The sequence below is a fragment of the Luteolibacter pohnpeiensis genome (assembly GCF_016595435.1).
Taxonomy (GTDB): Bacteria; Verrucomicrobiota; Verrucomicrobiia; order Verrucomicrobiales; family Akkermansiaceae; genus Luteolibacter; species Luteolibacter pohnpeiensis.
In genome coordinates this window covers 1-57671 of record NZ_JAENIJ010000019.1, presented here as the reverse complement: position 1 = coordinate 57671, position 57671 = coordinate 1, and the positions used below count along the sequence as shown (strand labels likewise).

Annotated in this window: 49 protein-coding genes and 1 tRNA gene (1 of these 50 running past the window's edge); 26 read left to right on the top strand and 24 right to left on the bottom strand. The window is 54.2% G+C overall.

Annotated features, from left to right (window positions below; all coding sequences use genetic code 11):
* Positions 1–1131 carry the 3' portion of a TlpA disulfide reductase family protein gene (locus tag JIN85_RS12565; RefSeq protein WP_200271203.1) on the top strand. Its footprint begins 57 nt before the window's first position, so the window shows 1131 of its 1188 coding nt (coding positions 58–1188); the start codon falls outside the window, past its left edge; its stop codon occupies positions 1129–1131.
* 22 nt (positions 1132–1153) lie between these two features.
* Here JIN85_RS12565 and JIN85_RS12560 read toward each other — a convergent pair whose 3' ends face one another.
* The 3 genes from JIN85_RS12560 to JIN85_RS12550 all read right to left on the bottom strand — a co-directional run bounded on the left by JIN85_RS12560 (position 1154) and on the right by JIN85_RS12550 (position 3558).
* Positions 1154–1747, bottom strand: a complete 594-nt coding sequence (locus JIN85_RS12560; RefSeq protein ID WP_200271201.1) for a methyltransferase domain-containing protein — start codon at positions 1745–1747, stop codon at positions 1154–1156.
* Between the two features lie 77 nt (positions 1748–1824).
* On the bottom strand, positions 1825–3240 hold the full coding sequence (locus tag JIN85_RS12555) for a cryptochrome/photolyase family protein (protein WP_200271199.1): 1416 nt from the start codon (positions 3238–3240) through the stop codon (positions 1825–1827).
* A gap of 57 nt (positions 3241–3297) precedes the next feature.
* Entirely contained in the window at positions 3298–3558 is a 261-nt protein-coding gene (locus JIN85_RS12550) for a hypothetical protein (protein WP_200271198.1), read from the bottom strand.
* A gap of 260 nt (positions 3559–3818) precedes the next feature.
* Here JIN85_RS12550 and JIN85_RS12545 point away from each other — a divergent pair, with 260 nt between their 5' ends.
* Both JIN85_RS12545 and rplQ read left to right on the top strand, forming a co-directional pair.
* Complete coding sequence (locus JIN85_RS12545; protein WP_200271196.1) at positions 3819–4901, top strand: DNA-directed RNA polymerase subunit alpha; 1083 nt, start codon at positions 3819–3821, stop codon at positions 4899–4901.
* A gap of 34 nt (positions 4902–4935) precedes the next feature.
* Positions 4936–5349: a 50S ribosomal protein L17 gene (gene rplQ, locus JIN85_RS12540; RefSeq protein WP_200271194.1), complete on the top strand. Its 414-nt coding sequence runs from the start codon at positions 4936–4938 to the stop codon at positions 5347–5349.
* A 171-nt stretch (positions 5350–5520) separates the two neighbouring features.
* Here the strand turns inward: rplQ and JIN85_RS12535 are convergent, their stop codons facing one another.
* Entirely contained in the window at positions 5521–6081 is a 561-nt protein-coding gene (locus JIN85_RS12535; protein ID WP_200271192.1) for a hypothetical protein, read from the bottom strand.
* Between the two features lie 100 nt (positions 6082–6181).
* Here JIN85_RS12535 and JIN85_RS12530 point away from each other — a divergent pair, with 100 nt between their 5' ends.
* Entirely contained in the window at positions 6182–7087 is a 906-nt protein-coding gene (locus JIN85_RS12530) for a phytoene/squalene synthase family protein (RefSeq protein WP_200271190.1), read from the top strand.
* Here JIN85_RS12530 and JIN85_RS12525 read toward each other — a convergent pair.
* Both JIN85_RS12525 and JIN85_RS12520 read right to left on the bottom strand, forming a co-directional pair.
* The gene (locus JIN85_RS12525; protein ID WP_200271188.1) at positions 7032–8348 is read right to left on the bottom strand and encodes a hypothetical protein; all 1317 of its coding nucleotides are present in this window, start codon (positions 8346–8348) and stop codon (positions 7032–7034) included. The two genes, JIN85_RS12530 and JIN85_RS12525, sit on opposite strands and share 56 nt — an antisense overlap.
* Positions 8349–8432: 84 nt before the next feature.
* A complete protein-coding gene (locus JIN85_RS12520; protein ID WP_200271186.1) occupies positions 8433–9338 on the bottom strand; it encodes a LysR family transcriptional regulator in 906 nt (301 codons plus the stop codon).
* A 118-nt stretch (positions 9339–9456) separates the two neighbouring features.
* On the opposite strand from JIN85_RS12520, the gene JIN85_RS12515 reads away from it, so the two are divergent.
* Both JIN85_RS12515 and JIN85_RS12510 read left to right on the top strand, forming a co-directional pair.
* Positions 9457–10953 (top strand): catalase, encoded by a 1497-nt coding sequence (locus JIN85_RS12515; protein ID WP_200271184.1) that lies wholly within the window; start codon positions 9457–9459, stop codon positions 10951–10953.
* A 54-nt stretch (positions 10954–11007) separates the two neighbouring features.
* A complete protein-coding gene (locus JIN85_RS12510; RefSeq protein WP_200271182.1) occupies positions 11008–11499 on the top strand; it encodes an ankyrin repeat domain-containing protein in 492 nt (163 codons plus the stop codon).
* A 7-nt stretch (positions 11500–11506) separates the two neighbouring features.
* On the opposite strand, the gene JIN85_RS12505 is transcribed toward JIN85_RS12510, so the two are convergent.
* Together JIN85_RS12505 and JIN85_RS12500 are read right to left on the bottom strand one after the other, a co-directional pair.
* On the bottom strand, positions 11507–11809 hold the full coding sequence (locus JIN85_RS12505) for a hypothetical protein (protein ID WP_200271180.1): 303 nt from the start codon (positions 11807–11809) through the stop codon (positions 11507–11509).
* 11 nt (positions 11810–11820) lie between these two features.
* Positions 11821–13608 (bottom strand): ABC transporter ATP-binding protein, encoded by a 1788-nt coding sequence (locus tag JIN85_RS12500; RefSeq protein WP_200271178.1) that lies wholly within the window; start codon positions 13606–13608, stop codon positions 11821–11823.
* 59 nt (positions 13609–13667) lie between these two features.
* Between JIN85_RS12500 and JIN85_RS12495 the strand changes: the two genes are divergently transcribed.
* On the top strand, positions 13668–14408 hold the full coding sequence (locus JIN85_RS12495) for a sulfite exporter TauE/SafE family protein (protein WP_200271176.1): 741 nt from the start codon (positions 13668–13670) through the stop codon (positions 14406–14408).
* On the opposite strand, the gene JIN85_RS12490 is transcribed toward JIN85_RS12495, so the two are convergent.
* Positions 14409–15164, bottom strand: coding sequence for a metalloprotease (locus JIN85_RS12490; RefSeq protein ID WP_200271174.1), 756 nt, complete (start codon positions 15162–15164; stop codon positions 14409–14411).
* Positions 15165–15238: 74 nt separating this feature from the next.
* Here JIN85_RS12490 and JIN85_RS12485 point away from each other — a divergent pair, with 74 nt between their 5' ends.
* Complete coding sequence (locus JIN85_RS12485) at positions 15239–15811, top strand: L,D-transpeptidase family protein (protein ID WP_200271172.1); 573 nt, start codon at positions 15239–15241, stop codon at positions 15809–15811.
* Positions 15812–15867: 56 nt separating this feature from the next.
* On the top strand, positions 15868–16785 hold the full coding sequence (locus JIN85_RS12480; RefSeq protein ID WP_200271170.1) for an endonuclease/exonuclease/phosphatase family protein: 918 nt from the start codon (positions 15868–15870) through the stop codon (positions 16783–16785).
* Positions 16786–16924: 139 nt separating this feature from the next.
* Here the strand turns inward: JIN85_RS12480 and JIN85_RS12475 are convergent, their stop codons facing one another.
* The 3 genes from JIN85_RS12475 to smc all read right to left on the bottom strand — a co-directional run bounded on the left by JIN85_RS12475 (position 16925) and on the right by smc (position 22488).
* Positions 16925–17830, bottom strand: coding sequence for a lytic transglycosylase (locus tag JIN85_RS12475; RefSeq protein WP_200271168.1), 906 nt, complete (start codon positions 17828–17830; stop codon positions 16925–16927).
* Between the two features lie 157 nt (positions 17831–17987).
* The gene (locus JIN85_RS12470) at positions 17988–18551 is read right to left on the bottom strand and encodes an elongation factor P (protein ID WP_200271166.1); all 564 of its coding nucleotides are present in this window, start codon (positions 18549–18551) and stop codon (positions 17988–17990) included.
* A 163-nt stretch (positions 18552–18714) separates the two neighbouring features.
* On the bottom strand, positions 18715–22488 hold the full coding sequence (gene smc, locus JIN85_RS12465) for a chromosome segregation protein SMC (protein ID WP_200271164.1): 3774 nt from the start codon (positions 22486–22488) through the stop codon (positions 18715–18717).
* A gap of 381 nt (positions 22489–22869) precedes the next feature.
* Here smc and JIN85_RS12460 point away from each other — a divergent pair, with 381 nt between their 5' ends.
* Positions 22870–24570 carry a hypothetical protein gene (locus tag JIN85_RS12460; protein WP_200271162.1) on the top strand — a complete coding sequence of 567 codons (1701 nt, stop codon included), beginning with the start codon at positions 22870–22872 and terminating at the stop codon, positions 24568–24570.
* A gap of 13 nt (positions 24571–24583) precedes the next feature.
* Here JIN85_RS12460 and JIN85_RS12455 read toward each other — a convergent pair whose 3' ends face one another.
* Together JIN85_RS12455 and JIN85_RS12450 are read right to left on the bottom strand one after the other, a co-directional pair.
* Positions 24584–26398 carry a Na/Pi cotransporter family protein gene (locus JIN85_RS12455; RefSeq protein ID WP_200271160.1) on the bottom strand — a complete coding sequence of 605 codons (1815 nt, stop codon included), beginning with the start codon at positions 26396–26398 and terminating at the stop codon, positions 24584–24586.
* A gap of 121 nt (positions 26399–26519) precedes the next feature.
* Positions 26520–27539 carry an ROK family protein gene (locus JIN85_RS12450; protein ID WP_200271159.1) on the bottom strand — a complete coding sequence of 340 codons (1020 nt, stop codon included), beginning with the start codon at positions 27537–27539 and terminating at the stop codon, positions 26520–26522.
* A 29-nt stretch (positions 27540–27568) separates the two neighbouring features.
* Between JIN85_RS12450 and JIN85_RS12445 the strand changes: the two genes are divergently transcribed.
* From JIN85_RS12445 to dinB, 3 genes are read left to right on the top strand one after another with little or no spacing between them, the layout of a single operon-like run.
* Positions 27569–28381, top strand: coding sequence for a peptidoglycan recognition protein family protein (locus JIN85_RS12445; protein ID WP_234047400.1), 813 nt, complete (start codon positions 27569–27571; stop codon positions 28379–28381).
* A 20-nt stretch (positions 28382–28401) separates the two neighbouring features.
* Positions 28402–28800 (top strand): YkgJ family cysteine cluster protein, encoded by a 399-nt coding sequence (locus tag JIN85_RS12440; protein ID WP_200271157.1) that lies wholly within the window; start codon positions 28402–28404, stop codon positions 28798–28800.
* Positions 28801–28810: 10 nt separating this feature from the next.
* Positions 28811–29860, top strand: coding sequence for a DNA polymerase IV (dinB, locus tag JIN85_RS12435; protein ID WP_200271155.1), 1050 nt, complete (start codon positions 28811–28813; stop codon positions 29858–29860).
* 75 nt (positions 29861–29935) lie between these two features.
* Here the strand turns inward: dinB and JIN85_RS12430 are convergent, their stop codons facing one another.
* From JIN85_RS12430 to JIN85_RS12405, 6 genes are read right to left on the bottom strand one after another with little or no spacing between them, the layout of a single operon-like run.
* Positions 29936–32383, bottom strand: coding sequence for a BatD family protein (locus JIN85_RS12430; RefSeq protein WP_200271153.1), 2448 nt, complete (start codon positions 32381–32383; stop codon positions 29936–29938).
* 2 nt (positions 32384–32385) lie between these two features.
* On the bottom strand, positions 32386–34341 hold the full coding sequence (locus tag JIN85_RS12425) for a VWA domain-containing protein (protein WP_200271151.1): 1956 nt from the start codon (positions 34339–34341) through the stop codon (positions 32386–32388).
* Between the two features lie 3 nt (positions 34342–34344).
* The gene (locus JIN85_RS12420; RefSeq protein WP_200271149.1) at positions 34345–35361 is read right to left on the bottom strand and encodes a vWA domain-containing protein; all 1017 of its coding nucleotides are present in this window, start codon (positions 35359–35361) and stop codon (positions 34345–34347) included.
* Positions 35358–35867: a DUF4381 family protein gene (locus JIN85_RS12415; RefSeq protein WP_200271147.1), complete on the bottom strand. Its 510-nt coding sequence runs from the start codon at positions 35865–35867 to the stop codon at positions 35358–35360. Before JIN85_RS12415 ends, JIN85_RS12420 begins: the two co-directional genes overlap by 4 nt.
* Positions 35868–35875: 8 nt before the next feature.
* A complete protein-coding gene (locus tag JIN85_RS12410; protein ID WP_200271145.1) occupies positions 35876–36769 on the bottom strand; it encodes a DUF58 domain-containing protein in 894 nt (297 codons plus the stop codon).
* Positions 36770–36781: 12 nt separating this feature from the next.
* Positions 36782–37765: an AAA family ATPase gene (locus JIN85_RS12405; RefSeq protein WP_200271143.1), complete on the bottom strand. Its 984-nt coding sequence runs from the start codon at positions 37763–37765 to the stop codon at positions 36782–36784.
* Between the two features lie 301 nt (positions 37766–38066).
* On the opposite strand from JIN85_RS12405, the gene JIN85_RS12400 reads away from it, so the two are divergent.
* Positions 38067–38384: a cupin domain-containing protein gene (locus tag JIN85_RS12400; protein WP_200271141.1), complete on the top strand. Its 318-nt coding sequence runs from the start codon at positions 38067–38069 to the stop codon at positions 38382–38384.
* A gap of 14 nt (positions 38385–38398) precedes the next feature.
* Here the strand turns inward: JIN85_RS12400 and JIN85_RS12395 are convergent, their stop codons facing one another.
* Positions 38399–39043, bottom strand: a complete 645-nt coding sequence (locus JIN85_RS12395; protein ID WP_234047399.1) for an arylesterase — start codon at positions 39041–39043, stop codon at positions 38399–38401.
* Positions 39044–39057: 14 nt separating this feature from the next.
* Between JIN85_RS12395 and JIN85_RS12390 the strand changes: the two genes are divergently transcribed.
* The 3 genes from JIN85_RS12390 to JIN85_RS12380 all read left to right on the top strand — a co-directional run bounded on the left by JIN85_RS12390 (position 39058) and on the right by JIN85_RS12380 (position 42558).
* Positions 39058–39786: an ABC transporter ATP-binding protein gene (locus tag JIN85_RS12390; RefSeq protein WP_200271138.1), complete on the top strand. Its 729-nt coding sequence runs from the start codon at positions 39058–39060 to the stop codon at positions 39784–39786.
* Between the two features lies 1 nt (position 39787).
* Positions 39788–42343 carry an ABC transporter permease gene (locus JIN85_RS12385; RefSeq protein ID WP_200271136.1) on the top strand — a complete coding sequence of 852 codons (2556 nt, stop codon included), beginning with the start codon at positions 39788–39790 and terminating at the stop codon, positions 42341–42343.
* 74 nt (positions 42344–42417) lie between these two features.
* Positions 42418–42558, top strand: a complete 141-nt coding sequence (locus JIN85_RS12380; protein WP_200271134.1) for a hypothetical protein — start codon at positions 42418–42420, stop codon at positions 42556–42558.
* Between the two features lie 38 nt (positions 42559–42596).
* On the opposite strand, the gene recN is transcribed toward JIN85_RS12380, so the two are convergent.
* Positions 42597–44252: a DNA repair protein RecN gene (gene recN / locus JIN85_RS12375; RefSeq protein ID WP_200271132.1), complete on the bottom strand. Its 1656-nt coding sequence runs from the start codon at positions 44250–44252 to the stop codon at positions 42597–42599.
* A 50-nt stretch (positions 44253–44302) separates the two neighbouring features.
* Between recN and JIN85_RS12370 the strand changes: the two genes are divergently transcribed.
* The 8 genes from JIN85_RS12370 to JIN85_RS12335 all read left to right on the top strand — a co-directional run bounded on the left by JIN85_RS12370 (position 44303) and on the right by JIN85_RS12335 (position 54105).
* On the top strand, positions 44303–45094 hold the full coding sequence (locus tag JIN85_RS12370; RefSeq protein ID WP_200271130.1) for an MBL fold metallo-hydrolase: 792 nt from the start codon (positions 44303–44305) through the stop codon (positions 45092–45094).
* 20 nt (positions 45095–45114) lie between these two features.
* The gene (locus JIN85_RS12365; protein WP_200271129.1) at positions 45115–46710 is read left to right on the top strand and encodes a TIGR03790 family protein; all 1596 of its coding nucleotides are present in this window, start codon (positions 45115–45117) and stop codon (positions 46708–46710) included.
* Positions 46707–48098 (top strand): DUF2851 family protein, encoded by a 1392-nt coding sequence (locus JIN85_RS12360; RefSeq protein ID WP_200271127.1) that lies wholly within the window; start codon positions 46707–46709, stop codon positions 48096–48098. The genes JIN85_RS12365 and JIN85_RS12360 overlap by 4 nt, the downstream gene beginning before the upstream one ends.
* Complete coding sequence (gene thiS, locus JIN85_RS12355) at positions 48095–48304, top strand: sulfur carrier protein ThiS (RefSeq protein ID WP_200271125.1); 210 nt, start codon at positions 48095–48097, stop codon at positions 48302–48304. The genes JIN85_RS12360 and thiS overlap by 4 nt, the downstream gene beginning before the upstream one ends.
* A 97-nt stretch (positions 48305–48401) precedes the next feature.
* Positions 48402–48476, top strand: a tRNA-Asn gene (locus JIN85_RS12350).
* A gap of 262 nt (positions 48477–48738) precedes the next feature.
* Positions 48739–50076, top strand: coding sequence for a TolC family protein (locus JIN85_RS12345; protein ID WP_200271123.1), 1338 nt, complete (start codon positions 48739–48741; stop codon positions 50074–50076).
* A 134-nt stretch (positions 50077–50210) separates the two neighbouring features.
* Complete coding sequence (locus JIN85_RS12340) at positions 50211–51023, top strand: efflux RND transporter periplasmic adaptor subunit (protein ID WP_200271121.1); 813 nt, start codon at positions 50211–50213, stop codon at positions 51021–51023.
* Between the two features lies 1 nt (position 51024).
* Positions 51025–54105 (top strand): efflux RND transporter permease subunit, encoded by a 3081-nt coding sequence (locus JIN85_RS12335; protein ID WP_200271119.1) that lies wholly within the window; start codon positions 51025–51027, stop codon positions 54103–54105.
* 79 nt (positions 54106–54184) lie between these two features.
* Here JIN85_RS12335 and JIN85_RS12330 read toward each other — a convergent pair whose 3' ends face one another.
* Positions 54185–55693, bottom strand: a complete 1509-nt coding sequence (locus tag JIN85_RS12330) for an ArnT family glycosyltransferase (RefSeq protein WP_200271118.1) — start codon at positions 55691–55693, stop codon at positions 54185–54187.
* Between the two features lie 621 nt (positions 55694–56314).
* On the opposite strand from JIN85_RS12330, the gene JIN85_RS12325 reads away from it, so the two are divergent.
* Complete coding sequence (locus JIN85_RS12325; RefSeq protein ID WP_200271116.1) at positions 56315–57247, top strand: CPBP family glutamic-type intramembrane protease; 933 nt, start codon at positions 56315–56317, stop codon at positions 57245–57247.
* A 32-nt stretch (positions 57248–57279) separates the two neighbouring features.
* Here the strand turns inward: JIN85_RS12325 and JIN85_RS12320 are convergent, their stop codons facing one another.
* Positions 57280–57447 carry a hypothetical protein gene (locus tag JIN85_RS12320; RefSeq protein ID WP_200271114.1) on the bottom strand — a complete coding sequence of 56 codons (168 nt, stop codon included), beginning with the start codon at positions 57445–57447 and terminating at the stop codon, positions 57280–57282.
* Positions 57448–57671 lie beyond the last annotated feature (224 nt).

The following is a 57671-nucleotide window of genomic DNA, read 5'->3' as shown; positions in this document are numbered from 1 at the left end:
ACGGCCCAAAAAGAAGGTGACAGCGTAACCCCTGAGGTGTTCGGCAAACTGGACTGGATCCAAGGCTCCGCGCCAACTCAATGGGAATCCGGCAAAGTCTACATGTTCGAATGCTGGGCGACCTGGTGCATGCCATGCGTTCTGGGTATTCCACACGTTGATGCACTTTACGACAAATACCACGACAAGGGCTTCGAGGTTTACGGCATGGACGTTTTCGAAGACGGCAAAGACAAGGTTGCTGAGTTTGTCGCGAAAAAAGGCGATGGCATGTCCTATCCGGTGGCTTACACCGGCAGAGGTGGTGTTTTTGAAACGGAATGGCTTAAGCCGGCAGAGGTGAATTCCATTCCACGTGCCTTAGTGGTGAAGGATGGCAAAGTTTTGCTGAACATTCACCCAACCTTCATCACGGACGAAGTCGTTGAAGGACTTCTGGCAGGTGGAGACGCTCAGGAAAAGGCGCTTGCCAGCATCGAGACCGCTAAAAAGAACGTCGAGATCGTCCAGCAGCAACGGGAAGCGTTTGCTAAGGCTAACTCCGCTCATGATGGCGCGGCGATGGAAGTCGCTTTCAATAAGATCAAAGAACTCGATCCAAAGAACGCCATGCTTCCTACCATGGATCTGCAAGTCAAGGTCGCCAAAAAAGACTGGGCAGCGCTCGATAACGAACTGATGTCCACCAGCGAAGACAAGCGCCCGGTGAAGGCGAACGTGATCGCTCAGCTTGTCAGCTGGATGCGTGAGGACATCCCGGAAGATCTGTTCCGCAAATTGCTCGAGCCGTTGCAACAAACGAATTCAACCGGCCGCAGGGATCCGATCGCCGTGTTTCAGGCTTCCAAGCTGCAGTGGCTCCTTGGCGACAAGGAACAAGCGGTGAAGACGGCTGATGAAGCTCTGGAAATCGCCAAAAATCCGGTCACTCCACAAGCAGGCACGCCTTATTTGGTGTTCTTGATCAGGCCTTACTCGGAAAAACTCCATGAGGGTGAGATGCCAACCGAAGAAGAGCTTTCGGGGTGGCTCAAGGAAGGTATCAAAAACGTGCAGCTTGAGATGCAAAAGAAAGCGGCAGAGAAAGCTGCCGCCGCGAAAGCTGCTGCCGAGAAAGATTCCAAGGAATAAGTATTGGTTGTTTGAGCCGGATCTAGCCGCGCTTGCGCAGCATCAGCGCAAGTTCGCGGCCGATCCGGCCATCATACCCACTCGTCGGGGTCCAGGAATCGAGGATTTCAAATCCCGCCGCGTCCCAAGCGGATTTCAACTCCTCGACGCTGATTTTGAAAGGGGGGCCTTGTTCGCCTTCATCCATCTCGGGGTTGATAAAAAACACACCCGCAACCCTTCCGCCCGGTTTCAATAAAGTGGCGGCAGTTTTTAAATAGCCATCGCGCATGGACGGCTCCAAAGCGCAAAAGCAGGTGTGCTCCCACAGTAGATCGAATCCCTCGGTGTCATCGGGGCACGGATTGAGGAAATCATAAAGGCGGTAGCTAACTTTTTCTGCCACATCCAGCCCGCGCGCTTCCTCAATGGCCAATGGGGCGATATCAAACCCAGAAACTTCGCAATCTGGAATCTCCGCCAGCCAACGGCAGTCATGCCCTGCACCGCAGCCTGGCACTGCGACTTTTCCGTGCAATTTTTCTGCGTGGCGAGCCAGGAACTCTTCCAAAACCGGCGTGTGAGTCCCTTTGTTCCAGGGAGTGTCCTGATTTGCGTATCGGCTGTTCCAATCCATGGCTGGACAGTGTGCCCTCAGGAATCGGTTCGCAATGGGATTGTGGGGCGATTCCAGTTCCTGGACCTACGATGTTCTTAGTGCTTCGCCGGGCGATGCTTTTTGAAGATTGCCAGTGTTTTCTCCCGTTCGGTTTTATGATCCACGATTGGGAGTGGATACCCATCGGCAATCGGACGACCATTTTTCGGTGGAGCCATGAAGCGTTCAGCTGGCACATCCTTGAGTTCCTCGACCCAGCGTTTGATGTATTTGCCAGCGGGATCGTATCGTTCCGTTTGCGTCCATGGATTTTGAATCCTGAAATACGGTGCCGCATCGGCTCCGGTGCCGGCGGACCATTGCCAGCCGCCGTTGTTCGAGGCGATTTCGCCATCGACCAAATGTTGCATGAACCAGGACTCACCAAGTTTCCAATCGAGGTGCAGGTCCTTGGTTAAGAACATGGCGGTGATCATCCGCACCCGATTGTGCATGAAGCCGGTTTGTTTAAGTTGGCGCATGCCGGCGTCGATGATGGGAAAGCCCGTTTTACCTTCCTTCCACGCTTCAAAGGATTCGCCCGGTTCATTCCAGGGTAAACCGCGCCAGTCCTCGTTGAACTCGTGCTTCAGGACATCCGGGAAGTGGTGCAGGATGGCCATATAAAATTCACGCCAAGCGAGCTCCTTGATGAAGGTGTCGATGTTCTTTCGCTCCGTCGGTTTGCATGTTTCACGAGCCTGCATCACTCGTTGATAGACTGTCCGGATGGAAATCAGGCCAAAGCGCAGATCCTGGGAAAGTCGGCTCGTCGCCTCTTCTGCAGGCAAGTCCCGTAACTCCTGATAACGCTGAACCGTCCCGCTGATCGCCGATTTCAATCGTTGCCGTGCGGCGTGTTCACCAGGTGTTAAAATTTCCGCTTCGGGTTCTTTCAATCCCCAGGTCCGGATGGTGGGGAGTTCAAGCGAGTGAATTCCGGATGGAGTGTGAAGTGGGCCGGGTTTCGGATGTGGCGATGGTTTCTCAAGTTCGAGCCAGCTCTTCGAATATGGGGTGAAAACCCGGTAAGGTTGCTCGGATTTGGTTAAAACCTCGCCTGGTGCATGAAGTGTCACATCGTGAAAAGCGCAGCACTCGATGCCATTCTCACTGCAGTAATCGCGAAGCTCGGCTTCGACCTTTTTCCCAAATGGATCAGGATCCGAGTTGTAGAAAATGGCTTTGGCGCCGGTTTCCTGGATCAGAGTCGCTAATTCGTTAACGGCTTCGCCTTTGCGAATGATGAGTTCGCCGGCCAGGGTTTGTAGATTTTTAGCCAACGATTCCAGCGACCCACAAAGAAACGCCTGCCGGTTGCTTCCGGTCCAGGCGTGATGGTTTTTCCACTCGCTGCGGATATATACAGGGACAACGGGGAGGCCCCGCTTCGCAGCATGCCAAAGGGCAGTGTTGTCCGAGATCCGGAGATCGCGGCGAAACCAATGAATCACACAGTCACGTTTTGGCATGCCCTAGCAAAGCAAGCGCTGCCATTCCTGCAACTATTCAAAGAGGGCCAGGTTGAATCAGGCGGATTCGAGGATCTTTTCCACTTTCTTCACCGTGGTGGCACTCAGTTTTCCATTAATCCGGCGGGCACTGTCCAATAAGTCGCGAATTTCCGTAAGAGCGGACTCCGCAGCTGATAGAGATTTTTTCCCGCCGCCGTATTTCTTGTCGGGAAAATATTTGGTGAATGTGGTGCCCGCTCGGCTAAGCGACAGGCGCCAACCTTCGAAGGCAGCAGTTTCGTATGTAAAGCGGGTGAGGTTCCTTTTTGATTTCATTACCGAAAATTAAGTATCAACCCATAAGCTTTATCTGATTCAAGCATCTGATTCCAAGCATTTTCATGGGTTTTTTGCCTTTTGTCTCCATTTTGCATCAGGATTTCGCTTGATTTGATAAAAATCCTGTTGCCAGCGCGGCAGACTGCCTCTTTAGTCTGCGCCCCGCGAGCTTCAAAGAACACCGTAGGTCCTCCAACTTTCCTGTGGAAACAGGGGAGATCGCTCGCAGGAGGGTAACCCGGTCAACGAAAACATCCATGTCAGCCATCAAGCTAGCTCGATTCGAGCTTCCAAACCGCCTCGTTCGCAACGAGGAAACCGCCTCAGATACCTACGCCCAGTTTTCCGCCGAGCCATTCGAGCGGGGCTACGGCCACACCATCGGTAACTCACTTCGCCGCGTGCTTCTGTCATCGCTCGAAGGTGCATCGATCACTTCCGTTCGTATCGCAGGGGTTCAACACGAATTTTCCAGCCTTCCAGGTGTGGTTGAAGACGTCACCGACATCGTTCTCAACCTGAAGAAGGTAAAGTTCAGCCACAACGAAAAGGAGCCACGCATCCTTTCCCTCAAGGTTGAAAAAGAAGGTGTCGTCACCGCTGGTGACATTCAAGGCGACCACATCTACGAAGTCGTCAACAAGGACCAAGTCATCTGCACCCTCGACAAGAAGGTGAAGTTCGACGCCGAATTCGAAGTTCGCGTCGGTCGCGGCTTCTCCACCGGTGACGAAAACAAGCGCAAGGATCAACCGATCGGCGTCATCGCCATCGACTCGATCTTCTCGCCTGTGACTCGCGTCAAATACGCGGTTGAAACCACCCGAGTGGGTCAAATGACCGACTACGACAAGGTCGTGCTCGACATCTGGACGGATGGCCGCGTGACCCCACAGGACGCGTTGCTCCAAGCTTCCGCGATTCTTCGTCACCACCTCGACGTGTTCGTCAACTACGACGAAAACGCAGTCGACTTCGAAGAAGCACCTGCAGAATCCAGCGAGGAAAACGCAGCACTCAAGAAACTTCTCAACATGTCGGTGAACGAGATCGAACTTTCGGTCCGCGCCGCAAACTGCCTGAACAACGCGAACATCACCTCCGTCGGCCAACTCGCCATGAAGTCGGAAGCGGAGATGCTCAAATATCGCAACTTCGGCAAAAAGTCCCTCAACGAGATCAAGGACAAGCTCGTCGAGCTCGGACTTGGCCTTGGTATGACCTTCGATGCATCGCTGCTTTCCGGTCCGGTTGCAGCGTCCCGCGCACCACGCCTCGGTGCCGAAGACGAAGCCCCAGTCGGTCTCGCCGATCTGATTGCCCAAAACCTCGACGACTAAGAACATTCACCTCATTTAGAAAAGGAAGCACCCGATGAGACATCGACGCAACACCACCAAACTCAAGCGCACGGCATCCCACCGCCGCTCGCTGCTCGCCAACCTCACCTGCAGCCTGATCGAGCACGGCCGCATCAAAACCACTCTCGGCAAAGCCAAGGCACTCCGCCCGGTTGCTGAAAAGATGGTCACCCTCGCCAAGCGCGATGATCTTCACTCCCGCCGCCTCGCGATCGCATTCCTTCGCCAGAAGGACGCTGTGAAAGGCCTGTTCGAAAAGGTCGCTCCAGCTGCAAAGGATCGCCAAGGTGGTTACATCCGTATCACCAAGCTCGGACCACGTCCTAGCGATGCCGCTCCAATGGCAATCATCGAATGGGTGGACCGTCCGGTTTCCACTTCAGACGACGCCGTTGAAGTCGCCGCCGAGGAAGTTGCTGCAAAGTAAGCTCCTCTGATTGAGATTCATTTCAAAGCCGCCCGTGGATTCGTCCCCGGGCGGCTTTTTTGTTAACGAAGTGACAAGCTTCGAAGTCGCTTTTCTAACAACCTGTGATGGTACTAGGGTATCCAATGCGTGGGGTCTGGCACGGGATATCGCTCAAGCCAACGCTAGAGCTCAGCGCGGAAGTGGTGGCGGAGTTGGCTTTTTCAGCAGGCTGTAAAGGCAGGTTGCGACCGCACTGAGTAGGAAGATAAATCCTGCTCCAACTAATCCGAAGAGTGAGATGAAATGCTTCGGACTCATGAGGTTTTGGGCGAACGAAAGCGGACGAGGTTCGTCAAAACCGCTCACCGTCAAATTGTAGGTTCCGAGCTTGTTTAGTGTGACCTTCGCTAATGAGGAAAATGACGTAGCATTCACACTCCGGGTCGCATAGGTATAGGCAGACAGATCATTGACGCTAATACCATCAGGGTCACTGAGTTCAAATTTAGCACCATCTGGCAAGGCCAGCGGATACTCTCTGATCGTCCCGTTTTCCATCACACTGGTGTAGGCCCAAAGCACATACTCACCCGGTTCCGTGACCTGCACGGCTGTCGTTCCCGGTGCGATGATCATGGTATCAGTCGGAGTTAATATTTTGATAAATGAAACCGCAAATGTACCGAAGAATCCAAAGGCAATGACCAGTAACAAGATGGACCATTTGAGGCGCAGGAGAATCTTTTTCATGAAGCCAACCCTCGAAATAATCAGCTACCAGGGCAAATTTAAAAGTTGGGATGCTTACGCACTCTTGTCCGACTTGGACGGACCTGATTGATTGTTCCGAGTGGAAAGCAATCTCGGAAAGTCGGTGCTGAAGGAGGTTTCGCGCTCGTTCTATTTGAGCTTGCGGCTACTGCCTCGCGAAATGCGGACGGGAACGAGTATTGGCTATCTGCTGGCTCGGACCAGCGATACGATCGCGGACACGGCAGGGTTACCCGTGGATCTGAGATTACAATGGTTGGAGCGATTTTCAGCTGCAGTGGTTTCTGATGAAGGACTCAAGTGGTCTCCGAATTTAATGAAACAACTGAGTCCGAGCGAAAGAGCTTTGTTCCAGCGCAGCGATGAAATTTTGAAATGGTATTGGTCGATCGTGAGTGATGAGCGCGAGTTGATCGAGGAAGTGGTGTCGACCATCATCGCAGGCCAGCGGTTCGATCTGGAACGGTTTGCGAACGCTTCGGCGAGTGAGCCAGTTGCTCTAACAGATGAAGCTGAGCTGGAGAACTACACCTGGCATGTGGCCGGATGTGTGGGAGCGTTTTGGACCAAACTTGGACATCTGACCCTGGGCGATCGCTTTTCGGGATCGCCTATTTCCGGTTTGTTAGAAAAGGGGATTCGTTATGGCAAGGGGCTTCAGTTGGTGAACATCCTGCGGGATCTGCCAGAAGATCTGGCAGCAGGGCGCTGCTACCTTCCGGTGGAAAATCCGCAGGACATTCCTCAACTGATGGCGATGCATGCCCGATGGTTGGAGCGAGCATCGCAGTGGATCGGTGATGGGGAGGAGTATGGGCGAGAGTTGAAATCGCGGCGACTGCGCATGGCCAGTGTGCTGCCGGCACGGATTGCGGCAGAGACATTGAGTCGAATGAAGGGCGCTAGTTGGAGCGAACTTCAGAATCGCATCAAGGTGCCTCGACGGCAGGTTTATGGGCTGCTGCTGCAGTCGCTTTTTCGTTAAGAGATTTTTGGAGATCGCTGATTCTGGCCTCGATCGCCAGTCCAAATCGGTCATTTTGAACGAATTGGAACCATTGGTTTTTTGCGGCCGAGTCTTCGGACTTGGCGAGCTGCAGCCATTGTTTCTCCCGGCCGGGACGCAGCACTTCGGATCGACCTACGAGGACTCTGGTAATGGATTCCGGTTTCGGGCTTACTTTGAGCGGCAGAATTCGATGGGTAGCGGCATCGGGCAGCACCCAGAACACGCGCAAGCCCGGCGTGGCGAAGTAGCTGTTCCACCACGTTTGAACCATGGCATTCGCTTCGTGATCGGTTAGTCCGCATCCAGCCAGTCCGTCGCGCATGGAGTTATAGATCGCTTGGGGAAATGCGTTGTCGTCGATGGCGATCTCATCCACCGGACAACTGAGGCGCTGGGACGAATCCATCCCTTGGTCGAACGCTTTCCAACGAGTCGAACCGTCCGCGAGTTTTTCGAAGATCAGCAGGAAGGGAATTTTGCCGCCGCTTTGGTTCTCGAGGTGGAGTGATTCATCGGCCGTGACGGTGAGCTTGAGACCAGGGTCAAAGTTGCCGATGCCGCGGTAAAATAGATAATTTTCAATCTCACCCACGTCGGTTCGAACCACATTTGCATCGGGAACTCGTGCCCGTTCCCAGTTGAGCGTGTCCTCAGGCTGGAACAAAACAGTCTTGGCAGATGCTTCGCGGGAAAGCACATCAACGTCCCATTGGATCGACCCATTCCAGCCCTTTGAGAAGTCGAGCGACCAATCCCTGAGGACATTGATCTTTCCGTTGGCAACTTGGTTTGGCGGGAGCGGTTTGGGTTCGGGCGGTGTCTCACCACCGCTGCGCGATGGATACCACTGGCTGATGGTGCCGCCGTTAAATCCGACCTCGACGTGGGCGCGAAAGGATTCGTCCGAGTAAAAATAGATTACCGGTGTTTCCATTTTCACGGTTACCCCGGATAATGGTCGGCTGCCGAAACCCTTGTTGCCGGGAGCGAATGGCACGTAGCCGTGAGTGGAAAGAATTTCCATGATTTTCGACTTGTCGACCGGGTTGCCATTCTCAAATCCGTAATGCGAATGGACGAATGCGGGCAGCGATTCTTCCTCGCGTTGCAGACCTGTTAGTAATTTTCCATCCGATCCGGATACCGTGGTGAAGGTGCCCCATTCGTGGATTTCAAAGCCGAATGACGCTTGCGCGAACAAAAGTCCGGCGGTGGTGATCAATTGAAGTGCATTCATAGCAATCCTGTCGATAGTCCGATCGGACACCGCAGAAAAGCGACTTCGTTTGCTTTACGCCGAATTTACAAAAGCTCAACAGGGTCAGGCACCGCTCCATTCCGCTGGGATATGCTGCAGCAGGTTGAGCAATTCCTTGGCGGGCTTCGAGAGATCGCTCGACCGGCGGCGCATGATGCTGACCGTCCGTTCTGGAACCGGATTTCCAAAGCGTTTGAACGTTACGCCAGTTTTTGAATGGGAGCGGGCGGCCAGTTCCGGCACGACGGCGATGCCCATTCCTGCGGCGACCATGGCGAGCGCGGTTTCCAACTGGTCGCATTCCAATTTTTGATCAAACCGTGTCAGGCGGCAGACCTTGAGGGTGCGATCGGTCAGGCAGTGACCGTCTTTCAAGTGGATCAAATCTTCCGATGAAAGCTGATCCGGCCGCGGTCCGCGCACGCTGCGAGCTAAGGAATGGCCCGTGGGCAACGCTAGCAACAAGGGTTCGCGGAACAACTCTTTCACGTGCAGCGACCACTTCTTGCGATCCTGATCGAGGACGTCACTGAGAATCGCGAACTCGATTGATCCATCGACAACTTGCTGGATCAGGCCGTTGGTCAGGGCTTCGCGAACTTGAACTTCGACCTTGGGGTAGGCATCGCGGAAGGGGCGCAGAATTTTTGGCAGTAGGTAGGGGGCGAGGGTCGGGATGACGCCGAAAATCACACGGCCTTCGTGAGATTCCCGCCGTTGCTCGAAGCGTTCGCGCAGGCGCCTGGCTTCGTCCAGCAGGCGCTCGGCATGTTCCAGCAGGATTTTTCCTGCGGCGGTGGGTTCGACTCCGCGCGGTTTGCGATGCATCAAGGGCTCGCCGAATTCTTCTTCCAAGGCTCGCAGTTGCTGGCTGAGTGACGGCTGCGCGATGCGACAAACTTTTGCCGCGGTCGTCAGGGATCCTTCCTTGGCGATTGCGACGAAATACTCCAGTTGGCGCAGTTCCATATCGGAATTCTGCGATAGGTAAAACCAATGGCAAGTATTAAAACCAAATAGTTAACCAATCGCATTTCACCTGCTATTTTCCTGGGTAGCAATTTACCCAAACCCAAGCCAACCAATCATGTCTGATCCGAAACAAATGACCACCACCGGCGGCAACCCGATTGCCGACAACCAGAACTCGATGAGCGCGGGGCCACGCGGTCCGTTGCTGATGCAAGATTATCAGCTGATTGAGAAACTCGCCCATCAAAACCGCGAGCGCATCCCGGAACGAACCGTCCATGCCAAAGGTTCCGGAGCATTCGGAACCCTCACCATCACTCATGACATCACCAAATACACCAAGGCGAAGATTTTTGGTGAAGTCGGTAAAACAACCGAGTGCTTGCTCCGTTTTTCAACGGTTGCCGGCGAGCGCGGTGCCGCAGATGCGGAGCGCGATGTGCGCGGCTGGGCTCTGAAGTTTTACACGGATGAGGGGAACTGGGACTTGGTCGGAAACAATACTCCGGTGTTCTTCGTTCGGGATCCATTGAAATTCCCCGATTTCATTCACACTCAAAAACGTCATCCACGCACCAACATGCGCAGCGCGACTGCGATGTGGGATTTCTGGTCGCTCAGTCCTGAGTCACTGCATCAGGTGACGATCCTGATGTCAGATCGCGGACTGCCAATCGGCTACCGCCATACCAATGGCTACGGGTCTCACACGTTCTCGTTCATCAATGCCGATAACGAAAGATTTTGGGTGAAGTTCCACTTCAAGACCCAGCAAGGCATCAAGACCATGACCAACGCCGAGGGCGAGCAAGTCATCGCGAAAGATCGCGAGTCCTCCCAAAAGGATCTCTACGAAGCGATTGAACGCGGAGATTTTCCGAAGTGGGACATGAAGGTGCAGATCATGCCTGAGAAGGATGCGGAAACCTATCACATCAATCCATTTGACCTTACCAAAGTCTGGCCACATGCCGATTATCCTTTGATCGATGTGGGTGTTTTGGAGTTGAATCGAAATCCGGAGAATTACTTCCAGGAAATCGAGCAATCGGCATTTAGTCCATCGAACATTGTTCCGGGTATCGGTTTCTCGCCGGACAAGATGCTGCAAGCGCGGATCTTTTCCTATGCGGATGCCCATCGCTATCGCGTCGGCACCTGGTATGAAGCGCTTCCGGTGAATCGTCCGAAGAGCGGGGTCAACACCTACCACGCAGATGGTCCGATGAATGCGGGCTATAGTCGGTCCAGCGATGCCTACTACGAACCTAATAGCTTTAGCGGACCTCAACAGGACCATCGTTTCGACGAGCCACCGTTGGCAATTTCCGGCGATGCAGACCGCTACAACCATCGTGAAGGCAACGATGACTACACCCAGCCAGGCAACCTGTTCCGTCTCATGAGCAATGAGCAGAAGCGCCAGCTTTGCTCGAACATCGCGGAAGCAATGGGTGGGGTTCCACAATTCATCATCGACCGGCAACTAGCTCATTTCGATAAAGCCGATCCGGCTTATGGCGAAGGAGTCCGGGCTGCGTTGAAATTGACGCAAAACACCAATAACATTTCCGTTCAGGAAGAACCGCTTCCTGCACCAGCAAACGCGTAATCCCCAAATGGCACCGGCGGGGTTTCGCAAGAGGCTCCGCCGGTTTTCGTTCCAATGATGACTGCAACTCTAACTGCTGAGGAGGAGAACCGTTACGCCGAGCTTCAGGCAATGGCGCTTGATGCCGCGCGGAAAGGCGATACGGAAATGCTGCGGCCAATGCTGGATGCCGGCTTGCCGATCGGACTGTCCGATGAAAAGGGCAACAGCTTGCTGATGTTGGCGACTTACCATGGCAACGCTGAAACCGCGCGGCTTTTGTTAGAACAAGGTGCCGATCCCGATCAGCGGAACGATCGACATCAGACACCTTTGGCTGGCGTGGCCTTCAAAGGCTATCCTGATCTTGCCAAACTGTTGGTCGAACACGGGGCGGATGCCGCCGCTGACCAGGGCGGGGGGCGGCGCCCCATCGATTTCGCCGCTCTATTCGGCCACACCGAAATCGTCAGGTATCTGGAATCGGTTTCCGCGTCGCACAAACGGCGACGCTTGGTGTTTCTATCGCGGACAAGTCGTTTGATCCGCAAAATGATCCGCCGCTGAAGTTGAATCAACCGAGAGGAAACTCACCTTCGTCATCGATGCCGTGCCAGCCGAGGCTGCCAAATGCGCGAAAGATGGCGGGGATGGGTTCTCCTGATTCTTCGTTTTCTCCATGCTCAATCGTCGCGCTGCTGCTCAGACCACGATTAGACTCGATGCTGATTACGGTGCGGTAGCCGCTAAGGTGAATCCAATCTCCCCAGGATTTGGCCTCATGGCGTGGTTCGAGTTTCTGTTTACGCAGTGCGGAGAGAACTTCGGAAATCGTGCTGGGGGTTTCTTCTTCGTTTAGCTGGACAACGGTTTCCATGGTAAAAGGTATTAGGGGATGGGTTCTTTTGTAGTTGATGTTGTTAGAGTCGCTTCGCTCAGTTTGCGATAAACACCGCCCTGGGCAAAGAGTTGTTGATGAGTGCCTTGTTCGACCAGTTTTCCCTGATCCAACACGCAGATGAGGTGGGCCTTCTGAACGGTAGAGAGCCGGTGGGCAATGACAAAGCACGTTCGATCGCTCCGCAGATTTTCGAGTGCTTGCTGAACCATCCGTTCGGTTTGATTGTCCAGTGCCGAAGTAGCCTCGTCTAACAGGAGGAGCGGCGGGTTTTTCAGCAGGGCTCGGGCGATTGACAAGCGTTGTTTTTCACCACCTGAAAATCGAATACCGCGCTCACCGGCCACGGTGTCCAATCCTTCCGGCAATGCGCGGACGAAATCGGCTGCATTTGCCGACTGGAGCGCGGACCAGATTTGCTCATCGGTCGCATCGCTTTTGGCTAGCTTCAAATTCTCACGCAGGCTTGCGTTGAAAAGAAAGTTATCCTGGGTCACGTAGCCCATTTGATCGCGCAGCCATTCTTTCGAAAGGTCTTCCAGCGGGACGCCGTCCAGCAGAATTCTGCCGGATGTGGGCTCATAAAACCGGGTCAGCAAATTCAGCACCGTGGATTTGCCAGCTCCAGTGGCACCTACCAAGGCAATGGTCTGGCCCGGTCGCGCGGTTAGATTCAAATGGGAAACGGCCGGGCTGTCTTCCGAATAATGAAATGAAACATCTTCAAATCGGATTTCTCCTTGAATGGTGCTTGGACGGAGCCCTTCTGTTAGATGGCTTTCATCCGGCATGTCGAGGATGGCGAACACACGTTTGGCCGCGACGACTCCTTTTGAAAAGGTTTGGCTGAGCGGATTGATGCGGGAAATGGGATCGAACAAAAATCCCCAGGCGACGAGAAATGAAATCACGACGCCGGGTGAAATCTGTCCGTGCAATGCCCACCAGGCGCCGAAGGCCACCATCAAGATGATTCCGGATTCTGCAATGAATGAAACTGCTGGCCAAACCACGGCTTGACCACGCATCACCGTGAGATGCTTTTCACCGACCTGCAGGGAGGCTTGCCCAAAGTCGTGCAGTGCTTCGGGCTCGACCGTATATGCCTTGATTTGCCGGATGCCAGATAAGTGGTCGTGAAGCAGCGCGTTCAGTGCGGATGAAGCCTCGGAAGATGCACGCCATTTTTTCTCCGAATGGCGGCTCCACCACCAAGTGATCGCGGCGATGAATGGCAGTGGTAGCAGCACAACCAAGGTAAGGCGCCAGGAAAACCAAACCATGTAGCCGATGACGATGAGAAATTGGAGAATGGCGGCGAATGCCTGATCGATGCCTTCCACGATGACCCGATCCATGGTCGGGACGTCATCGGCTACTCTCGACATGATCTCGCCCGAAGAATTCACATCGAACCACTTCACCGGCAAACGTTGGAGTTTTGAATAAAGTTCCAGGCGGATGAGGTGAGTCAGTTTGAGCTCGAGGATGTTGTTGAAAAAAGTCCGCAGGGAAAACAGCAATTGGCGCGCTAGGATCGCTGCAACTCCGATGCCTGCCGTAGGAAGGATCAGATCGGGGCGATTTTGAGCAATGATCACATCGATAAAGCGCATGGTAATTCCTGGTAGGACCAGCACCAGCGAGGTGCAGATCACGGCCATGACCAAGGAGAGCAGACTTCGCCCGGGAAATCGCAGTGTGTGGCGCAGGATGCGGGGGATCATGGTAGCGTTTGTATCATGCAGATCGTTGCTGCCAATGCGGTAATGCAGCATGAGGCTGGAGAATGTTCAGGATTGGCGCTGGGACGATTCCTGATCAAGCTGTCTGGCAGATGCTTTCTGATCCATGGACCTACGCACTGGCTTTGTTTGCGGCGATTTGTATAGGTCTCGCGAAAACGGGCTTTAGTGGAATATCCCTCATCGGTGTTTTCATTTTGGCGGATGTTTATGGAGCGAAGACCTCCGTAGGTGTTGCCTTGCCATTGATGATCGTGGCGGATTTCATGGCCTATCCGGCCTTCATCAATCATGGTTCCTGGAAGCCGGTGTGGAAATTGTTAGGCCCGGCATTGTTCGGAATCTTGGCGGGATGGTTGTTGTTAGGGGCGATCAATGATCACTTGGCGCGTCGTTTGATCGGAGGTTGCATCCTGCTCATGGTCGGTATCCAAGGATTCCGTCGCCTCGATCCGGAACGTTTCGAAAGAGTCGCGCATTCTCGTGGCTTCGGCCTCGTGACCGGAACGTTCGGAGGCTTCGCCTCCATGCTGGCCAATGCTGCGGGGCCTGTCGTTCAACTGTATTTGTTAGGCAAGAACATTCCGAAGATGGAATTGATCGGAATCAGCGCGCGCTTTTTCCTTTTGATCAATCTTATCAAGGTTCCGTTCAATGCCGGGCTGGATTTGATAACGACTGCGAGCTTGGTGGATAACGCGAAGCTTCTTCCGGGCGTGATTGCCGGAGTGATAGCAGGCCGTTGGCTGATCAAGCACGTTCCACAGGCCGTTTTTGCCTGGATGGTGATCGTGTTTTCGTTAGTCGCCGGGCTGCGCTTGTTGATCTGGTGATCAGCGCGGACTATTGATTTGCAGAGTTTTCCAGGATTCCCAAGCCATGAAAATCAAATAGATCGGGAATATCATAAAGCCGACCTGGGAAAGTAAGATCGCTCCTAGCAGGGCAAAGCCGATGCTGATGTAAAGTGTCAGCCGGATACGCGCAGGACCAAGAAGCGCATGAAGTAGCTGACCTCCATCCAATGGAAGAACTGGTAGCAAATTCAAGAGCGCCCAGAATAAGCTGATTTTGTAAAGGACACTGATGAAGAAAGTCAGATTCTGGTTCTCCGTGATCAATGGATTGTTCAAAACCAGGCTGGCTAAGAAGGCGAAGAGTATCTGCAGGCCAGGGCCTCCAGCAGTGACCAGAAAACTTTTGGGCCGCGAAAGAATCCCGGCAGGGTAGGTGGCAAACCCGCCAAAGGTGTGAAGTGTGATCGCGGTGGGAAGTCCGAAGTATCTAACCATCAAGGCATGACCCAACTCATGGATCATGATCGACACAAATCCGGCAAGGACGAACAGGCCAATCAATAAAATCGTGTCCTTCTCGGGGGTGGATGATGGGAGGAAGGACGTTCCCAAAATTGCCATGGTGATCCAAAAGAACGGCTGAACGTTCACGGGGATGCCGAAAATCTTAAAACGAATCATGCGCGGAAAGCCGTAGGTCAGAATGAATTGATGTGCAAGAGCGTGGCGATCATGAGGCTGATCAATCAGGTGCGCACCTGATAACGTCCACTTGACCTGAAGATATTTCACTCGTAGAGAATCGAAATTATCTGATGGGTTCCATTTCTCAGAACCAATTGCATGACTTGACCTCCCTCGACCAAATGATTCCAACAATCTCGATTATTGCCCGCATCGCGGGGCTGGCGGCCAGCGTTGTGCTGGTCTCATGCGGACCGCTCGGAAGTCCGTCCAATCCGCCCAGAGCCCAGCAAGTTATGTATGAGTGGCACGATGATGGCGGGCCAGGTGAGGTTTCTGTCGACATCAGTTTGTCGGAGCAAATCGCACGCTTCAATCGGGGTGGGCAAGAAATTGGTTGGACCTATGTCACGACCGGCAAAGAAGGGCATGCAACGACTCCGGGTAGCTACCAGATTACGGAAAAGATCGTGGACAAGCATTCGAATCGTTATGGTTGGATGGAAAATGCTGCCGGTGAGGTGATCGATGGGGACGCTCGGTATGACGATCCTGTTCCGGCGGGAGCCCGCTACGTTCCTGCTCCCATGCCTTACTGGATGCGCCTCACGAATTACGGAGTTGGCATGCATGGGGGGATCATCCCCAAACCCGGTCAGCCATCATCACACGGTTGCATCCGCTTGCCGCATGATTTTGTCCCGAAGGCATTTGATGCGGTCAAGGTGGGGACACCGGTTAAAATATCCGCCTAACAGGACTTTCCGGGGATGGCATTTGACTTTGGGCCGCCGAGGCGCTTCCAAGTGGAATGCACTACACCTTGAAAGCTGTTCTTTCCGGACTGGCCGCATTCTACGTTTCCACCACGGCTCAGGCGATGAACGTCGGGACGTATAACATTCGTTACGACAATCCGGCTGATGCGAAAGCTGGTAATGGTTGGGAACAACGTGCCCCAGTCATCGCCGGTATGATCCGGTTTCACGGTTTCGATATCGTTGGCACGCAGGAGGGATACATCCATCAGATCCACGATCTGGAAAAGTTGCTGCCTGAGTATGAATGCACCGCTCACGGCCGTGACGATGGAAAAGAGGCTGGGGAGAACATCGCAATCTTTTACCGCGCCGATAAGTTCAAAAAACTCAACGAGGGCTTGTTCTGGTTATCGGAAAACCCGGAACAACCCGGCAAGGGATGGGATGCTGCGCTGCCACGGATTTGCGGCTGGGCGGAGTTTCAGGACAAAGAGAGCGGCAAAAAGTTTTATTATCTCAGCGTTCATTTCGATCACCGCGGAGTGGAAGCCCGGAAGCAAAGTGCGAACTTGCTGATTCAGCGCATCCAGCGGATTGCCAAAAACACGCCGGCCATTCTTTGCGGTGATTTCAATGTGGATCAAACCAGTGAAAGTTACAAAGTCCTCCATGATTCCAGCATTCTGCGCGATTCGTATGAGGTTGCCCCATTGCGGCTCGCGCTTAACGGAACGGCCAATCGCTTTGATGTGAACTCGATGACAGACAGCCGCATCGATCATGTTTTTCTAACCAAGGAGTTTGATGCCAAAAAATATGGCATTCTCACCGATACCTACCGCACTCCAGCAGGCGACCAGACCGGTGAACGTTCTGGAAATTTCCCAGGTGAGGTGGTTTTCAAAAACTACGAAGCCCGTCTGCCATCCGATCACTTTCCGGTGCTGGTCGAGGTCGATTGGAAGTGATTTCTGAAGGTTCCGGCAGGTCGTATCTTACGAAATCAGGATCAATCTGCCGAACCTCGTATTCGGAAAACGATAGAGCCCGCCCGGATTGGTTACCGGGCGGGCACAGTTCTTCCCAATTGGTCAAAGGCGGATTCGCTTATGGCTGGGCGGGAATATAAAGTTCCGAACCTTTGGCCAGGAGGGTTGCATCTGCAAAATTGAGTCCGTTGAGGTCGTTCAAACGTCCAACATCAACACCATACTTGTTGGCGACTTCGCCATAGGTCATTTCTCCATTGACCGTGATGGATCGGATGGCTGGCTGGCCACCCGTTGATTGGGCGGTGGATGTTTTGGCTTCCTGACGGGAGGCTTCTTTGGCAGGTGCGGGGGAAGATGGTGCTTGCGGTGCTGGAGCTGGTGCAGGTTTCTCAGCTTTAGCGATCTGCTGGCTGCTGGTGGCGCGGCCAAGATGCAGCTTTTGACCTGTTCTCAACTGGGAGGCTTTCACTCCAGGATTGGCAGCCATCAGCGTGTCCGTCGACATGCCGTGGGCCTTGGCGATGCTGTAAAAGGTTTCGCCTGGTTTGATGATGTAAATGTCATCCTGATCCGCAGCTTGATGGGATGGAGCGGGAGCGGCGGGAGCAGATGCGTTTTGTGGCGCAGGGCTCGCTTGTGGGATGACGATGACTTGGCCGACGCTGATGAGGCCGGCATTTTTGATGCCGTTGGCTTTGGTCAGCTGATTGACGGTCGTGCCGTATTTGCGAGCGATGGCAGCCAGGGTGTCACCCGAACGAATGGTGTAAGACTGACCTTTTCCACTGGAGGACGGTTCGCTCCGGGTCGAGTCGCTGGGGCCACGCGAGTTTTCTTCAAGGCGTGGTTTCGCCTTTTCACCCGCAAGCAGGCGCAGGTGGGCGTTCTCCTCTTCCAGCTGATGAATCTGGCGTTCCTGTTCGTTGCAAAGGGAGCGGAGCGTTTCGAGCTCGGTCTTGGAAAGTCCGAGAGGGGCGGTGAGCAACATGGCGGAGGCTGCGAGCCAGATCGGGGATTTCATGAGAAGGTATTTTTCAAAATTTATGGTTAGGATCAAGTGAAATTTTACATTTCTTAAGCACTCAAATGCCTTCCGTTATCACGAAAAACAAAAAAGGCAACCCGGTGAAGGGTTGCCTTTTCAGACGAAAACCAAAAAAAATTATTCGAATCTCAGATCATGCACGACCGAGGTAGGAATTGTCTTCGGTCTTCACGTTGATTTTTTCGCCGACGTTGATGAACAATGGAACCTGAACCACGAGGCCGGTTTCCATGGTTGCTGGTTTGTAGACGTTGTTGGCGGAGTCGCCTTTGACGCCTTCGGAGCTTTCCGCAACCGTCATGGTCATGGTGAGCGGAAGATCGATCGACACCACGATGCCGTCGGCAATCAGAAGGGTGTAGACTTGGCCGTCGATGAGATAGTTTTTCACTGGCTCGATCAGATCCTCGAACACCAGCATGTCTTCGTAGGTTTCCGGGTTGAGGAAGTGGTAACCACTGCTGTCCTTGTAGGAATATTCGTGAGGGACTTTCTCGAGCACCACGCCTTCGATCGAATCGTTGGAGGTCAACCGGAGGTTGAATACCTTTTTGGTGGCAACGCTGCGGATCGACATCTGAACGTAGGATGCCATCCGTGGAGGGGTCTTGAGTTCGTGATCGATCACGAGGCAGACCTCGTTGTTGTGGCGGACGGCGTGTCCCTTGCGAAGGTTGATGATAGGAGTGCTAGCCATGGTTACGGGGAAGGAGTGAGTAGGGCGGCGTGCCGCCGGAAGCAAGCCTGAAGAATCCGCACAGGGCAAGGGATGAAACAAAGTGCGAAAAAATTGGGGATGGAGTGCGATCCACCCGGATCAAACACTCCATCCCCGTTTTCCCTCTCCTGTCTGGAGAATGTCAGGCGTCGAGCCGGAGGGCGGCCCGTTGTGCGGCGGTTTTGGCTTCGCCTTTTACGATCGGTTTTGCGGCATCCTCGTGGGTGAGGCGCATGCCGACCGGTTTGGAAACTCCGAATTCCTCCATCGTCACGCCATACATGACGTCGGCGCGCGCCATGGTGCGCTTGGAGTGGGTGACGATGATGAACTGGCTGTTGTCGATGAATCGGTCCAGCACCTTGACGAAGCGGTTGATGTTCGATTCGTCAAGCGGCGCATCAAGCTCGTCCAGCACGCAGAACGGACTTGGCTTGATCATGTAAATCGAGAACAGGAGCGCCACGGCGGTCATCGAGCGTTCCCCACCGGAGAGCAGGGTGATTGATTGCAGCTTCTTGCCGGGCGGCTTGGCGATCACCTCGATGCCGGATTCCAGCGGATCGGACTCATCAAGCAAGGTCAGGTCGGCCTGGCCTTTTTCGCCAAACAGCTCCTTGAACATTTCCCGGAAGTTTTCGCGCACCTGGGCAAATGTTTCCGCAAAACGCCGCTGCGTTTCGGTGTTGATGCGTTCAATCACCTCCAGCAATTCGGTTTTCGACGTTACGAGATCGTCGTGTTGATTGCGGACGAAATTGAATCGCTCTTCCAGTTCCTCGTATTCCTCGATCGCGTCCAGGTTGACCGGGCCCATCGAGTCGAGCTTGCGCTTGATGTCCGCGACGATGGACTCGACGAAATTCCAATCCGGCTCGCCGGTCATTTCACCCGGCAAGGTCACGCTTTCAACCGTCGGGCCAGGGGAGTCGGAACTGGATTCCTCATCCGAATCATCATCTGAAACCTGCTGACGGCCACCGCGCGCTTGCGACGCTTTTTGCGAAGCGATCGAGGAAAGCAGCGCGTGTGCGTCCGGCTCGAATTGTGCCAGCTCGACCTGATGGCGTTCAAGAATCGTGGAGGTGAGGCTTTCGATCCGCAGCTCCAGTTTGGTCACGGCAACTTCCTCGCGACCTTTTTGTTCACTGACGTGCGAATGATCGCGACGAACGTTGGCAAGCGAGGCTTCAGCCTGTTCGATTTTTTCCAGCAACTCGGCCCGGCCAGCGGCACGCGAGTTGATTTCCACCTGCAAGTCCTCTGATTCGCAGCGGTGGGTTTCCACTTCCTCCAGAAGCCGTGAGTTTTCGGCGATCGCGGCCTCAATGCGTTGATCGAACGATGCGATTTCCGTTTCGCGGCGGATCGCGATTTCCCGCAGTTCGGAAAGCCGTGACTCCATCGGCTTTTGCTGCTCCTCAGCAGCCTGCTTGGCTCGGCGCTCCACCGCCAAGGCCGTGCGGAGTTCATTCAAGGCATCGGCAAAATCCTGCTCGCGGCTGCTTGCTGAATCGGCTTCCGATTGCAGGCGGCGCCCCTCATCTTCCAAACTTTCAAGGCGCTCGCGGACCGAGCTCAGTTCGGTTTCCAGATGCTCACGGCTCTCGGCAGCTGCTTTTTCCCGATGGTCCAGATCGCCGCGCTCGCGGTGAATGCTTTCGATTTTCGTATCGAAATTCTCCACCTCACGCGTGGCCAAGCTCAGTTGGCCTTGAAGCGTTGAAAGTTCAACTTTCTGGCGCTGCAGGCGCTCGCGTGACACCTCGACTTCTTCGCGCAGCTGCTCCTGACGCCCTTCCAGATCTGCAACCCGTGCCCGGGCCGCCTCGTCTGCAGCGGTCAAATCCGTGACCTCCGCTTCCAGGGCGCGCACTTCGTTTTGCTGTTCCAACACCGACGTGCTGCCACCAGCGGCCGCGCCACCGCGAACGATGCCCTCGCTGCCGATGAGTTCACCGGCCAAGGTGACCAACGTCACGCCCGCTTGTGATTCGCGAAGCTTCATCGCCGCCGCCATATCCGGCACGACCAAAACTCCACTGAGCAACTTCTCGATGACCTTGGAAATTCGCGAATCGGACTTCACCCGATCCAGCGCCCATGCGACAGCCCCCGCAGGGCAGGCGTTGGGTTTCACGCCGTCGGCGCGACCCACAAATGACTCCGGAAGGACTGCTGCGAGGCCGAGTTTTTCCTCCGTGAGCCGTTGGATGATGGCTTCCGCAATGGCCTGATCCTGCACCACTACTGCTTGCAAATGACTGCCTAAAGCGGCTTCGATTGCGCGAGCACAGGCATTGTCCGCCTCGATGAATGAGGCCAGGACGCCGTGGATTCCCGGTTTGAAATCATCCGGTTTGCCCAGGCCTTTCAGCACATTCTGCGTTCCCTTTTCAAAACCTTCACCACTTTCCACCAACTGGCGAACCGCATCGAGCCGGGCGGAGCGCTGGGCCAAAACTTTATTCGATTCCGTGGCAGCTGCGCGGGCGGTTTCCAATTCGCCACGGGTATCGTGAAATGCCTGCTCTGCGGCCTGGAACGCATCTTCCAGATCTGAAAGCTGTGATCCGGTTTCGTCGACTTCGTTGGCAATCCGTGATTGTTCAGCGCGGCATTCTTCGAGTTCCAGCGATAGCCGTTGTTCTTCGTCGGCCAGCTGGCGGGCGCGCTCGCGATTGCCCTCGAGCTGGGCCATGGCGGATTCGATTTTTGCCTGCATCGTCGCCATCAAGGTTTGCGCACGCGTCGCTTCGCCTCGCGTTTCGCGCAATGCGGACTCGATCCGCTGGCGATCTTCACGGGTCGAGGCAGTCCGGCTTTCCTGTTCTGCCAACTGCAACTCTTGCTCGGCGATGCGGCGGTTCAATTGGTCGAGCGCTTCGTTTGCGGCGACGACTTCGAACTCCTGCTGCGCCAGTTTTTCACGGGTCGATGCGATGTCCTCGTGGTTTTGGCGAATGCGCGATTCCAGTTCGGTTTTGCGCTCCTCATTGAAGGCCATGCGCCCTTCCGCGGAAGTCAGCTGGTTGCGATGTTCGTTGAGTTGTTGCCGCAGTTCAGCCAGTTCGCCTTCGAAAAGCCGGGCAGCCGCGCGGGCCTCCTTCACCGCTTCCTCCTTGGCCGGCAGCTGCATTTCCAACTCGGTATCGCGAACTTCCAACGAACGGATCGAGTTCCGCAATTCATCGCGCTCAGCCGTGAGCTCGACGAATTTCTTGTGACCGAGGTGGGTGTCCAGCACCCGGACATCCGCTGCCAGTGCTTGATAACGGCGGGCTTTGGCAACCTGCCGCTTGAGCGAGTTCATCCGGCGCTCCTGCTCGGCCAAAACATCGGACACCCGCAGCAGGTTGGCCTCGGTGTATTCCAGTTTGCGCAACGCTTCCTTTTTCTCGCGCTTGAATTTGGTGATGCCTGCCGCTTCTTCGAAAACCGCCCGGCGTTCTTCCGGTTTCGACGAAAGAATCTGGTCGATCTGGCCCTGAGCCATGATCGAGTAGGCGGTGCGGCCGATCCCGGTATCCATCAGCATGTCATGGATGTCCTTCAGGCGGCAAAGCGTGTTATTGATCCGATATTCGGAGCGGCCATCCCGGAAAACCCGGCGTGTGATGCCAACTTCGTTGAAATCGACCTTCAGAGGTCCTTCGCAATCGGCCATCGTCAGAGTGACCTCCGCCATGCCGAGCGGTTTGCGTTTTTCAGTTCCGTTGAAAATGACGTCAGCCATTTCTCCACCGCGCAATGCCTTGGCGGAAGTTTCGCCGAGCACCCAGCGGATTGCATCCACGACATTCGATTTGCCGCAACCGTTCGGACCGACAATGCCGGTCACGCCCTTGGCGAACTCAAAGGTGGTCTTGTCGGCGAACGACTTGAAGCCGTGGATCGCCAGTGTTTTCAGATACATGCCGGACAGGAAGGTTAGAGGTTCAGCCCGCGAGGGAAAAACGGGCAACCCGGAGTGTATCGAAACTTCGGGCCTTCGCAACGAAAGAGAGCGGAAACGACTAAATGTGGTATGATACGGAGGGTTATGGTGGTAGATATAGTATGTTGCGATGATTAAGAACCACGAAATAATCTGCAGAATCGGACAGGTCTGCGACTTTGATATTGCTCAAAGACTTCGGTGTCCTAGTCTGAATCGATGATTTCAAGCCCACGGATCGGGAGATTGCGGATAATTTTCGTTTCGATTTCGGTGGTTCTGTTGGCTGTCAAAGCGAGTGCGACCGTTTTGAAGCCTATGATGCACAGATGCCCGGTTTGTGGTTCAGAATCGGTGTTTATGGGTTTGTGCAGCTATTCCCGTTATGGACCTGCAGCGCGTGATCTTTCCGACAATCCATCGATCCTCTATGGTAGCGTAACTATTTGTCCGGCTGATCTTTTCGCGGGAAGCGAAAGCGATTGGGAATCGGTCGATCAGGAAACAAAATCCAAGCTGCGAGAATTTCTCGATCACCCGGCCTTGCATCTGAGTGAAGCGGAGAAACATGCGATCTCTGGGCATGAGGAAGCATTTCGGCGGAGTCAGTGGTTCGACGAGTTATGGGCGCGAACCTGTGGCGAATTTTTACCAACCAACGAGCGTCGACAGTTAATGCAGAGCAGGAGGCTCCAGGCCATTGGAGCGTTCCAGGAGGAAAATGGCACGCTTGAAGATTGGCAGCAGGAATTGAGAAAAATTGAACTGGAAAAACTGATTGCTGAGCTGAAACAAGCGGCGAGCGCCAACTGGCCGAGCCAGGATGAGAAACGGATATTTGCCTACCTCCGCGCCGAATTCACCCGGCAGGCGGGACGGAATGCCGAAGCGATCGAATTATTCGATCAGGTCGCCGCGGTGGAAAAGGAATACAGGGCGAGCGATGAGGCTGATGGACTTGAGTGGATTTCCAGTTGGGCGGAAGAACAGCGACTGCGCGCAAGTCCTGTTGCGAGTCAGCCGGACGAGCTTTTGAAATGCATCATCCCAGAGTTGCCTGATCCGCAGGATGAGGCTACTCAACAAGATCCAAGGTGGTCACGGCATTGGGTCGCTGTAGATATTTTAGCGAAAAAAGCTGTAGCGGGTGAGGTTGATTTCCAGGCTGCACTCTGGGAGTTGCTCGATCGTCGAACAGACAGGTTCACGGCTCTCATCCATATGTCGAAAGCTGATTTCTCGTTGCTGGGACAGAAAGATTCACGATGGAATGATTGGTTTCAGGAAATTCGTGTCATGTCGGATTCTGAAGCCGGTGAACTCAAGGCAAGATTGTTTGAGAGCGAAAGCGAGTCTTGGAGAAAACAGATTCTACTGCCTGCAGTAAGACGACTAGGAGCGAACGACGATCCATTTTCACTACCGGTTTCACCAGATGGCAAGTTGGCGGATTCTTCGACTGATCATGAGGCTTTAGCTAACGAACTAGCGGAGCTGTGGAAGGATAGCTTGCCAGAAGATCGGGCCAGTATCGCTCGTGTGTTGGTCCACCTATTGCGCGTCACGGATGAGATTGCGGAGACGCCAGAGCAACCATGGAAAACATTACTGATCCAATTGGCCGAAGTGGAGGAGGGGCAGAATGCCATGATAGAGCAACTTGGCCAGCCTTGGAAAAGTTCTTTCTGGAAGTCGGTTTGTGCTTACCTGGCAGGAGTTTCCGACGCAGATGAGGTTTTGATCACAGACGCTTTTGTTGAAAAGGCGGGCTCAGAGTGGATTTGGCGTTTGCTCGCGGCTAAGCACGATCCGGTATGGATGGATAGGGCAATTGATCAGCTCCAGGCCGATGGATGGGAATCGATCACTGCCAGCTCTTATCTCTTCGGACTGGATCAACCGAAAGCGGCTGATGCCTTGGAGGCATTTGCTGAGAAATCCAAAACTCCAGATCAAACCAAAACCCGAGATGCTGCTCTCGAAGAGGTGAGCCTGATACAGTTGCGCATGATCGAAGAAAGACGGACAGAAAGGCGGCTGAAAACGCTTCCTATCCGGTGACGATGGCGAGGAATCAATCGTCGTCCGCGCGAACGTAGGATTTGGATTCTTTGGAGCGTTGGGCGCTTTCGATCACGTTCAGAGCGTGGTTGCCAATGGCTTCGAGGTGATTGTTGATCTCGGTATAAAGCATTTCCGTTGGCACCTCGCCTTCGGATTGCATGCGGCGCATTGCGCTCTTGTTGTGCTGCTTGCGGAGTTGATCGATGCGATCTTCCAGGCGATTGGCGTTTTCGAACATTTCGGCGGTGACGCCGGAGAGCGCGTTGGTGCAGAGGTCGAGGATTGCGCGGACCTGGGTGCAAAGCGAACTGAGCTCGCGATGGCGGTCATCTGAAAACTGGTGGCCTTTTTCGTATTTACGCTGAACGACTTTGACCAGGCGATAGATCCGGTCGGAGGCTTCCTCGTGCTCTGAAACAATGCGCAGCATGGAGGTGATCTGATCGGCATTTCCGGGACCAACTTCGCGCGCGGAACACTGGATCAGGTAGGAGGTGATGTCGTGCAAAAGCAGGTCGCAGTCATCTTCCATTCGCTTTAGTCGGACGACTTCCGATGATAGGTCTTCGTGCGGATTATTCAGCACGTTGACAAATCCATCGAACATCTGGGAGGTGATGGTGTTCATCCGCTTGGTTGCGGTCTCGGCTTCTGCAAGATTCAGCTCACCCAGATCGACCAGACCTTGGGAGATGTATTTCAGGCGGACATCGCTCGCATGCGGCGATTTATCGCGAACCCACCATTCGACCAGTTTGGCGATCTGTGGGATGAATGCAACCAGCAGGCAGATGTTGGCAAAGTTGAATGCGGAGTGGAAAATGGCAGTGGCGAATCCGATTTCCGATTTATGGGCATCTCCAGCTGCAGAGGGGAAATGGTCCTGCAGGTAGCCTGCAAGATGCCACGCCATCATTGTGAAGGGCTTGAAAATGATCAACATCCACAGCACGCCGATGACGTTGAAGGTGAAGTGGGCACGCGCTGCACGCCGGGCGTTCACATTGGCTCCCAGAGCGGCAAGCCAAGCGGTGACGGTGGTTCCGATGTTTTCACCAAGCACGATTGCCGCTGAATTCCGGAACACCAGCATTGGATCGCCGACGTCACCCAGCCAGCCGTTGAGAGCGCAGGTCATGGTGATGGCCATCGCGGCGGATGACGATTGGACCATCAGCGTAAGAATGATGCCGCCGAATAGATAGAGTAGTGTGGATGCCATCCCGCGCCCACCCATCCAGGTGACCACATTGCGGATGGTTTCTGCGGTGCCAGGGTCGGTTTTGATCAGTTCCCGGAGATCCGGGACCGAGTCCTTCAGCAGTCCGAGGCCGAAAAACACGAGCCCGAATCCAAGCAGCGTCTCGCCCCAACTTTTTCCCTTGTTCTTGCCGATGAAGAGGAAAGGGAGGCCGATTCCGATCAATGGCAGAGCGACGCTGGATACATCAAACTTTCCGACCATTGCCACGATCCAAGCGGTGACCGTGGTTCCAAGGTTCGCGCCCATGATGACCCCGATCGATTGAACCAGAGTGAGCAAGCCAGCGTTTACAAAGGAAACGACCAGAACCGTGGTTGCAGAAGAGGATTGGACCAGCGATGTGGTGAAAAATCCGGTGGCGATGCCGCTGAAGCGATTGGTGGTAAGGCCGGCAAGGGCAAGTCGAAGGCGTTTGCCAGCGACCCGCTGGACTCCCTCCGACATGATTTTCATGCCAAACAGGAAAACTCCGAGAGCTCCAAGAACCTGGAGCAAACCGAGGATGACTACGTGAATCGGGACAGAGGCGAGGACAAGCATGACGCGTGACGAAGTCGTCACAAATCGCGTGACGGGACCAGAAAAAACGCCCTTTTTACTCTCAGATATTCAATCGGATCAATGCCCCATGGGGTGATGGGGCATCTTTAAACCGAGCGAAAAGGCGAGGGGAATTCCAGGATTACTGGAAAAGCTCGCGAGCGGTATAGGCCATGCCCACGGCTGCAGCTGCGTCTCCACCGATTGCCCACTGGAACTGGGTGGTGATTTTTTCCGGATCCAGCGGGCTGCGCAGGTAGACCGGCCAGGCGCGATCCTTGAAGCCATCCATGATCCATTCCATGTAGAGATCGCGGAAAGAGGTCTCGGCGAGTCCGCCGCCAATGACAACCAAGCCCGGATCGAAGACTCTCACCAGATCGGCAATCGCATAGCCGAGGATGAAACCCTGTTGCTTGAAGATACCAACCGCCAGAGGATCACCCTTTGCCGCGTAATCCCGCAGCTGGAATGCTTTTTCTTCAATCGTGGTATCACCTTGATTGAGCGGATGGTCGGCATTCTCAGGTTTTGCCAATTCCAAACCGACGCGGCGACGCAGGGCGACGAGAGAAACCCAAGCTTCGGCGCAACCCTTCAAGCCGCAGGAGCATTGAGGTAGTTCGCCATCATCTTCACGAAATGGCACGCTGATGTGACCGACTTCCAAAGCCAGGCCGTTGGCACCTTCGTAGCTGCGACCGCCCGGGAGAACGAGTCCGCCACCCAAGCCGGTGCCTGGTGCGATCAGAAGGAGGCTGCCGAGGTGCTTGAGCCGCAGTGCGTATTCACCCAGAGCCGCTGCGTTGCCATCGTTGGTCATGAAAACAGGAATGCCGGTGCGCTCCATGTATTTGCCACGAATGTCAGTGCCGACCCAATCGTCGCCTAAATTGGCACGCCCCCAGATCACGCCATCGCTGCTAGGTGCTGGAACGTCAAGTCCGATGCCGCGCACCGCTTCTTTGGTGACGCCTGCGTTGGCGGTGAGTTGATCAATAGCGCTGTCCAGTTGGGCAAAGGTCGCTTCGTAGCCGTTTTTCACATGGCTGCGCACCTCGACAAGGTCTCCGACCTGTTCCCCGTTCGAATTGACGATCACGCTTTTTACGGTGGTGCCGCCGATGTCAAGGCCGACGAAATAGGAGGGAAGATCTGCCATTAGATGTTTGTTTCAGGGTTTAACGAATCATGTTTTTCCGCCTCGGGACTGTCAAGGCCACGGCTCATTATTACGGATCTGTAAAATTTCGATTCGCGGATCTGAAGAAAGCATGTTACAACACCATGGTGAGACGTTTCACACTTTGCCTCCTCCTTTTCCCGCTTCTTTTATTAACTCTGCAATGCCAACAACTTGGCCCGCCATCGGGCACGAGTGACAGCTGGTCGAAGCAGAAGTCCGTCTCGGCGACTCATAGCTCGCCAGCATCGATGGCGGCGATGATGCGGCAGGTTAATTTGAAGGTGGATATGGTTCCGGCCGGAACTTATGGGCGGAAAGTGGTCCGGCCGATGATTCCACGCTACATCACGATTCACAGCACCCAGAACTACACGGCGGATGCAGAACGTCACGCCCTCGCCCTCAAACGTGGAGCGCTGCGCTCAGCGATCCGGAAAGGCGGCAACCGCATCGGTTTCCTCATTTGGCATTTCACGGTGGATGATCACGTCGCCATTCAACACATGCCCACCAGTGAACAGGGCGAACACGCGGATTTCGATGGCCCGGGCAATCGCTATTCGATCGGCATCGAAATGTGCGAACAACGCGGATCAAATTTGGCCGCGACTATCGACCGGACAGCCAAGCTGACTGCGGTGTTGATGAAAAAGAACAACATTCCGCTGAAAAACGTCGTGCCGCATTACCATTGGCCACGCAACGGAAAGAATCCGCCGAACAAAAACTGCCCGCATTTCCTGATGGATAATGGCAAGCCCGGGAAGAAGTGGCAGGCATTTCTCGGTCGGGTGAACTTTTACTATCAAAAACTCTGAGCATCGGATTTTTTCGTGAGATGTCTCATGTCGATTCCTGCGGAAGCCCGGGCAACCGCGATACCGAACTGAATCCCGACGTTTTTTATGTCTGCCAGCGCTGCACCGCGTGCTGCAAATGGCCGGGTGATGTGCGGATTGAAGAGGATGAAATCGCCCCCATCGCGCAGCATTTGCAGCTTTCGGAAATGGATTTTATTTCCCGTTACACCCGGCTGAGAACGAATCGCCAGGGGCTCTCGTTGCTCGAAAAAGAGAACCACGAGTGCATCATGTTAGATGGCAATTCGTGTCGCATTCACGCGGTGAAGCCCTCCCAATGCGGGGGATTCCCGAATAAATGGAATTTCCCCGGCTGGCGCGAAGTTTGTGAAGCAATTCCGGTTCCGCGAGTGGCGCCGGGAATCGATCCGGTCTAGCAATTGCCAGGTGCGGAAGATCATCCATATCGACATGGATTGTTTTTACGCAGCGATCGAGGAACGTGAGAACCCGTCGCTGCGCGGAAAACCCGTGGCTGTCGGAGGCAGCAGTCGCCGCGGCGTGCTTACCACGGCGAACTATGAAGCCCGGAAATACGGGTGCCGCTCGGCGATGCCGGTTTTCAAGGCACTCGAGCTTTGTCCGCATCTGATTCTCGTGCCGGTTCGGTTCGAGCTCTACCGGGCGGCAAGCGCGCGGATTCGATCGATCTTCAGTCGTTTCACCGAATTGATCGAGCCGTTGTCATTGGATGAAGCCTACCTGGATGTTTCTCACTTATCGACTAGCAGCGCGGCGATTGCTCGGGAAATCCGGGCTCAGATATGGGAGGAAACCCGATTGACCGCATCCGCCGGGATTGCCTCTAACAAGATGCTGGCGAAGATCGCGTCCGATTGGAACAAGCCGAACGGCCAGTATGAAGTGACCGAGGAAAATCTTTCTGCGTTTGTGACTGCCCTACCTGTCGGCAAACTGTGGGGAGTCGGCAAAAAATCGCGCGAGAAACTCGCTGAAATGGGAGTCGAAACGTGTGCCGATTTGCAGAAATTCGAGAAGGTGGAACTCGCCCGCTTATTCGGCAAATGGGGCATCGAACTTTGGAATCTGTGCCGTGGGATCGACGACCGAGCCGTCTCCCCGGAAAGAACCCGCAAATCGGTGAGCAGTGAGCGGACGTTTGCTGAAAATCTGCTTTCGCTTGAGGATCTGATCCCACCGATGCGCCGCCTCATTGCGGAGGTGGTTGAAGAAATTTCGCTGAAGCACTCGGATCGCGAAATCAGGTCGTTGGTCGTGAAGCTGAAATTCGCCGATTTCGAGCGAACTACGGCAGAACGTGCGGGAAATATTCCGGATCCGGAGATCTATGAAGAGCTGGCTGCTGAAGCGTGGAAACGGGGACGGGGACGCCCGGTGCGCTTGATCGGAGCTGGCGTTCGCTTCGCGGATCGCAAAGACGAAGAACAACTCGATTTGTTTGAGGGACTCGCTTAGCGCGGCGGGGCTGTTTGGTTGAGCCCGCCAGCGCCATGTGTTTCAGGTCTGCGGATTGAGCACGACCCGGACTGCTCATGCATTGCTGCCGTCAGGTGCCGAGATATTGATCTTCGGCGGCTCCGGAGTTTTGTCCGATTGGACTTTTTCCAAAGATGAGGTGATCACCCAGCCGCGGGTTTGGGTGGCGAAGGACACGTAGGACCAGCGCCCGCTTTGGTGCAGGATTCGGCAGAGCGATCCGGGAGGGGCATGAATCACGGTAGGTGAAGTGCGTGCGGCATCGGTGTGAGCAACGACGTCCTTGTCGACCACCACGGCTTGTTCAGCGATGGGGGCAAACTTGGCTTCATCTGGATAATATTTCCAACCAACGGCACCAATCAGGAAGAGCAGAGGGGCGATCACGAATGCAGGGATCGCGGCCATACGCAGCTTGGAGGTCGGTTGGGTGGCGGGAAATACCAGAATGGCCAGGATGCAGAGCCAGATACCAAGCCAGAAGGTGCCCTTCCAGGTGTTGAGAGAGACTTTGGAGAGCTGATATTGAAATTGCTGATGGTGAACGGTGATGGCCCCGTATTTCCGCTCAATGAATCGTAGATTTTGTTGAGCTTCCGGGTGAGTGGCATCCCGATTCAGGGCACGGCGATAGTAAAGTGCGGCATTTCCGGGCGAACCGAGGCGATAGCAAGCATTGCCAATATCATACAGAACGTCGGCACTGAGAGATTTGTAATCGCCCGCGCCGAGCCAAAGTTTGATGGCTTCCTGATAATCTGCGGAATTGTAGGCCTGAGCAGCCTTGTCGCTCACGGATTCCGCCGCATTTGCAGGTTGGACGGTAGCTCCGACTAAAAACAGAAGCGCGATGGCTAGAGCGAATTTTCGCAGCTGTTTGACGATCTCTGATTTTCTCGATGAAGAAAGTTCGGCGTCAGTTGGCTTTTCCGCGCGGAAGCAAATCTGATCGCGCTCGGCAAGAATCTGTTGGATTTCCGGTTCCTGGACATTGCCCAGCCAGCGCTCCACGAAGCTTCCGGCGGCTTTGAGAAATCCGAAGCTGTCGGTATCTTTCATGCGGTCAAGTTGTTGCAGTTCTTTCTTCTTCGCCTCGGTATCCGGATGAGTTTGCAGTTTCGATGCCACCTTGTGCCATGATGCCTTAACGATCAGACCAAGAGTGAGCAGAGCTCCGATCAGGTGAAGACTCCATCCGGGCAGCGAAAGACCACCCGGCATGGTGAGTTGGGCTGGCTTGATCAGGCCGAGAATGTCCGACATTTGCTCCACGGGCATCGGCAGCGCCTGGGGTGGACCAGCCAGCGTGCCTCCGGGATTGGTGGATGGGAGGATCTTTAGCGGAATGGGCTGGGTGGTGACGGTTTGATATTCGGCAGTGCTCGGGTTGAAATAAACCAACCGGAATGGGGGAATCGATGGCTTGAGCTCCAAAGGGCGGAGCATTTGCTGATAAGTTACGGTGCCATTCAGCTCCCGGCGTTCATCGCCACGTTGATTGCTGACCGCGTCATAAACTTTCCATCCGTCGCTGTCCTGCAATTCAGGGGCTTGCAGAGTATCCAGATTTCCGCTGCCGGTGACCGTGAGTTCCACGGACAATGGCTCGCCTTCATGCAGCTCGGTTTGGGTGGTTGTGGCAGCGATCGAAAAATCTCCGATGGCATTGCGGAATCCGTCAGGTGCACCTTCGGGAAGCGGGACGACGTCCAGTGCGAGTGTAGGGATGTCCAGCGTTACCGGTTCGTAGCTCCGCCGTGCGAACGGATCCATCATGAGCTGGACCGTCGTCAAACGAACGGTTGCAGGGCCAATTTCGACACGCCCGGTCCGGGTGGCGGTCATGGTGCTTGGGTAGGTCCGTCCACGGTATTCGACCCCGCGCAAGCTGATCTGGCTCGGCATTTCAGAAAGCTGGTAACGCCAGGCGGCGACCCCGTCCCGCTTGAACTCTGGAACGCCCCAATCCTGAACAACCGACGCGAGATCACTCGGTACGTAGAGTTTGATCTCACTGATCATGGTTTCGCCCAGATACGGGTGGTCCCGGAGCGACATGAATGCGGCAGCGTAGTGGAACGAATGACCGTTCACTTCGGCATCTGCCCATGGTAAGGTGTTGGGATCAAATACCTGGAACTCGATCGGCTTGGATTGCTGCTTTTCACCGCTGACGCTGATTTCGATCGGCGGAATCGTATAGGTGCCGTTGGTGTAGCTGGTGATGCCATATTGGAAGACGTATTCCAGATTGCGTCGGTTGCGTCCGGGAATCCTACCGCTGCCCATCGCACGGAATCCAACCTGAGGTATTTTGGGAACGACTGGCGGCACATCCGGGTCACCTCCAGAGATGCGGATTTCAAAAATTCCCTGTTCTCCCTGAGCGAGGAAATGAGTGGAGATGTCGGTCGTGATTTCCGCGCTGGCGAGCGTGGATACCACCCAGCTGACGGCAAGAAGCGGCAGCAGGAACGGAATATGGAGTTTTCGTGTGATCATCGTTACCAATCTTTCTCGGGAGAATTTTCTCTGTAGCGGCCTGGGTTTAGCGGCCCTTTTTCTAAGTCGGAGTTTTCTTTCAACAGACGACGGGCCCGTTCTTCGGCGGACTCATTGGGATCGCCCTTGTCCTTACCGTCCTCGCCGTCTTTATCGTCTTTCTTCTTATCGCCGTTGCCGTCTTTGTCGGATTGTTTATCGCCTTTGCCGTGATTGCCCTCCTGATCTCCATTTCCATTCTCGCCATCGGGGTTATCACCATCATCACCTTCACCTTCCTGGGGTGGCCCTTGGCCGGGAATGATTTGAGGCATGGCTTGCTTCGCCTTTTCCTGCTCTTCCTTCAGAATTTCCTGAAGTTTTTTCAGGTAAATCATGGTCGTTTCGCTGTTGTGACGAGCACGGGCATTGCCCGGATCATCGTCGAGCGCGGAGCGGTAGTGGCGGATGGCATCTGCCCAGTTCGCCATCAGTGAGTCGATCCGGATGAAGTCCTGAGTGTCGCCCTCATCCTGCAGATCACTTTTCTGCATCGCGGCCAAGCGTTTGAGCACCAGCTCTTTGAATTTATTCAGATCCGGCGGCTGTTGGGATTCTTCCGGATAGGTTTCGTCTGCCAGCCCTTGCCAACCTAGCTGGAACAAGGTGTTGCCCATGCCGATGTGGCCACCGGCGCGGACCTTTGGATCGTCCGATAATAGCGACTGGCTGAATGCGCCACGTGCGGAACGGAAATCATCTCCTCGATACGCCGCTGTGCCTTCACCCACGCGAAATTTCGCAGCCTGTTCCCGATTTGTGGACTCATCGGCCAGCTTTTTGTAATCCTTTTGAGCTTCCTTGAGCTTGCCTTGCTTCAAGGCTTGCTTGGCATCCTTCACCTCATCTGCCCGGACGGGTTGGTTGCTGAAGAAAAGCAGTCCAAAAACCAAGGCGGCGGTTGCGGTCATGGTGTGGGGTTTCAAGGCACGCCAGCGGGTGCCGAGGACGACCGAGAGAATCAGGAAAATGATGCCGGGAAATAGCAACCACTGGTAATACTCGACAATCACCCGGCGCTCGCGGCCTTTCAGCTCGAAGGTATCCATCTGCTCGACGGTAGCCGCCACCATTTCCGGAATATTGGCACCGGTTCCTGCGATGGCATGGCGGCCATTGGTGCCGTTTGCTAATTTTTGCATCACTTCATTATGCAGCACGCTGAGCACCGGCTGACCATTCCGATCCAGCATTCGATTGTTCGGATAATCGGGATTTGGCACGAAACCACCGTCATCGGTGCCGATCCCGATGGAGAATATGCAAACACCGGCGCGTTCAGCTTCCTGAATCAGTGAGTCGACCTCACCTTCGTTTTCCTCGCCATCGCTCAGGATGACGAGCGTGTTGTTGTTCTGGCCTGTCTGCTTGAGAGTTTTGATCGAAAGCTCAAGTGCCTTGGTGAGATTCGATCCTCCTTCAGGTGGCCAGGTTTCATCGATTTGCTCGACGGTCTCGCGAACGGCTTCGTGATCGACAGTGAGAGGGGCATAAATATTGGCTTGCCCGGCAAATCCGATCAGTCCGATGCGGTCGTTGTTCAGTTTTTCCAACAGCTCGTAAATGATGACCTTTGCCTGGCCGAGTCGATCCGGTTTGACGTCGGTCACACGCATGCTGCGCGACAAGTCGAGGGCAATCAGCACGTTTCTTCCCTGGGCGGTTTCGGTGCGTGTTCCGGCATCACCTTGCGGGCGACTCAGCGCGCCGATGAGACAGGCGCTGCCAGCGAGAAGCAGGAATAGCGAGACCCAGCGGGGAATACTGCTGCTGCGGCGAATCAGCGCTCCCCGCAGCCGGGGTGCGACGAAGGCATCCCAATGACGTTTGCGAAGGCGAAACACCAACAGTGCCAGAACTGCAAACAGCGGAAGCAGCAGGAGCAAGAGGAGCCAGGCTGGATGTGCGAGCGTCAACATGGATTAGGCAGAAGGTGGCGGGTTCAAGGTAATCAGCATGGCGGCAAGCAGCGCCAGCAGGACTGCCGCTCCGGTAAACCAAGAACAGAGCTCGATGTCGTCGATCGTGGTGAAGCTCTTGGTTTCGGTTTTCTCCAGTTTATCTATGGATTTGAAGGTATCCTGAAGCGCGGTCAGGTCTTGCGCCCAGTAATCTTCACCGCCGGTTTTCCGGGCGATTTCCTTCAGAGTCGGAAGGTCAAATTCCTGCCGCGGAAAGCGTTGGATTCCACGTGAAACCCGCCCGTCTTTGGTGCCGATCGCTACGGTGTAGATTTTGATGCCCAGGGTTTTGGCGTGTTCTGCTGCTTCCAAAGGGGAAATTTTTCCGGAGTTGCTGGCGCCATCGGTGATCAAAACGATGACCTTGCTCGCGGATTCCCGCTCATCCAGTCGCGTGGCGGATGCCGCGATGGCGGAGCCAATGGCTGTGCCTTGTTCCTGAACCGAACCGGTTTCACGGTCATCATTCAGTTTCAGGTTTTTCAAGCCGGCGCGGACCCAATCGTGATCCAGAGTGATCGGGCTTACGGAAACAGGCCGCCCGGCAAATGCAACCAGGCCCAGGCGGTCATCAGTCCGGCGATTGATGAAATCGTCCACCACCTCCTTGGCCGCGTCGATCCGCTTCAACGGCATCCCATTCTGGCGGAAATCGTCGATGTCCATGGAAAGCGAAACGTCGAAGGCGATCATGATGTCGATGCCGCTCGCCATCCGGCTTTCATAAACATTGCGCCAAACCGGGCGTGCCATCGACAAAACCGCGGCGGTCAATGCGAGAATTGCCAGAGGAAAGCCATAACTCCAGGCGGACTGACGGACGCGCCGACCCAGGCTGACCAGCACTCCGAGATTGGGGAAGGTCACTACGGCTTCAGCACCGCGGCCCCGGCGCAAAATCGGCAGGAACGCGACGGGAATGAGCAGGAACAACCACCAGGGTTGGGAAAATCGAAAATGTTCAAAGAACGCGTTCATGGTCGGAATCCGGCGTGAATGGTTTCGAGAAGTTGAGCACCATCGTTGACGACGCCTTGCGGGTCCACGTCCGGGACCTCAGGTGCGTATTTCAACGCCGCTAATTGTTGGAAACCATCACCGCAGGCAGATCTGGCGGCTGGAGTCAGGCGCTCAAGGCTATCCCGGCGGGTGACGAACTCCTCATGGGTTTCGAACAAAGCGGGATCATTGGTCGCTTCCGCAAGATAACGCCGCAAGATGAGCGAAACCTGGATGGCCGCATGCCGGGCGTGCTCGACCTTAATCCCGCTGATGGCTTTTTTCGCCTTCTCGTAAGCTTCTTTGCGGCGATTGATAACCGCTGCGGACTCCTTGGTGTTCTTGCGGAAAATCAGCCAGCCGATGAGCAATAAAATCAGGACGGCGGCAGCGATCAAGGGCCAAACAGGCGGGGAGGCATCCGGCAATAACGACTCCGGTGACACTGGCTCCAGCAAGCGGAGATCTGGCGTTTTTTCTTCCATGAAATAAATTATCGGGCGCGTTTGCGGCTCCGGCGTTTCAAGAGTTGGTGCAGGGCTGGGAGCATGTCCTCGTCGGTTTGCAGGGAGGCGGAATCAATCCCGTGCTTCTTGAGAATTGCCGCCACGCCTTCGGCTTGTCGTTGCATCAGGCGGCGATAGCTGTTGCGGAGATTCTGGTTGTTGGTGTTGACCAGCGTCTCGAATCCCGTTTCCGGATCGATCATGACGACCTTGCCCGCTCGCGGCAGCCGGGCTTCCAGCGGATCGGAGACTTGCAACGCCACCGTTTCGTGCTTTTTCGAAAGCTTGCCCAAAGGCTTGTCAAGCGGGTCCGAATAGAAATCGGAAATCATGAACACCAAGGACTTGCGGCTGAGTGTCCGGACCAGAAAGTTGCAGGCTTCCGCGATGGAAGTGCCTTGTCTCTTCGGCCTGGCGACCAGGATTTCACGAATCATCCGCAGCAAGTGGCGGCTGCCTTTTGCCGGAGGAATGTAGAGCTCGGTCTCTTCAGCGAAGAGCAGTAGGCCTACCTTATCGCCATTTTGCAGCGCGCTGAATCCCAAAACGGCGGCAGTTTCCGCGGCCAGCTCGCGTTTGCTGAAATTCTTGCTGCCGTAGTCGGCTGAGCCGGAAACATCGACGGCGATGACAACCGCGAGTTCACGCTCCTCACGGAATTTGCGCACGAACGGTTGGTTCATCCGCGCGGTGACGTTCCAGTCGATAAACCGGACTTCGTCACCGTGTTGATATTCCCGGAAATCGTCGAAATCGAGCCCCTGACCGCGGAAGGATGAGAGGTATTCGCCCGAAAATGACTCGCGAACCAGACGCCTGGCCTTGAGCTCGAGCTTGCGAACCCGGCTCATCATTTCCTCGATCTGTTGCTCGGAAAGCATCGTTCGTAGAGATTAAGGGACGGGAACTTTGGCGAGGATGCGCTCGATGATGGTATCGGTGGTCATTTCTTCCGCTTCAGCTTCGTAAGTGAGAAGGATCCGGTGGCGCAGAACATCGAGCGCCATGTCCTTGACATCCTGTGGAGTGACGAATGCCCGACCTTGCATGAAGGCGCGTGCACGTGCGGTCAGCGCCAGGTTGATGGTTCCGCGTGGTGAAGCACCGGCGCGGACGAGATTTTTCAATGGAGCATCGACATGCACCGGGAAGCGCGTGGTGTGGATGATCTGCACGATGTATTGGCGGACCGATGGGTCGAGGTAAACCTGGTTTACCAGCTCGCGGGAGGCGGCGACCTGCTCAGGCGTTGCGACTGTCTTGGTGTTGTAAGGCGGAACTGAAGTCGCCATCCGGTCGAGAATCGTCAGTTCTTCGTCCTTGGTCGGGTAGCCGACGGTGACTTTGAGCAGGAAGCGGTCGAGCTGCGCTTCGGGCAGTTGGTAAGTTCCTTCCTGATCGATCGGGTTCTGGGTCGCCAATACCAGGAAAGGCTGGGGCAGCGGGTAAGAACGGTCGCCGAGAGTGACTTGGCGCTCCTGCATCGCTTCCAGCAACGCGGATTGCACTTTAGCCGGGGCGCGGTTGATTTCGTCCGCCAGAATCAAATTGTTGAAGATCGGTCCGAGCTTTGGCTCAAATTTCGCCTCCTGCGGATGGTAAACCATGGTTCCCACCAAGTCAGCAGGGAGAAGGTCAGGAGTGAACTGGAAGCGGGCGAAACTGGCGTGAAGCGAGCCGGAAAGTGCTTTCACGGCAAGGGTTTTGGCGAGTCCAGGGACACCTTCGAGCAGGATGTGGCCGTTGCACAGCAAGCCGACCAACAGCCGGTCCACCAACCTTTCCTGGCCGACGAGGACCTGACTCATTTCATCCTTAACGGCCTGGATCCAGCCGCTTGTTGCCGCAATATGTTCCTGCAAAGTTTCGGTAGTCATCGATTTCGCGTTGATTCTGACATGCCGGTGCTTTGTTGCAACCGACAAAGCCGGATAGCCAAAGACACAGCCACATGGTTAGCGGGACGATGGGCAGAATTCGTGCAAATTGCTGAGAGGAATTGATCAAAATTGTAACATCCGGAAAATTTGATCATTCAGATAAATTTGAAACCTTCATTCTTTTGAATGGTTTGTTTCGAAAAAAGCAGGAATACTGACAGCTTCCCATTCGATCTTTCCCGATGATTCGCAGTGGAAAACCCATAAAATCTGTCCCAAACTACAAAACCCAAATGCCATGCACGCCATTGATCTGCCGAAGATGAAGAGCGATTTCCGCATTCTTGAAACCCGTCGTCACAGCCAAACGGCGGTCATGCGTCTCGAACCCGGAGGCGTCAGCTCCAAGCGTCCGTCCGTCCATCCGGATAGCGAACAGACCTTGTTCATCATTGAGGGCGAATTGGTCGCCGAAATTGAGGATCACCCGATCATCATTCGCCGTAACGAGAGTCTCATCATCCCCGCAGGATCGCGTCACCGGATTCTCAACTACAGTGAGGAATCCGCCGTCGCCTTCACCGTCTACTCGCCACCCGCCTATCCGGTCGGGTGAGGGGGATTCCGCGTTTAGTTGCCGGATTTGAGAACTTTTTCCAAGGTGGGCCAGACGTTTTCGGCGACAAGTTTCTGTCCTTCCTTGGTCGGGTGGATGCGATCCGCCTGGTTCAGGCTGGGAATGCCGCCGACATGTTCTAACAAAAACGGCACCAGCCCTGCATTGTTGTCTTTCGCGACTTTGGGAAACACATCCCGGAATTTAGTCACGTAATCTTGGCCGAAATTCGCAGGCATCTGCATGCCAGCGATGATGATCTTGATATCCGGCTGCTTGGCCTTCGCCTTTTTGATGATGTCATCTAGATTTTTTTCTGTTTCCGCTGGAGGGGTTCCGCGCAGGCCGTCGTTTCCTCCCAGCGCGATCACCAGCACATCCGCCCCTGATCCGAGCGCCCACGCGACCCGGCGCAGGCCTCCGGCGGTGGTGTCACCGCTGACACCGGCATTGACGACCACGTAGTTCAGCCCGGCGGCCTTGATTTTTTCCTGTAAAATCGAGGGGTAAGCCTCGTCAGGATCAAGCCCGTAACCCGCGGTGATGCTATCGCCAAGAATGACGATGCGACCTGGAGCCGGTTTTGCATCCGTGGAATTTGCTTTTGGGTTCTCTTGGGCTAAGAGTTTGCCGTTCATTCCCAGAATGAGAAAAAGCATGAAAAAGCGCGCCAATGTCATCAGCCTCATCTAATCCCGAAATCGGCAGAAAACAAGGACCGGTGCTGGAAGTGCGGGGACTCCGGAAAACCTACGGCAGCGGCGATCGCGAACTCACCGTGCTCAAGGAGATTGATCTCCAACTGGCGGCGGGTGATACCTGCGCGATCATCGGACCATCCGGCAGTGGAAAAACCACGTTGTTGGGGCTTTGTGCCGGGCTGGATGATGCAAGTGCCGGCTCTGTCTTGTTAGATGGTCAGGCGGTTGAGGCCTTGAGCCAGGATGCCCGAGCCGCGCTGCGGAATCGCTTGGTCGGTTTCGTGTTCCAGAATTTCCAACTGATCCCGACCCTGACGGCTTTGGAAAACGTCCTCGTCCCACTTGAGCTGCGCGGGGAAACCGGGCGTCGCAAGGATGCCGAAGCGATTTTGGGCGATGTCGGCCTGTCAAAACGCTTGGGTCATTACCCACTCCAACTTTCCGGAGGCGAGCAACAACGCGTGGCATTGGCCAGGGCCTTCATTCATCGGCCGAAAATCCTTTTTGCGGACGAACCGACGGGAAATCTCGATGCTGAAACCAGTGCGCCGATCGTGGATATGCTATTCCGGTTGAATCGCGAGGCGGGCACGGCGCTGGTGTTGGTGACACACGATCCAGGTTTGGCGGCGAAGGCTCGTCGCGTGATCAAAATGGGCGCAGGAACCATCATTTCCGAGGAAGAAAATGGCGCACTCTGAAATGAATTCAGCACTTCCGCGCAACCCCATCGCAGCATTGCTGCATCCGTGGACGTGGCGGATGGCATGGCGCGATAGCCGTTCCCAGCGGGCTCGCTTGGTGATCTTTTCGCTAGCCATTGTGGCAGGCGTCGCAGCGCTGGTTTCCATTCATTCCCTCAAGGAAAGTGTTCAACAGGGGATCAACACTCAGGCGAAATCGCTGCTCGGTTCGGACCTGATGGTTTCCTCGCGGGAACCGATCCGTGATGAGGATGCGGCGAAGCTGAACCGCTATGCCACTCGTTCCAGCCGGGAAACGAGCCTGTCTTCGATGATGTTCTTCCCATCCACCAATGGCGCGCGATTGGTCCAGGTCCGGGCAATCGATGGTGCGTTCCCGTTTTATGGGAAAGTGAAGACGGAGCCGGCCGGAGCTTGGCAAAAAATCCAGCAGGAAAAGGGAGTTTTGTTAGAGCCGGCGTTGTTGGATCAATTCCGCGTCAAAGTTGGCGATACGGTCAAACTGGGATCGGCTGAGCTGCCAATCCTCGGTGTGGTGACCGATCCAGCTCCGCAGAGCAGTCGCTTCAGCGGTTTTGCGCCGGAGGTGTATTTAGGCAGGAATCAGCTGGAAGCGACCGGATTGATGGGGGTGGCGAGCATGAGCACTCACCTGATGCAGCTGAAACTGCCAGCCGGAACTGACGCGGTGGCGCTTAAGAAAAAGCTGCAGGAAGATTTCGCGGATGCGCCGTGGCGACTCGAAACTCCGGAAGATCGGCAGCAGAATTTGGGCGACGCGTTGGACAACTTTCAGCGGTTTCTGGCCATCATTGCACTAGCGGCTCTGGTCCTGGGCGCGATTGGTGTGGCAGGTGCGGTGCATGCCCACATCAACAAGCGCGTGCCGGTGATTGCCATTTTGCGTTGCTTGGGATGCCCGGGAAATGTGGCTTTTGGGATCTATCTCATCCAAGCGGCTGTTCTGGGGCTGATCGGTGCGTTGTTAGGCGCTGCGGTTGGCATCGGCCTGCAAGTCAGCGTTCTGACTTTTTTCGCAGGAGATCTGCCCTTTGAAATTCCAATCGCTCCTCAATGGGGAGTGGTCTTGCAAACCACCGCTGCGGGCTTTGGCGTATGTTGCGGATTCGCGCTGATCCCGTTGCTCAAGATCCGGAGGATTTCGCCGGCGGCAACCTTGCGCGGCGGGGCCATGTTGGCCGGGCGGAATTGGCTGGCGGCGACGCCGGTTTATCTGTTGTTGGCCGGATTGTTGGTGCTGTTGTCGATTCCCGGGGATTCCAATTGGAAACGCGCCCTGGCCATGGTGGCTGGTTTGGCCGGTGCTTTTCTGGTGCTGCTGCTGGTCGCGAAATGCCTGACCTGGCTCTCGCGGAAACTGGTTCGTCCATCCTGGCCCTACCTCTTGCGGCAAGGGATTTCCAATTTGCATCGCCCGCACAACCAGACGGTGTTGTTCCTGCTCTCGCTGGGGCTGGGAACCTTTCTGCTGGTGACCATTCTGCTGACAGGGAACTTGTTGAAAGGGAAACTTTCCGTGTCCCAACTCGCGGAAAGCCCGAATTTGTATTTGATCGATGTGCAGCCGGATCAAGAGCCCGGCGTTCGCGAGGTTGTCAAAAACCAGGGACTGCCGGTGCTGGAAAGCGCGCCGATGGTCACCATGCGGATCGCGTCCATCCGTGGCATTCCGGTTCAGGATTTGTTAAAGGAGAAAAAAGTCCCTCGTTGGTTGGCGCGGCGTGAATTTCGCTCCACTTTTCGGACTGAATTGAACTCGACCGAGACCTTGATGGACGGCGAGTGGAAAACCCAGCGCGATGGAGCGGATGCCCCGGCCCCGGTTTCGTTGGAAGAAGGCATTGCCAAGGATCTGGGAGTCAAAGTTGGCGACTCGATCACCATGGATGTCCAAGGCGTGCCGATCGAAACTCAGGTTACCAGCATCCGCCAAGTCGATTGGAGTAAGTTCAATCTGAACTTTTTCATGGTGTTCACACCGGATGTGTTGGCCGATGCGCCGGGATTTCATGTGGTGACAACCAAAGCGCCGGATGCCGCTGCTTCTGGGAATTTGCAGCGTGAACTGGTGCGCGGATTTCCCAACGTCACAGCGATCGATCTGGCGGTGGTGCTGGAGACGATTCGTAAAATCGTGGATGGCATTTCCCAGGTGATTTCCGTTCTTGCGGGATTTACCCTGCTGGCAGCGATCCCGATTTTAACCGGAACCTTTCTCAATGGCAGGGATCTGCGAGTGCGTGAAAGCGTGTTGCTGCGGACCTTGGGAGCTTCTGCCCGGCAGGTCAGGATCATTCTGCTGATCGAGTATGCGGCGCTTGGGTTTCTGTCAGCGGTGACGGGCCTGGCATTGGCAGTTGGTGCGAATGCGGTGCTGGCGACGCGAGTATTCAAGGCCTCGCCATGGCCGGATTTTTGGATTCTCGCGGCCGCGTTTGCAGTGACCACCGGCCTGTCGATTCTCGGCGGCATTTTACTGGGCCGCGGGGTGAACAAAACCTCGCCGCTGGAGATTCTCCGCAGCGGTGTTTGAGCCATTGTGACGATAGGGTCACTTGATTCTCATGTTCTCATCCAAATCTCATCGGTATCGGCATATCGAAGAGTATGAAGGATCCCGAGAATGCTTGTGTCTGGCTGTTGCGAATGGTCGCCGCGATTTTGTTAGGAATGGTCGTGACCCGTATCACGACCGTCTATTCCCAACCGAGGCAAGCGGTGCATCCCGTGACAGTCGATAGTCACTGAGGAAATCGCCGACTTGCCTGGTCGGTATGATCAAAATGTCACTCCGACGAATGCAGTAGTGACGAAGCCATCGCGCGGGCTTGTTCACCGCCACCGCCTAACATGCGGACCAACTCCTGAATGCGGGTTTCGCCGTGAACCGGATAGAGTCTGGAGCGGGTGCGCCCACCGGTGACTTCCTTTTCCACCACGAAATGGTGAGCGGCGGTCGCCGCAACCTGGGGGAAGTGGGTGATGGCGACCACTTGGTGGCGTGTCCCGAGAGCTGCCATTTTGCGGCCTACCGCGCGGGCCACTTCGCCGCCGACGTTCGCGTCGATTTCGTCGAACACCATCAACGGCGTGGAATCCTGATCCGCCAGCGCGGATTTGACCGCGAGCATGACTCGTGAAATTTCACCGGATGAGGCGATGTGCCGCAATGGATGAAGCGGTTCGCCTGGGTTGGGACCGAATTGGAAATCAATGCCTTCCAGTCCATGGGGCGACGGCTCGGAAAGCGAAATGATCGGGGCTTCGAAACTGGATTGTTTGAACCCGAGGTCCTTCAGCTGGGAGGAAATTTCCTTGGCCAACCGCGGCGCATGCTTGCGGCGTGCGGCGGTGAGATGTTTCGCCGCTTCTTCGAGTTCCTGGCGGCTTGCATCGACCTCGCGTTGCAAGGTCTCCAGCTTTTGGCCGCGGTTGTCGATGTTGTCGAGTCGGCTGGCCGCGGTTTCCCGGCGGTTGAGCACATCGCTCAACGATGGACCGTATTTCCGCTTCAGCGATTCTAACAAATTCACCCGCTCTTCGAGTTGGGCGGCCTCTTCTGGATTGATCTCAAGTTCGTCCAAATAATCCGTAAGCGTCGCTTCAAGGTCCTGAAGTTCCAGAGTTGCGGTTTGCAGGGACTGGACCCGATCACTCACCGAAGGATCGAGCTTTTCCAGGTCGCGGATCAGACGTTGGACATCGCCCAATTGACTGAGAATCCCGGTTTCTCCGTTCAGAATGGCCACCGACTCGGAGGCGGATTCGAGCAAGCGCGTCGAATTCGACGCCCGGCGCCAGCGGTCTTCCAGATCCTGCTCATCTTCCGGGCGAATGTTTGCGGCATCGATTTCGTCGACCTGATGCCGCAGCAGATCAAGCTCTTGCTCCGTTGCACTTTCGGCATTGCGGAGTTCTTCCAGTTCGTTGGATTTTTCCCGCCAGATGCGATGGGTGGAGCGATACGCGGTGAGCAATTTTTCATTGCCGGCATAGGCATCCAGCATCGCCAGCTGCCGCTCGGTGGAAAGCAGGGACTGGTGATCATGCGGGCCGTGGAGATCGACCAGATGCTCGCCGAGTTTTTTAAGCAGGGTCAGGGTGACGGGTGAATCGTTGACGAACTGGCGGTTGGCGCTGGTGCCGATGATGCGGCGGATGATCAGCTGGGTGTCTTCGCATGGATCGAGGCCGCCATCGGTTAGAATGGCGTTGATTTCCGAAGCGTCACTCAGTTCGAACATGGCTTCGACCGAGCAGCTGTCTTCGCCGGTGCGGATCAGGGATTTATCGGCGCGTTCACCGAGAACGAGTTTGAGTGCGCCGACGATGACGGATTTACCCGCGCCGGTTTCGCCGGTGACGCCGATAAGGCCGGAGCCGAGTTCCCAGACGAGTTCATCGACCAGGGCGAGATTGCGGATTTTGAGAAGGGAGAGCATCTGGGGTTTGCTGAGGCAGGGCGATTATGCAAGGGTCGCTGCCGGAATCAATGGCGCTGGATTTTTCTCTCACATTTCTTGGAACTGGAACCTCGGTGGGAGTGCCGGTCATCGGCTGCGATTGCAATGTTTGCCGATCGACCGACCCGAAAAACAAGCGGACCCGTTCTTCGGTGATCCTGCAAGCTGGAGATCAGAGTATTCTGGTCGATTCCGGTCCTGACTTGCGGGAGCAGGCGTTGCGCGAGGATCTGCGGGTGGTGGATGCGGTGCTCTACACCCATGCGCACATGGATCACGTCGTCGGATTCGACGAGCTGAGAGCATTTTGCTGGGCGCGAACCGAGCCATTGCCGCTGTATGCGACGGAAGAGTGCATGAGCACCCTCAAAACGATGTTCAGTTGGGCATTTTCCCCGCAAAACGTCTTCAAAGGCTACATCAAGCCCGGAGAACGTCTGATTGAAGGGGATTTCACGATCGGTGCCCTAAAAGTCACTCCGCTTCCGGTGGAGCACGCCTCGGTGAAGACCATCGGCTTTTTGTTCGACTACCCAGGGGCGAGGCGTATGGCTTATCTGCCTGATGTGAAGCGAATTCCGGAAGCAACGCTTGAGCTGATCCGTGAAGTCGACGTGTTGATCCTGGATGCGTTGCGACCTGAGGTGCATCCAACCCACTTTTCTCTCGGCGAGGCGTTGTTGACTGCTGAAGAAGTCGGCGCCCGTGAGACCTGGCTGACCCATCTTGGGCATGATAACGATCACGCTGCGCTGGAAAAATCGCTGCCGAAAGGGGTGCACGTCGCCTGGGACGGGCTGCGCTTGCCAGGCATTTGCTAGGCGATTTGTCGCGCCCTACAATGAGCAAACTTGCATGCGCGGCTGAAGCGGGCATGCTACCGGGCATGTTCAAGAGAGTCGTGGTGTTTTGGGCGTTGCTCGTGGGCGCTGGTTGGTCGGCTGGCTTGCCGCTTTCGCCCAAGGAGGTGGTGGTGGTTTACAATGCGAATCAGCCGGATTCCAAAAAGCTCGCGGAGGTTTACCGCGACGCCAGAAACATCCCGCAAGACCATCTGATCGGCCTCGAACTTTCCGCTGAACAGGATATTTCCTACGACGAATATCAGAAAACCCTAGTCGCTCCACTGCGCAAGACCTTCGACGACCGGGCCTGGTGGAAACGTAGCAAGAATCCCGAAGGACTGATCATTCCGGTCCAAAACGAAATCCGGGTCGTTGTTCTGATGCGTGGGGTGCCGTTGAGAATCAAGCCCTCACCACTGCCGGAAGGTGTCAAAGTGGACCCGAAAGACCCGATTGGTGGGCGCACGGAGTCGGCGGTGGATTCAGAATTGGCTATTTTCGGGATCGATGGCCTGCCGGTTCAGGGAGCGCTCAAAAATCAGTATTTCCAGAGCAAGAAATCGATTCGGGAGGCCAACCTGCCATTTTTGATGCTCACGGCACGGATTGATGCCGCCAGCGAATCGACCTGCGAGCGCATGATTCAGGACGCCGTGGAAGCGGAGAAAACCGGCCTCTGGGGGCGCGCCTACATCGACATCGCCAATAAATTTCCGCAGGGCGACAACTGGCTTGAAGCGATCGCGAAGAAAAATCTGGAGATCGGGATTCCGACGGTTGTGGATCGATTCAATGACACGCTTCCGCTGAACTACCCGATGACCGATGCGTCGATTTATTACGGGTGGTATGACTGGAATGTGAGCGGTCCGTTTTTGAACGGTAAATTCTATTTCAAAAAAGGCGCGGTCGCGATTCATCTGCACTCGTTCAGTGCGGAGCAATTGCGCAATCCGTCGAAAAACTGGAGTGCCGGTCTGTTAGAGCGTGGGGCGGCGGTCACGGTCGGCAATGTTTACGAACCTTATCTCCACCTCACGCATTGGTTCGATGTCCTGCACGACCGCTTGTTAGATGGAAATTCCTGGGTCGAGGCGTGCTGGATGGCGATGCCGGTGACCTCGTGGCAGGGAGTTGTGCTCGGTGACCCACTTTACCGGCCATTTCTGCATTTGAACGGAGATGGCAAGATGCTGGCTGAGGACAAGGATTACCTGCTGCTGCGATCGGCCGCCATGCGCTGGGGAAATGATCCGGAGGAGTTCAACAAGCAGCTCGGAATGGCAGCAGAGCGCTTGAAAAGTGGAACCGTCTCGGAGGCACTTGGGCTGGATTTACTGGCCGCTGGAAAGGATACCCAGGCCGCAGTTTGGTTCCGCAATGCAAAGGAACATTTCGAAAAAGCAGAGGACAAGCTCCGGCAAGACCTTCATTTGATTGCGATCGATCGCAAAGCTGGGCGCAAGGCTGCGGCAGTGCAGGAAATCCGCGAGGCACAGGCGAGATACGGTCCCATGCCTGAGGCCAAAGCCTTGGCCGGTTGGCTGGACATTCTGGAGCCACCAGCACCGCCCAAGGCGCTTCCGAAATGATGAACACCGCCCGGATGACATACAGCTACTTGCTGGAATCCGTTTGGCACCCGCCACTTGCGTTTGCAGAGGTGGCGGAAAAATCGCTGCCATCTGAGCTTGAGCTGCAAGCGCTTTGGTTTTCCGGCGCCTTTGGTCGGGAATTCCGCTCCAGCGATGGGCGGGCGGTTCGGATCGTCCAGTTTGGCGAGTGGAACCGAAGTGCCGGTCCGGATTTCTCGCAAGCGGTCGTGGAAATCGAAGGCATCGCGACGAAAGGGGACCTTGAGTTGGACCCGCATGCCAGCGATTGGGAGACGCACGGGCATTCCGAGAACCCGAATTTCAACCAGGTGGTTTTGCACGTCGTATTTCATGGCGAAGCTGTGGCTCGGTTTACCCGGACCGCAGAGCATCGGGAAGTGCCCATGGTCGTCATTCCATCAGCGCGCCTGGAAGACGCTTTGGCACGGCCTGCGCGCGAGGTGGCGATTGCCAGGCCCGGACGTTGCCTTGCGCCGTTGAAATCCTTGCCAGAGGCTGCAGTCGCGAGCCTGCTCGATGAAGCCGCGCGGCATCGTGCCGGGTTGAAAGCCACGCGGTTTCTGCGCCTCATCGATGCGCAGGGGCGTGATCAGGCCCTTTTCCAAGCCGTTGCAGAGACCTTGGGCTATCGGGGGAACAGCCTGCCGATGAAAGTGTTGTCGCAGCGAGTCATGTTGCGCGATCTCAAGCCCGATCCTTCTCTAGCCGAGCCACTTTTATTCGGCACTGCCGGATTCCTTTCTCCCAAGCTGCACGAGGTGGCGCCACCGGAAACGAAAGATTACCTGCAAAACCTGTGGGAAACCTGGTGGAAGCAGCGCGCAGGCTTCGAGGTGCCGTCCCGATCGCCGATCCTGTGGAAAACCCACGGCCAGCGTCCTGCCAACCATCCCCACCGCCGGATCGGAACCCTGGCGGTTCTGACGAAGGAATGGTCGCACTTCAGGAAACTGGCCTTGGCGCGCCCCTTCAACATCAGTCAGGTTCTGGATTTTCTGGGGAATTTGGAACATCCCTTTTGGTCGCACCACCACACACTCGGGTCCTCCGCAGCTGCGGGTAAAATCGCCCTTTTCGGGAAATCCCAAGGCCTGGAACTTCTGGCGAACCACCTGATCCCGCTGGCGATGCATGAAGATGGGCTCGCCTATTCGGACTACCACAAAATCCGGGCAGCGACGCCGAACGAAAAGGTCAAACGCTGCGCGCTCAGGCTGTTTGGATCGATCGAAGCCGCCAAACCGTGGCTCAAACGCGTTTGCCACCATCAGGGCTTGATGCAAATTTATCAGGACTTCTGCCTGGAAGACGCTTCGGATTGCGCCAAGTGTCCGTTCCCAGAACAACTCACCCAATGGAAATGAACTCAGAAACCATCACTTTGAACGGCGGACCTTACCAATTGGATCGCCCGATGAATCTCGCAGACTTGCTGACCCAGCTCGGCCTTGAGGGCAAACCGGTGGTGGTGGAATTGGACGAGGAAGCGGTTTTTCCTAGGGATTACAGCAACCGCGAGGTTTCGAATGGATCTAGGGTCGAGGTTGTGACCTTGGCGGCAGGCGGCTGATTCGAAAAATTTGCAAAACAGAAGTATTTTTCCCTTGCTTCAGATGGGGGTTGGGTTTCATGGTCCGCCCGCGCCGACGAAACGGTGCAAACGCAACTCCGGCGTAGCTCAGCGGCAGAGCGGGTGACTGTTAATCACTAGGTCCTTGGTTCGATCCCAAGCGCCGGAGCCACTTGAAGGCCTTAATCCTCAACGGGTTAAGGCCTTCTCCTTTTTGTTGCGAAGCATCGGCGTAGAACCAGTCACCATTTGGCAGTGCAGATGCAGAACTTTAGGAATCTGCGAAAAATGCCTACAAGGCAACGCTTCTCATCCGATTCTCACCAACGAGCGGTTAGGTAGATTCAGTGTTTTTGATAATACCATTGGGTCATCGTGATTCTGTTAGGAGAGCACGCCAACTTAGTCGGTGTGGGTGGTCCGTCATTTCACTTTTGAAAAAGGCCAATTTTGGATTGTACGGTCTGTGGGCCTTGATGGCGTTGTGCGCGGTCTCTTGCCAATCCTATCACGAGTTATCACTAGAACCGAAAGCTCTGTTAGAAGGCTACGATGGGAAGTCGCTCGCGGCCCCAGCCGTAGATGTGGCTTTGGAATCCGGCCATTATCGAAGGTCGGGTAGCTGGAATATCGGAAAGCTAGAGACAGCGGCAGAAGTGACGATGCCGACGATTCTGCGTGCGAAAGCGGAACTCGAATTGGCTAAATCAGATTTGGTTCTCGCTTCCGCCTCTCCGCCCATTGGCGTTTCCATGGATTTGCAACGGGCTCTGTCGGGTTTAGACCCTTGGACCGTCGGCTTTTCTCTGGACTACACTTTTGAAACCGCTGGCAAAAAAGGGCTCCGCCAAATCACTGCAACGCGGCGTATTGATGAAGCGGCGTTGGCTGTTTCGAAGACCCGGCTCGATGTTAGAAAAGCTATTGCGTTGGCCTATGTAAACCATCTAGGCGCAGCAGAGCGATCTGCAGCTTTATCCAGGGAATCCTCATTACTCCAGGAATGGCAGTCGGCACTCGAAAAACAAGAAAAGCTCGGCGAGACCGATCGCCTGGAGCAATTCACTCTGTCCAGGGAGCGGGCGGTTCTGGATCGTGACCTTTTGGAAGCCAAGAAGCTGGGGCGAACCTCCAATGCAGAACTGGGTAAATCAGTGGGTGTGCCTTCCTCGGAGATGAGGGCGATTGCGCTAGAGCCACTCCCAGATCATTTGCCACCAGCACCAGAGCTACAAAAACTGCAACAGCTGGCAGCGCTTTCCAGGCCGGATGTATTGGAGAAGCTGGCCAGCTATGCATTGAGTGAGGCGGATCTACGTTTGGAAATCGCCAATCAATATCCGGATGTTCATCTGGGTCCTGGCTTCAGCTTTGATCAAGGGCAACGCAAATGGCTGCTCGCCCCGTCTGCCAGCATCTTGCCAGATCTAAATCGCGCCGGGATCGCGAAGGCAGAGGCAGCTCGAAAAGTAGCATGGGCGGTATTTTTGGAAACTCAAACCACTGCCTTAGGAGAGGTTGCAATCGCATGGGAGGAATATCGAGGGAGCCTCTTTCAACTCGAAAACGCAATCAAGATTGCAGGTAAATCCACTGAACTATGCAAAGCCAAGTCAGTGTTGCTAGACGCTGGAGAGGGAGACTTGCTGTCGGTGTTACAGGCGCGCTATCTCGAAAGTCAGGATAAGGCATGGGTAGCGGTTGCCAGGTTTGATGCGTGGCGGGCTCTCGCCGAACTCGAAGCTGCCTCAGGAGTTAAACTAATCAAGTAATGATGAGATATCGAATTCTACAGATCTTCATCCTTCTCCGATTATTCGGTGGAATTGGATTCAGTCAAGGCGAGGAAGATATTATCAAAATATCTCCGGTAACTCAGGAGCATTTTGGTATAAAAGTTGAATCCTTGAAGACGCATCAATATTCGCCGGAAATCGAGGTATTTGGCGAAGTGGTGGATCCGGCGGATTTAATCCAGCAATGGGAAGCAGTTAAGTCTGCCAGAATACAAGAAAGTGTCGCCCAGTCAGTGGTTGATCGTACGACGAAACTGCATTCAAGTGGCGGACTTGCATCCGAGCGTTCTTTGGAAGAAGCGAATCAAGCCCTCGAATTGGCAGTAGCTAAGACCAGACTTGCAAGAATCTCTCTCAATATGACGTGGGGGATGGATATCGCGGGAATGAAGGAAGAGGATCAGCAAAAGCTCATTGATAATCTGGTTGATGATAAAGTGAAAATGATTCGCTTATCGATGCCGCTTTCAACTTCACGGTCACAGATTGTTAGAAGTGCGAAAATTTCAAGTCGATCAGAACCGAACAAGGCGATCTCCAGTCAATCGATTTGGCCCGCGCCGAAGGTAAGTATAGGTGGCATGCCGGGATATTTCATCATTGTGTCAGGAAACTCTCACGATTGGCCGATGGGATACAGTGTGACGGGTTGGTTGAATCCAGATATGCCATTGTTAGATGGAGTGATGGTGCCTGCGGACTCGGTAATTTTTGATTCTGAAAAGGCTTGGGTATTTCAGGCAGAGGGTGACGGCCAATTTGTCCAAAAGGCCATCTCATTGGATGATCCGGTGGAGGGTGGTTGGTTTGTAAGGAAAGAATCGCTCAATGTGGAATTGCCGATTGTGATTGAAGGCGCACAGTCAATTCTTGCTCTAAAGCTTCAGAATCGCTCGCAGGCATCATTTTTGGAAAACGATTAGGATGTTGGATTTTATCATCACTTCGGCGCTTCGGTTCAAGGGATTGGTGCTATTAGCTTCTTTATTGATACTTGGCTACGGTGCTTGGCTAACTTCGCGAACCACATTCGATGTGTTCCCTGAATTTGTGCCGCCGAGTGTCACAATTCAAACCGAAGCGCCCGGATTCTCACCTGCAGAAGTCGAGTCTTTGGTGACTTTCCCGATTGAAGCTGCGATGGGGGGTATCCCCGGTATGGATTCGATTCGTTCACAGTCAATCCAGGGCTTGTCTGTGGTAACTGTTGTTTTCAAGGAAGGATCAGATCAACTCGCAGACAGGCAACTTTTAGCGGAAAGGCTCACAGGGCTGGGTGCGACCCTGCCGGAACAAGCGGCCACTCCAACGATTTCACCCATGGTGTCATCGACGATGGATTTATTGAAAATCGGTTTGGTGTCCGAAGCTGCTAGTCCCCGAGACTTGCGTAGCCTGGCCGATTGGACTGTTAGTCCGGTTCTGTTAGCTGTCCCGGGTGTTGCGGATGTAACTGTGGTCGGAGGGGAGGTGGAGGAACTACAAGTCATCCCGAAAACGGAGCGGATGGCTGCATTGGAGGTGTCATTGGAAGATATTAAAAAAGCGATTGCCACAAGCATCGGAATCCGAGGTGCGGGATACGTGGAGACGAGAAATCAGCGGCTCACCTTAAATGCCTCAAATCCACCTGATGACCCGCAGGTCATTCGGGCGCTCGCCATTCGGGGAGCAGGCCAGGATGCGATTACGGTTGGAGATGTCACAGACGTTCGCTACGGCGCGATGCCTAAGTTTGGAGATGCGCTGATTAATGGCAAACGTGGGGTTTTGATAGCTCTTACCAGTCAAAGCGGAGCGAATACACTTGAGACCACCCGGAAAGTGGAAGCCGCACTCGATGATTTGAAGCCTCTTTTTAAGTCCAGAGGAATCCTACTGATGGATGGACTTCATCGACCTGCCAATTTCATCGAATCTGCAATTCAGCATCTATCCCATTCATTATGGCTGGGAGGGCTACTTGTTGCGTTGGTGCTGATTGTATTTCTGGCCGATCCGAAGACGGCTTTTATTTCATTTATATCAATCCCATTATCGTTGTTAGGTGCGGTGATAGTTTTACATTTTGCTGGCATCACGCTCAATACCATGACGATTGGCGGTTTGGCGGTCGCGGTCGGAGTGGTGGTGGATGACGCAATTATAGATGTCGAAAATATACTCCGTCGCTTACGTGAAAATCGTGCTGGAGAAAGACCATGTAACCCATTGAAGATTATTCATGAGGCATCGGTGGAAGTTCGTGGTTCAGTCATATATGCGACTTTTATGGTTCTTGCGGTGTTCTTGCCAATTTTTGCACTCAGTGGCGTTCAGGGTCGATTTTTTCAACCGTTGGCGATTGCTTTTATTTTAGCTGTATTGGTCTCCCTGACCATTGCTATGACGGTAACACCCGCCTTATGCATGTTGTTGTTAGCTGGTGCTAAATTCAAAAAAGATCCGTTTCACCTCAGATGGATGAAAAATCTGCATGAATTTCTTCTCCGCAAACTGTATCGATTTCCTTATCTGGTAATATGGTTTGCTTTGACCAGTGTCATCGTCGCGGGATGGATGGGGTGGGACATTCAGACCGAGCTTCTACCCGAATTCCGTGAAGGGCATTTTGTGGCGCAAGCATTTGGAATTCCAGGAAGTTCGCTGGAGGAGACTATGCGATTCGGCGAGAAAGCCAGTGCTGAATTGTTGTCCAATCCAAATATTCAAACCGTGGAGATGCAAGCTGGTCGATCCGAGCGCGGGGTCGATACTTGGGGGCCTGAACGTTGTGAATTTCATATAGAATTGAAACCGAGTCACCAGGATTCTGAAATTGAGATCCAGAGGCAGATCAGCAAGGTTTTTGAAGGGTATCCGAATATGCAATCCGAGACACTGACATTTCTCGGAGACCGAATTGGCGAATCCCTGAGCGGTGAAACTGCTCCTGTCGTTGTTGGAATCTTTGGTCCTGAGCTGGATCAGCTGGAAGCCCCGGCTCAAAAAATCCGAGATTTGATGGAGAAAACCCATGGGGCAAGAGAAGTGAGATACACGGGTGGAGGTTCTTCGCCATCCATTGATGTCGTCTTGAATCATTCAAAATTGAAGCAATACGGGCTGGAACCGATTCCGGTCCTAGAGGCTATCCAGGCTAGCTTTCAGGGAATTGAAATGACTCGCATATACCGGGGGAATCAAATTATTCCCATCTCACTACGATTTAAAGAATCGGACCGTACCGATGTTACATCAATCAAAAAACTATTGATTACAACTCCCACGAGAGGTTTGGTCCATTTGGGTGATATTGCGGATATCGGCATTCGCGAACATCGGACCATGATCGATCACGAGGCTGGGAAACGACGCCAAGTGGTGACCTGCAGTGTGGAGGGAAGGGGAGTTTCCGATCTCGTAGCCGAGTTAAAGAAGAAAATCAATGCTCCTGGATTTCTTCCTTCGGGAATTTATGTGACTTTTTCGGGTGCAGCAGAAGCTGAATCACGTGCCCATTTTGAGCTTCTGGCAGCAACCGCTGGAGCGCTCATTCTCATAGGGATTTTACTCGCTATGGTTTTCAAGCGTTTTTCTGTCTTTATGATTGTGATCTCGATTCTTCCATTTGCGCTTGCTGGTGGACTGATAGCCCTGGTGGCATCGGATCAATTGCTCTCGCTCGGTGGGTTGATTGGATTCATCACCTTATTGGGCTTGAGCTTGAGAAACGGAATTATGCTCATGACGCACTATGAACATCTAATTCGAGTTGAAGGATGTGACTGGAATCTTTCTACGGTACTGCGCGGGGCGCGGGAGCGATTGGTTCCGGTTATTATGACCACTGCAGTTACCGGTTTGGCGCTGTTACCTCTAGCGCTTTCTCCCCAGTCTCCCGGAAGTGAAGTCGAAGGTCCCATGGCTCTTGTGATTCTTGGCGGGCTGATCTCATCAACCTTGATGACCTTGTTGGTGATGCCGGTTCTTGCTGGGAGATTTACGAAATTAGGTGCCGATTAGAAAAGTCAGAACAACTGGAAACGTTCTAACTCTGATTTTTAAAGTGCATGAGAAAATGCTTTTTTGCTATTGAAAGGATTCAAGGATTTCCTTTCTCAGCGGCAACCAAGTCGGAATTTTGGTTCACATTTTCTCGCATCAAGCTAAACCGACCAATTGTTGCAATTTGCGTAAAATGATCATGTATCAGAGGTGGTTGTGCTGAGTCTGTTCTCGCTGGCACGACTAATAAATCGGGATGGTGATTGCAGAATAATTTCTTAATGCCTTCATCATCGATAAAGTTCACCTGGCCTTTCCGATAAAACCAAGCAGAGCAAAGTGGTTTGCCCCGATAGGATAGTGGTATCTCTTTGAGATCGCTTCGACTTTCAATGTATTTCACCATTTCGCGTTGACTTTGCTTGTGCATTCGATCCGGGAAATAGGAGAATAGCAGCCACGTCGATGTGATGAGGATGGTTGATGCCGCGGCTCCCCATTTTAAGTATCGGATCACGATTCTGTTGGTCGTTTTATCATTGGTTAATGCAGTAAGTTCAAAAAACAGTATGGCTCCTGCTGGAATTCCCGTCAGTGCATAAGTTGGAATAATGTTTCTCGCGGCAGTGAAGAAGAGAAGAGGTGATACGAGCCATGCACTCAGGTAACCCAAATAGGGCTTTTCCTCGGATTGGATATTTTGAAAGACGCGGGGGATTTTGAAAATCAAATAGGGCATGATGAGCGTCCAAGGTAACAGCGAGATCAAACCAAAATACCAGATCGTGCCTGGTGGCTCTGAATGGGCATTCCCGTAGAGATCGCCGTTCCAACCCTTGATCAAAAATCGATCCCAATGCTCACCAATAATGAAATAGTTGAGGAAACCCGGTGTTCGTATTTCTGCTAAAACATACCACGGAAGGGCGATTGCCAATGCTAGAAGCACCCCTGAGATCCAAGGTAGACACTTGATGCCCTCAATCAAGCGACGACTACCAATCAGCCAGATCCCGATTGGCAGAGCTGTTAAAACCAGGGCGATTGGACCTTTCGCGAGCATGCCCAATCCCAGTGCAATAAAGAAAACCATTCCCCACCATTTTGATTTTCGATGAATTGCGTGCCAGTAAGCGACCATTGCCAGTGTCGTAGAGGCACATAGCGGAAGGTCAGTCATGACTGTCCCTGAGGTAATGACGAAGGCGCTCGATGTGGCGAGAATGAATGTGGCCGCGAGCGCCGTGTCCTTGCCTTTTATTCCTTTGATCCATGAGTATAGCAAAAGCAATATGGCACAGCTTGCTAGAAATATAAAAATTCGAGCACCAAATTCATTCTCACCGAATAATTTTATTCCAGCTCCAGATAACCACATGGATAGTGGTGGTTTAGCCCAGAATGGCTGATTTCCAATGTATCTCGGTGTCACCCAATCACCGGTTGCTGCCATCTTTCGTGCCATTTCTGCATAACGAGACTCACTATTGTCGATGAGCGGTATTTGTGCGAGCATCAGCAATCTCACCACCCAAATGAGACCTAGGGTGGCAAGAAGCAATCGCTTTGATCGTGCGTTGAAATACGAAATATTGTTTGATTGCATCCGGATAAGAATCGGGTGAGTTGTCCGGATAAGTTGGCTTTCATCTCATGATGTTGTGATGAGAATAAGTGGAAATTTACAGGCCGATCATGGAATTGGCATTAAATAGATGATCCACTTTCGAATCCATGAAATCCTAGATTCAGCTTTTGGATTCTACGAAAATCACTGGCTGGTAGTTGAAATTTTCATTCATTCCAAACCAGGGAAACCATGCGATCAGAGATTTATCCGTTTAATGCACAAAAATCTGTGAGTCTGGCGCTTTTGTTGGGAATTTGACCGAAATAAATGAATAACGACACACGATGTTGCCTATCCGATAAAATCTCGAGAGTTAGCACAGCAACTTCCACGAGAACGCGAACTACATTCGACGCATGGCTATTACTAGGCGTTGCTATGGGGCTTTACGCCCTCACATCCTTACCCTTTGCCAAAATTTCAGTATTGGGTGGGCTGGCCCTTGGGCAACTAATTTGCTTTCTACTTCCCTCGATTCTTTTCGTGCGCTGGAGAACGGGCTCTGTCGGCAGATCTCTCAGACTCCGTGTAGTTGACCGAGGAACCGTATGGAGAATTGCTTTATTAGCACTTTCGAGCGTCGGTCTGATTGAGCTTGTGCAACGTTTGACCTTACCTTTTCTACAACGTGCTTTTCCCGATTTCGCCAATCAATTCAACGCCATGACCGACATGCTCACGCCGGAAACGGCATCTGCATTATTCGGGCACTTGATCGTTATCGGGCTTTTAGGTCCATTGTGCGAAGAATTTATGTTCCGTGGTGCTTTGCAAGGTTGCCTAGAGAGAAAAGGGCCGCGCTACGCAATCATTTGGAGTGCACTCTCTTTCTCGATGGTCCATATGAACCCATTCAACATGCTCCCCATTGCAGCTATTGGTATCGCCTTGGGGTATGTGACATGGCGAACTCAATCCCTATGGCCAGCAGTCATGTGGCACGCGATCAATAACAGTTTGGCGGTTTTAATTTATTATTTCGGGGGTGCTAAATTCGTGATGCCTATGGGTGTTTCGATTCTGTCTGCTGTAATTTTCTTAGTCTTGGCGTGGGAATCGATACGTCGATTTAGAACTATGCCAGAGTCGGTGGCAGGCCCGCTTGTCGAGTGCCCACCACTTGTTACTCCTCGACTCCGTTTTATTGGAATGACGACCACATTTTCGATCGTCGTGGTGTTGATGCTCTGTTTTTCGTGCGTCGGTTATGCCCGTCTCGCCAGCAATCATCTTTCGCCTGATTATGAGAAGAATGACGTGGCATTCTACCTGCGAGGACCGGCTTTCAATGAAAAATCAGCTCAAGCTGGTGATGCCGTTCTTTATCGTTCGAGCCAAGGCGAGTTGCGATTCAGTAAAATCATTCAACGCGAAGGAACATCACTGACTTTAGTTGGCAGAAATAATGAGGATGAATCTGGCGAGTTGCTGCAGGAGCACATCAAAAGCCGTGACTTGGTTGGGAAAATTATCTGGAAAATCGATCCGGGACAGGACATTAAACGGATTCTCCAAAAGATGGAAAAATAGAAAATCCAGCTAGCACCACAGGATACTCATCCTCAAAGATTGGGGGCATGAGGCACGGATGCCATCATGTCCTCGATCTCGGCAAAGCCACCGTCGTGCGCATCTACCAGCAGTTCATCTGCCGTAAGGTCGCCGAATATGCCGCCTAAACCAAAAACAACCCGACTCACCAACACTCTATTCAAAGGTGACAAGTTCATGGCACGGCGGTGTCGAGAATTCAGAGGGAAGGCGAACTAGCGAGCTTGTCCGCCGTTGCCACCCATGACTTGTTCTGCGTTGGAATTTATTGGAATGCCTGTCCGTCAAGAAGCTTCACGACCGCAGCTCGGAATTGCTCGAAATCTCGCTTGGGTGGGTATGCGTTACTGCCGTGTGACAAAGCTGATGCATCACCATACTTGATTCGAAGATTCCACTGCGT

Bases quoted from the DNA above. Each gene is read 5' to 3' on its own strand.
- JIN85_RS12560 (WP_200271201.1), bottom strand. From the start codon at position 1,747: ATGGATTGGAACAGCCGATACGCAAATCAGGACACTCCCTGGAACAAA.
- JIN85_RS12555 (WP_200271199.1), bottom strand. From the start codon at position 3,240: ATGCCAAAACGTGACTGTGTGATTCATTGGTTTCGCCGCGATCTCCGG.
- JIN85_RS12550 (WP_200271198.1), bottom strand. From the start codon at position 3,558: ATGAAATCAAAAAGGAACCTCACCCGCTTTACATACGAAACTGCTGCC.
- JIN85_RS12545 (WP_200271196.1), top strand. From the start codon at position 3,819: ATGTCAGCCATCAAGCTAGCTCGATTCGAGCTTCCAAACCGCCTCGTT.
- rplQ (WP_200271194.1), top strand. From the start codon at position 4,936: ATGAGACATCGACGCAACACCACCAAACTCAAGCGCACGGCATCCCAC.
- JIN85_RS12535 (WP_200271192.1), bottom strand. From the start codon at position 6,081: ATGAAAAAGATTCTCCTGCGCCTCAAATGGTCCATCTTGTTACTGGTC.
- JIN85_RS12525 (WP_200271188.1), bottom strand. From the start codon at position 8,348: ATGAATGCACTTCAATTGATCACCACCGCCGGACTTTTGTTCGCGCAA.
- JIN85_RS12520 (WP_200271186.1), bottom strand. From the start codon at position 9,338: ATGGAACTGCGCCAACTGGAGTATTTCGTCGCAATCGCCAAGGAAGGA.
- JIN85_RS12515 (WP_200271184.1), top strand. From the start codon at position 9,457: ATGTCTGATCCGAAACAAATGACCACCACCGGCGGCAACCCGATTGCC.
- JIN85_RS12510 (WP_200271182.1), top strand. From the start codon at position 11,008: ATGATGACTGCAACTCTAACTGCTGAGGAGGAGAACCGTTACGCCGAG.
- JIN85_RS12505 (WP_200271180.1), bottom strand. From the start codon at position 11,809: ATGGAAACCGTTGTCCAGCTAAACGAAGAAGAAACCCCCAGCACGATT.
- JIN85_RS12500 (WP_200271178.1), bottom strand. From the start codon at position 13,608: ATGCTGCATTACCGCATTGGCAGCAACGATCTGCATGATACAAACGCT.
- JIN85_RS12495 (WP_200271176.1), top strand. From the start codon at position 13,668: ATGCTTTCTGATCCATGGACCTACGCACTGGCTTTGTTTGCGGCGATT.
- JIN85_RS12485 (WP_200271172.1), top strand. From the start codon at position 15,239: ATGATTCCAACAATCTCGATTATTGCCCGCATCGCGGGGCTGGCGGCC.
- JIN85_RS12480 (WP_200271170.1), top strand. From the start codon at position 15,868: ATGCACTACACCTTGAAAGCTGTTCTTTCCGGACTGGCCGCATTCTAC.
- JIN85_RS12475 (WP_200271168.1), bottom strand. From the start codon at position 17,830: ATGAAATCCCCGATCTGGCTCGCAGCCTCCGCCATGTTGCTCACCGCC.
- JIN85_RS12470 (WP_200271166.1), bottom strand. From the start codon at position 18,551: ATGGCTAGCACTCCTATCATCAACCTTCGCAAGGGACACGCCGTCCGC.
- smc (WP_200271164.1), bottom strand. From the start codon at position 22,488: ATGTATCTGAAAACACTGGCGATCCACGGCTTCAAGTCGTTCGCCGAC.
- JIN85_RS12460 (WP_200271162.1), top strand. From the start codon at position 22,870: ATGGGTTTGTGCAGCTATTCCCGTTATGGACCTGCAGCGCGTGATCTT.
- JIN85_RS12450 (WP_200271159.1), bottom strand. From the start codon at position 27,539: ATGGCAGATCTTCCCTCCTATTTCGTCGGCCTTGACATCGGCGGCACC.
- JIN85_RS12445 (WP_234047400.1), top strand. From the start codon at position 27,569: ATGTTTTTCCGCCTCGGGACTGTCAAGGCCACGGCTCATTATTACGGA.
- JIN85_RS12440 (WP_200271157.1), top strand. From the start codon at position 28,402: ATGTCTCATGTCGATTCCTGCGGAAGCCCGGGCAACCGCGATACCGAA.
- JIN85_RS12430 (WP_200271153.1), bottom strand. From the start codon at position 32,383: ATGATCACACGAAAACTCCATATTCCGTTCCTGCTGCCGCTTCTTGCC.
- JIN85_RS12425 (WP_200271151.1), bottom strand. From the start codon at position 34,341: ATGTTGACGCTCGCACATCCAGCCTGGCTCCTCTTGCTCCTGCTGCTT.
- JIN85_RS12420 (WP_200271149.1), bottom strand. From the start codon at position 35,361: ATGAACGCGTTCTTTGAACATTTTCGATTTTCCCAACCCTGGTGGTTG.
- JIN85_RS12415 (WP_200271147.1), bottom strand. From the start codon at position 35,867: ATGGAAGAAAAAACGCCAGATCTCCGCTTGCTGGAGCCAGTGTCACCG.
- JIN85_RS12410 (WP_200271145.1), bottom strand. From the start codon at position 36,769: ATGCTTTCCGAGCAACAGATCGAGGAAATGATGAGCCGGGTTCGCAAG.
- JIN85_RS12405 (WP_200271143.1), bottom strand. From the start codon at position 37,765: ATGACTACCGAAACTTTGCAGGAACATATTGCGGCAACAAGCGGCTGG.
- JIN85_RS12400 (WP_200271141.1), top strand. From the start codon at position 38,067: ATGCACGCCATTGATCTGCCGAAGATGAAGAGCGATTTCCGCATTCTT.
- JIN85_RS12395 (WP_234047399.1), bottom strand. From the start codon at position 39,043: ATGCTTTTTCTCATTCTGGGAATGAACGGCAAACTCTTAGCCCAAGAG.
- JIN85_RS12390 (WP_200271138.1), top strand. From the start codon at position 39,058: ATGTCATCAGCCTCATCTAATCCCGAAATCGGCAGAAAACAAGGACCG.
- JIN85_RS12385 (WP_200271136.1), top strand. From the start codon at position 39,788: ATGAATTCAGCACTTCCGCGCAACCCCATCGCAGCATTGCTGCATCCG.
- JIN85_RS12380 (WP_200271134.1), top strand. From the start codon at position 42,418: ATGAAGGATCCCGAGAATGCTTGTGTCTGGCTGTTGCGAATGGTCGCC.
- recN (WP_200271132.1), bottom strand. From the start codon at position 44,252: ATGCTCTCCCTTCTCAAAATCCGCAATCTCGCCCTGGTCGATGAACTC.
- JIN85_RS12370 (WP_200271130.1), top strand. From the start codon at position 44,303: ATGGCGCTGGATTTTTCTCTCACATTTCTTGGAACTGGAACCTCGGTG.
- JIN85_RS12365 (WP_200271129.1), top strand. From the start codon at position 45,115: ATGAGCAAACTTGCATGCGCGGCTGAAGCGGGCATGCTACCGGGCATG.
- JIN85_RS12360 (WP_200271127.1), top strand. From the start codon at position 46,707: ATGATGAACACCGCCCGGATGACATACAGCTACTTGCTGGAATCCGTT.
- thiS (WP_200271125.1), top strand. From the start codon at position 48,095: ATGAACTCAGAAACCATCACTTTGAACGGCGGACCTTACCAATTGGAT.
- JIN85_RS12335 (WP_200271119.1), top strand. From the start codon at position 51,025: ATGTTGGATTTTATCATCACTTCGGCGCTTCGGTTCAAGGGATTGGTG.
- JIN85_RS12330 (WP_200271118.1), bottom strand. From the start codon at position 55,693: ATGCAATCAAACAATATTTCGTATTTCAACGCACGATCAAAGCGATTG.
- JIN85_RS12320 (WP_200271114.1), bottom strand. From the start codon at position 57,447: ATGAACTTGTCACCTTTGAATAGAGTGTTGGTGAGTCGGGTTGTTTTT.